The organism is Microbacterium jepli, assembly GCF_047237905.1.
GTDB lineage: Bacteria > Actinomycetota > Actinomycetes > Actinomycetales > Microbacteriaceae > Microbacterium.
Window position 1 is genome coordinate 1425513 of record NZ_JBDFLW010000005.1, and the last position, 56445, is coordinate 1481957.

The 56445-nt window shown below is 71.5% G+C and carries 54 protein-coding genes, 1 tRNA gene and 1 pseudogene (2 of these 56 running past the window's edge); 34 read left to right on the plus strand and 22 right to left on the minus strand.

The genetic code is table 11. From position 1 onward, the window contains the following. On the plus strand, window positions 1-67 hold the end of the coding sequence (locus ABC304_RS10915; RefSeq protein ID WP_412930630.1) for an FAD-dependent oxidoreductase. Its footprint begins 1526 nt before the window's first position; the window shows 67 of its 1593 coding nt (coding positions 1527-1593); its start codon lies beyond the left edge, outside the window; it ends in the stop codon at window positions 65-67. Here ABC304_RS10915 and ABC304_RS10920 read toward each other — a convergent pair. Continuing rightward, window positions 61-1596 carry a sensor histidine kinase gene (locus ABC304_RS10920; protein WP_412930631.1) on the minus strand — a complete coding sequence of 512 codons (1536 nt, stop codon included), beginning with the start codon at window positions 1594-1596 and terminating at the stop codon, window positions 61-63. The two genes, ABC304_RS10915 and ABC304_RS10920, sit on opposite strands and share 7 nt — an antisense overlap. After that, window positions 1593-2333 (minus strand): response regulator transcription factor, encoded by a 741-nt coding sequence (locus tag ABC304_RS10925; RefSeq protein WP_412930632.1) that lies wholly within the window; start codon window positions 2331-2333, stop codon window positions 1593-1595. The genes ABC304_RS10920 and ABC304_RS10925 overlap by 4 nt, the downstream gene beginning before the upstream one ends. Window positions 2334-2481: 148 nt before the next feature. Here ABC304_RS10925 and ABC304_RS10930 point away from each other — a divergent pair, with 148 nt between their 5' ends. Next, window positions 2482-3489 carry a magnesium and cobalt transport protein CorA gene (locus tag ABC304_RS10930; protein WP_412930633.1) on the plus strand — a complete coding sequence of 336 codons (1008 nt, stop codon included), beginning with the start codon at window positions 2482-2484 and terminating at the stop codon, window positions 3487-3489. A 4-nt stretch (window positions 3490-3493) separates the two neighbouring features. On the opposite strand, the pseudogene ABC304_RS10935 reads toward ABC304_RS10930, so the two are convergent. Further along, a pseudogene (locus tag ABC304_RS10935) lies at window positions 3494-4514 on the minus strand (SDR family oxidoreductase). 19 nt (window positions 4515-4533) lie between these two features. After that, window positions 4534-5967, minus strand: a complete 1434-nt coding sequence (gene gndA, locus ABC304_RS10940; RefSeq protein WP_412932909.1) for an NADP-dependent phosphogluconate dehydrogenase — start codon at window positions 5965-5967, stop codon at window positions 4534-4536. Window positions 5968-6522: 555 nt separating this feature from the next. Here gndA and ABC304_RS10945 point away from each other — a divergent pair. Both ABC304_RS10945 and pth read left to right on the plus strand, forming a co-directional pair. Further along, on the plus strand, window positions 6523-7173 hold the full coding sequence (locus ABC304_RS10945) for a 50S ribosomal protein L25/general stress protein Ctc (protein ID WP_412930634.1): 651 nt from the start codon (window positions 6523-6525) through the stop codon (window positions 7171-7173). A 75-nt stretch (window positions 7174-7248) separates the two neighbouring features. Then, on the plus strand, window positions 7249-7836 hold the full coding sequence (gene pth, locus ABC304_RS10950; RefSeq protein ID WP_412930635.1) for an aminoacyl-tRNA hydrolase: 588 nt from the start codon (window positions 7249-7251) through the stop codon (window positions 7834-7836). Between the two features lie 18 nt (window positions 7837-7854). Here pth and ABC304_RS10955 read toward each other — a convergent pair whose 3' ends face one another. Continuing rightward, entirely contained in the window at window positions 7855-8529 is a 675-nt protein-coding gene (locus tag ABC304_RS10955) for a hypothetical protein (RefSeq protein ID WP_412930636.1), read from the minus strand. 49 nt (window positions 8530-8578) lie between these two features. Here ABC304_RS10955 and mfd point away from each other — a divergent pair, with 49 nt between their 5' ends. Further along, window positions 8579-12205: a transcription-repair coupling factor gene (mfd, locus tag ABC304_RS10960; RefSeq protein ID WP_412930637.1), complete on the plus strand. Its 3627-nt coding sequence runs from the start codon at window positions 8579-8581 to the stop codon at window positions 12203-12205. A 21-nt stretch (window positions 12206-12226) separates the two neighbouring features. On the opposite strand, the gene ABC304_RS10965 is transcribed toward mfd, so the two are convergent. Both ABC304_RS10965 and ABC304_RS10970 read right to left on the minus strand, forming a co-directional pair. Next, window positions 12227-12439 (minus strand): hypothetical protein, encoded by a 213-nt coding sequence (locus ABC304_RS10965; protein ID WP_412930638.1) that lies wholly within the window; start codon window positions 12437-12439, stop codon window positions 12227-12229. A 48-nt stretch (window positions 12440-12487) separates the two neighbouring features. Further along, window positions 12488-15151: a phosphoenolpyruvate carboxylase gene (locus ABC304_RS10970; RefSeq protein WP_412930639.1), complete on the minus strand. Its 2664-nt coding sequence runs from the start codon at window positions 15149-15151 to the stop codon at window positions 12488-12490. Window positions 15152-15284: 133 nt separating this feature from the next. On the opposite strand from ABC304_RS10970, the gene ABC304_RS10975 reads away from it, so the two are divergent. The 3 genes from ABC304_RS10975 to hisS all read left to right on the plus strand — a co-directional run bounded on the left by ABC304_RS10975 (window position 15285) and on the right by hisS (window position 18613). Beyond that, on the plus strand, window positions 15285-16484 hold the full coding sequence (locus ABC304_RS10975) for a Na+/H+ antiporter NhaA (protein WP_412930640.1): 1200 nt from the start codon (window positions 15285-15287) through the stop codon (window positions 16482-16484). A 98-nt stretch (window positions 16485-16582) separates the two neighbouring features. Continuing rightward, entirely contained in the window at window positions 16583-17200 is a 618-nt protein-coding gene (locus tag ABC304_RS10980) for a nucleoside triphosphate pyrophosphohydrolase (protein ID WP_412932910.1), read from the plus strand. A gap of 156 nt (window positions 17201-17356) precedes the next feature. Next, window positions 17357-18613, plus strand: a complete 1257-nt coding sequence (gene hisS, locus ABC304_RS10985; protein ID WP_412932912.1) for a histidine--tRNA ligase — start codon at window positions 17357-17359, stop codon at window positions 18611-18613. Here hisS and ABC304_RS10990 read toward each other — a convergent pair. Further along, the gene (locus ABC304_RS10990; RefSeq protein WP_412930641.1) at window positions 18597-19838 is read right to left on the minus strand and encodes an APC family permease; all 1242 of its coding nucleotides are present in this window, start codon (window positions 19836-19838) and stop codon (window positions 18597-18599) included. The two genes, hisS and ABC304_RS10990, sit on opposite strands and share 17 nt — an antisense overlap. Window positions 19839-20024: 186 nt before the next feature. Here ABC304_RS10990 and ABC304_RS10995 point away from each other — a divergent pair, with 186 nt between their 5' ends. The 13 genes from ABC304_RS10995 (at window position 20025) to ABC304_RS11055 (ending at window position 32265) form a co-directional block, all read left to right on the plus strand. Then, window positions 20025-20852 carry a cytochrome c oxidase assembly protein gene (locus ABC304_RS10995; RefSeq protein WP_412930642.1) on the plus strand — a complete coding sequence of 276 codons (828 nt, stop codon included), beginning with the start codon at window positions 20025-20027 and terminating at the stop codon, window positions 20850-20852. 32 nt (window positions 20853-20884) lie between these two features. After that, entirely contained in the window at window positions 20885-21553 is a 669-nt protein-coding gene (locus ABC304_RS11000) for an O-methyltransferase (protein WP_412930643.1), read from the plus strand. 83 nt (window positions 21554-21636) lie between these two features. Beyond that, window positions 21637-22917 (plus strand): phosphopyruvate hydratase, encoded by a 1281-nt coding sequence (gene eno, locus ABC304_RS11005; protein ID WP_412930644.1) that lies wholly within the window; start codon window positions 21637-21639, stop codon window positions 22915-22917. A 31-nt stretch (window positions 22918-22948) separates the two neighbouring features. Continuing rightward, window positions 22949-23479, plus strand: coding sequence for an FtsB family cell division protein (locus ABC304_RS11010; RefSeq protein WP_412930645.1), 531 nt, complete (start codon window positions 22949-22951; stop codon window positions 23477-23479). 54 nt (window positions 23480-23533) lie between these two features. Next, window positions 23534-24049, plus strand: a complete 516-nt coding sequence (locus ABC304_RS11015) for a DUF501 domain-containing protein (protein ID WP_412930646.1) — start codon at window positions 23534-23536, stop codon at window positions 24047-24049. Further along, entirely contained in the window at window positions 24046-25365 is a 1320-nt protein-coding gene (locus ABC304_RS11020) for a S8 family serine peptidase (protein ID WP_412930647.1), read from the plus strand. The genes ABC304_RS11015 and ABC304_RS11020 overlap by 4 nt, the downstream gene beginning before the upstream one ends. Window positions 25366-25410: 45 nt before the next feature. Continuing rightward, the gene (locus ABC304_RS11025) at window positions 25411-26814 is read left to right on the plus strand and encodes an NAD(P)/FAD-dependent oxidoreductase (RefSeq protein ID WP_412932913.1); all 1404 of its coding nucleotides are present in this window, start codon (window positions 25411-25413) and stop codon (window positions 26812-26814) included. A gap of 79 nt (window positions 26815-26893) precedes the next feature. Next, window positions 26894-26970 (plus strand) — tRNA-Leu (locus ABC304_RS11030). A 36-nt stretch (window positions 26971-27006) separates the two neighbouring features. Continuing rightward, complete coding sequence (locus ABC304_RS11035) at window positions 27007-28254, plus strand: alanine racemase (RefSeq protein ID WP_412930648.1); 1248 nt, start codon at window positions 27007-27009, stop codon at window positions 28252-28254. Continuing rightward, on the plus strand, window positions 28251-29564 hold the full coding sequence (locus tag ABC304_RS11040; RefSeq protein WP_412930649.1) for a D-arabinono-1,4-lactone oxidase: 1314 nt from the start codon (window positions 28251-28253) through the stop codon (window positions 29562-29564). The genes ABC304_RS11035 and ABC304_RS11040 overlap by 4 nt, the downstream gene beginning before the upstream one ends. An 81-nt stretch (window positions 29565-29645) precedes the next feature. After that, a complete protein-coding gene (locus ABC304_RS11045; protein WP_127095893.1) occupies window positions 29646-30215 on the plus strand; it encodes a LemA family protein in 570 nt (189 codons plus the stop codon). Between the two features lie 8 nt (window positions 30216-30223). After that, on the plus strand, window positions 30224-31111 hold the full coding sequence (locus ABC304_RS11050) for a M48 family metalloprotease (protein WP_412930650.1): 888 nt from the start codon (window positions 30224-30226) through the stop codon (window positions 31109-31111). Window positions 31112-31143: 32 nt separating this feature from the next. Next, entirely contained in the window at window positions 31144-32265 is a 1122-nt protein-coding gene (locus ABC304_RS11055; RefSeq protein WP_412930651.1) for a DNA glycosylase AlkZ-like family protein, read from the plus strand. 51 nt (window positions 32266-32316) lie between these two features. On the opposite strand, the gene ABC304_RS11060 is transcribed toward ABC304_RS11055, so the two are convergent. Continuing rightward, window positions 32317-33546, minus strand: coding sequence for a winged helix-turn-helix domain-containing protein (locus ABC304_RS11060; protein ID WP_412930652.1), 1230 nt, complete (start codon window positions 33544-33546; stop codon window positions 32317-32319). Between the two features lie 66 nt (window positions 33547-33612). On the opposite strand from ABC304_RS11060, the gene ABC304_RS11065 reads away from it, so the two are divergent. Next, window positions 33613-34809, plus strand: a complete 1197-nt coding sequence (locus ABC304_RS11065) for an AI-2E family transporter (protein WP_412930653.1) — start codon at window positions 33613-33615, stop codon at window positions 34807-34809. Then, window positions 34806-36032 (plus strand): threonine ammonia-lyase, encoded by a 1227-nt coding sequence (ilvA, locus tag ABC304_RS11070; RefSeq protein WP_412930655.1) that lies wholly within the window; start codon window positions 34806-34808, stop codon window positions 36030-36032. The genes ABC304_RS11065 and ilvA overlap by 4 nt, the downstream gene beginning before the upstream one ends. A gap of 9 nt (window positions 36033-36041) precedes the next feature. Here the strand turns inward: ilvA and greA are convergent, their stop codons facing one another. After that, entirely contained in the window at window positions 36042-36530 is a 489-nt protein-coding gene (gene greA / locus ABC304_RS11075) for a transcription elongation factor GreA (protein ID WP_412930656.1), read from the minus strand. Window positions 36531-36626: 96 nt separating this feature from the next. Continuing rightward, complete coding sequence (locus ABC304_RS11080) at window positions 36627-37016, minus strand: DUF4307 domain-containing protein (protein ID WP_412930657.1); 390 nt, start codon at window positions 37014-37016, stop codon at window positions 36627-36629. Between the two features lie 84 nt (window positions 37017-37100). On the opposite strand from ABC304_RS11080, the gene ABC304_RS11085 reads away from it, so the two are divergent. Beyond that, window positions 37101-37412: a hypothetical protein gene (locus tag ABC304_RS11085; RefSeq protein ID WP_412930658.1), complete on the plus strand. Its 312-nt coding sequence runs from the start codon at window positions 37101-37103 to the stop codon at window positions 37410-37412. Between the two features lie 39 nt (window positions 37413-37451). Here the strand turns inward: ABC304_RS11085 and trhA are convergent, their stop codons facing one another. Further along, complete coding sequence (trhA, locus tag ABC304_RS11090) at window positions 37452-38156, minus strand: PAQR family membrane homeostasis protein TrhA (RefSeq protein WP_412932915.1); 705 nt, start codon at window positions 38154-38156, stop codon at window positions 37452-37454. A 176-nt stretch (window positions 38157-38332) separates the two neighbouring features. Between trhA and ABC304_RS11095 the strand changes: the two genes are divergently transcribed. Together ABC304_RS11095 and phoH2 are read left to right on the plus strand one after the other, a co-directional pair. Continuing rightward, entirely contained in the window at window positions 38333-39118 is a 786-nt protein-coding gene (locus ABC304_RS11095; RefSeq protein ID WP_412930660.1) for an isoprenyl transferase, read from the plus strand. Between the two features lie 178 nt (window positions 39119-39296). Then, complete coding sequence (gene phoH2 / locus ABC304_RS11100) at window positions 39297-40646, plus strand: RNA 5'-3' helicase PhoH2 (RefSeq protein ID WP_412930662.1); 1350 nt, start codon at window positions 39297-39299, stop codon at window positions 40644-40646. Between the two features lie 272 nt (window positions 40647-40918). Here the strand turns inward: phoH2 and ABC304_RS11105 are convergent, their stop codons facing one another. The 7 genes from ABC304_RS11105 to xseA are packed head-to-tail and all read right to left on the minus strand — an operon-like array spanning window position 40919 to window position 47414. Continuing rightward, the gene (locus ABC304_RS11105) at window positions 40919-41575 is read right to left on the minus strand and encodes a response regulator transcription factor (protein ID WP_412930664.1); all 657 of its coding nucleotides are present in this window, start codon (window positions 41573-41575) and stop codon (window positions 40919-40921) included. After that, a complete protein-coding gene (locus tag ABC304_RS11110) occupies window positions 41572-43095 on the minus strand; it encodes a sensor histidine kinase (RefSeq protein ID WP_412930665.1) in 1524 nt (507 codons plus the stop codon). The genes ABC304_RS11105 and ABC304_RS11110 overlap by 4 nt, the downstream gene beginning before the upstream one ends. 39 nt (window positions 43096-43134) lie before the next feature. Beyond that, window positions 43135-44529 (minus strand): class II fumarate hydratase, encoded by a 1395-nt coding sequence (locus tag ABC304_RS11115; RefSeq protein WP_412930667.1) that lies wholly within the window; start codon window positions 44527-44529, stop codon window positions 43135-43137. Window positions 44530-44557: 28 nt separating this feature from the next. Further along, window positions 44558-45217, minus strand: coding sequence for a carbonic anhydrase (locus tag ABC304_RS11120; protein ID WP_412930669.1), 660 nt, complete (start codon window positions 45215-45217; stop codon window positions 44558-44560). Continuing rightward, on the minus strand, window positions 45214-45855 hold the full coding sequence (locus tag ABC304_RS11125; RefSeq protein ID WP_412930671.1) for a DUF4245 family protein: 642 nt from the start codon (window positions 45853-45855) through the stop codon (window positions 45214-45216). Before ABC304_RS11125 ends, ABC304_RS11120 begins: the two co-directional genes overlap by 4 nt. Continuing rightward, on the minus strand, window positions 45855-46088 hold the full coding sequence (locus ABC304_RS11130) for an exodeoxyribonuclease VII small subunit (RefSeq protein WP_412930673.1): 234 nt from the start codon (window positions 46086-46088) through the stop codon (window positions 45855-45857). Before ABC304_RS11130 ends, ABC304_RS11125 begins: the two co-directional genes overlap by 1 nt. A gap of 30 nt (window positions 46089-46118) precedes the next feature. Beyond that, the gene (xseA, locus tag ABC304_RS11135) at window positions 46119-47414 is read right to left on the minus strand and encodes an exodeoxyribonuclease VII large subunit (RefSeq protein ID WP_412930675.1); all 1296 of its coding nucleotides are present in this window, start codon (window positions 47412-47414) and stop codon (window positions 46119-46121) included. A 102-nt stretch (window positions 47415-47516) separates the two neighbouring features. On the opposite strand from xseA, the gene ABC304_RS11140 reads away from it, so the two are divergent. The 4 genes from ABC304_RS11140 (at window position 47517) to ABC304_RS11155 (ending at window position 50412) form a co-directional block, all read left to right on the plus strand. Beyond that, complete coding sequence (locus tag ABC304_RS11140; protein WP_412932917.1) at window positions 47517-48557, plus strand: 4-hydroxy-3-methylbut-2-enyl diphosphate reductase; 1041 nt, start codon at window positions 47517-47519, stop codon at window positions 48555-48557. Further along, window positions 48554-49120: a DUF6264 family protein gene (locus ABC304_RS11145; RefSeq protein WP_412930676.1), complete on the plus strand. Its 567-nt coding sequence runs from the start codon at window positions 48554-48556 to the stop codon at window positions 49118-49120. Before ABC304_RS11140 ends, ABC304_RS11145 begins: the two co-directional genes overlap by 4 nt. Window positions 49121-49207: 87 nt before the next feature. Next, the gene (locus tag ABC304_RS11150; RefSeq protein ID WP_412930678.1) at window positions 49208-49714 is read left to right on the plus strand and encodes a sigma-70 family RNA polymerase sigma factor; all 507 of its coding nucleotides are present in this window, start codon (window positions 49208-49210) and stop codon (window positions 49712-49714) included. Continuing rightward, a complete protein-coding gene (locus ABC304_RS11155) occupies window positions 49711-50412 on the plus strand; it encodes an anti-sigma factor family protein (RefSeq protein WP_412930680.1) in 702 nt (233 codons plus the stop codon). The genes ABC304_RS11150 and ABC304_RS11155 overlap by 4 nt, the downstream gene beginning before the upstream one ends. A gap of 113 nt (window positions 50413-50525) precedes the next feature. Here the strand turns inward: ABC304_RS11155 and fbaA are convergent, their stop codons facing one another. Then, the gene (gene fbaA / locus ABC304_RS11160) at window positions 50526-51554 is read right to left on the minus strand and encodes a class II fructose-bisphosphate aldolase (protein WP_412930682.1); all 1029 of its coding nucleotides are present in this window, start codon (window positions 51552-51554) and stop codon (window positions 50526-50528) included. 181 nt (window positions 51555-51735) lie between these two features. On the opposite strand from fbaA, the gene glpX reads away from it, so the two are divergent. Beyond that, window positions 51736-52725 (plus strand): class II fructose-bisphosphatase, encoded by a 990-nt coding sequence (gene glpX, locus ABC304_RS11165; protein ID WP_412930683.1) that lies wholly within the window; start codon window positions 51736-51738, stop codon window positions 52723-52725. Between the two features lie 222 nt (window positions 52726-52947). Beyond that, complete coding sequence (locus ABC304_RS11170; protein ID WP_127095870.1) at window positions 52948-53163, plus strand: UDP-N-acetylmuramyl pentapeptide phosphotransferase; 216 nt, start codon at window positions 52948-52950, stop codon at window positions 53161-53163. 3 nt (window positions 53164-53166) lie between these two features. Here ABC304_RS11170 and ABC304_RS11175 read toward each other — a convergent pair whose 3' ends face one another. Beyond that, the gene (locus ABC304_RS11175; protein WP_412930684.1) at window positions 53167-54450 is read right to left on the minus strand and encodes a DNA recombination protein RmuC; all 1284 of its coding nucleotides are present in this window, start codon (window positions 54448-54450) and stop codon (window positions 53167-53169) included. 75 nt (window positions 54451-54525) lie between these two features. Further along, window positions 54526-55182, minus strand: a complete 657-nt coding sequence (locus tag ABC304_RS11180; RefSeq protein WP_412930686.1) for a 3'-5' exonuclease — start codon at window positions 55180-55182, stop codon at window positions 54526-54528. Window positions 55183-55284: 102 nt separating this feature from the next. Here ABC304_RS11180 and ABC304_RS11185 point away from each other — a divergent pair, with 102 nt between their 5' ends. Together ABC304_RS11185 and ychF are read left to right on the plus strand one after the other, a co-directional pair. After that, a complete protein-coding gene (locus ABC304_RS11185; RefSeq protein WP_412930688.1) occupies window positions 55285-56043 on the plus strand; it encodes a class I SAM-dependent methyltransferase in 759 nt (252 codons plus the stop codon). 90 nt (window positions 56044-56133) lie between these two features. Then, window positions 56134-56445 carry the start of a redox-regulated ATPase YchF gene (gene ychF, locus ABC304_RS11190; protein ID WP_412930690.1) on the plus strand. The gene runs 762 nt beyond the window's last position, so only the first 312 of its 1074 coding nucleotides appear in the window; its start codon is at window positions 56134-56136; its stop codon lies beyond the right edge, outside the window.

Here is a 56445-nt window from a genome sequence, read left to right on the forward strand (position 1 = left end):
CGCCGACCTGGCGCCGGCGCTGGAGAAGAGCCGCTCGCTGACGACGGACGCCTTCAGCGGCTACTGAACGGACAGTGAGCCGGTGGTGGTGACCACCGGCTCGACGGGCAGCCGCACGGTGAAGGTCGTGTCACCGGGAGTGCTGTCGACGCGGATGCTGCCTCGGTGGGCCTCCACGACGGCCCGGGCGATCGAGAGGCCGAGCCCGGTGCCGCCCGTGTTGCGGGCCCGTGACCGGTCGGCGCGCGCGAAGCGCTCGAAGAGCTCGGACGCGATGTCGGGGTCGACGCCGGGGCCGTCGTCATGCACGCGGACCACGGCATCGGCGCCCTCGCGCCGTACCGACGTGGTGATCGACGTTCCGGAGGGCGTGTGCGTGCGCGCGTTGGCGAGGAGGTTCGCCAGCACCTGCTGGAGGCGCCCGGCGTCGCCGGTGATGACCACCGGGGTCTCCTCGACGTCGACCAGCCAGTGATGCTCCGGGCCCGCAGGCCGCGCGTCGCCGACCGCCTCGACCGCCATGCGGGTGAGGTCGGCGGTGCCGTGCACCAGCTCCTGGCCCTCGTCGAGACGCGCGAGGAGCAGCAGGTCCTCCACGAGGGTCGTCATGCGCAGCGACTGCGCCTGGATGCGCTCGAGCGACGGGCCGGTGGTCTGAGCCGCGGCATCCGGGTCCTGCTTCAGCGCGCGCAGCGACAGCTCGGAGTATCCGCGGATGGAGGCCAGCGGCGTGCGCAGCTCGTGGCTCGCGTCGGCCACGAACGCCCGCATCCGCTCCTCGTTCTGCTGACGCGCCGAGAGCGAGGCGGCTACGTGATCGAGCAGGGTGTTGAGCGCCGCGCCGACCTGGCCGACTTCCGTGCCGGGGTCGGCGCGATCCTCCGGCACGCGCTGCGTGATGGTCACCTCGCCCTGGTCGAGAGGGATGCGCGAGACGCGGGTCGCCGTCTCGGCGACGTCGCGCAGCGGCGCGAGGCCCACGCGGATGGTCCAGGCCGTCGCGGCCGCCAGCAGCACGAGTCCGCCCGCGGTGAGGATGCCCATCGCGGTCAGCATCTGGCCGACGGTCGCCGAGATCTCCTCGCGGGAGATGCCGACGACGACGGTCGCGCCGTCGAACCTCCGCACGCCCACGGTGAAGTCGCCCAGGCCGTCCAACGACACGGTGCTCACGGTGGGGCGGGACAGATCGGCGGCGATGCCGGCGATCTGCGTGTCATCGAGGGGCACCGTGTCGCCGTCGAGCTCGAGCACGGCCCCGAGGGTCGGCCCGCCGTCCTCCTGCACGAGGAGAAGCGTGCCGGGGGCGACGGTGCTCTCCCGCAGCGCAGTGCCCGCCCCGACGCCCGGCGACTGCTGCACGGCGATGGTGAGACGGTCGAGCGCTCCGCGGATCTGCTGCGTGAGCCGCTCCTCCAGCACGTTGTTCAGCACGGCGCTCGTGACGACGGCCACGAGCACGAGGATGAGCGAGACGATGCCGACGACGGTCAGGATGAGACGGCGCTGCAGGGTCCACGGGGGGCGCCGGTGAGACGGATCGGCCGGCGCGCCCGCACCGGCCGGCACCGTCGCCGAATCCGCCGTCTGCGTCACTGGGGGGCTTTGACCATGTAGCCCACACCGCGGACGGTGTGGATGAGCGGCTCGCGTCCCTGGTCGATCTTCTTGCGCAGGTAGGAGATGTAGAGCTCGACGACGCTGGAGCGTCCGCCGAAGTCGTAGTTCCACACGCGGTCGAGGATCTGGGCCTTCGACACGACGCGGCGCTGGTTGCGCATCAGGTAGCGCAGCAGCTCGAACTCCGTCGCGGTCAGCTCGATCTCGTCGCCGCCGCGGATGACCTCGTGGCTGTCCTCGTTCAGCGACAGGTCGCCGACGCGCAGGATCGGCTCGCCCTCGCCCAGGGCGGCGGTGCCGGCGCGACGCATCAGTCCGCGCAGGCGGGCGACCACCTCCTCGAGGCTGAAGGGCTTGGTGACGTAGTCGTCGCCGCCGGCGGTGAGGCCCGCGACGCGGTCGCCGACGGCGTCCTTGGCCGTGAGGAAGAGCACGGGCACGTCGTTGCCCGACTGGCGCAGCCGCTGCAGGACGGCCATGCCGTCGAGGTCGGGCATCATGATGTCGAGCACCAGCGCGTCGGGTTCGAAGTCGCGCGCCGACTGCAGCGCCTGGAAGCCGGAGGCGGCGGAGCGCACGTCCCAGCCCTCCATGCGCAGCGCCATCGACAGGAGGTCGGTCAGCATCTGCTCGTCGTCGACGACGAGCACGCGCAGGGGCGTGCCGTCGGCGCGGTGCAGGGCGGGTGAGGGCGCGGTGGTCGACGAGGTCATGAAGGTCATTGTGGACCCATAACTATGCGTCGCCTATGGATTCGGCTATGCGCCCGCTGTGAATCGGTTCCGGGATCTGCGGCGACACTCCGCTGGGCTATCGTGAGCGCGGATGCCGCGGCTCGTGCGGTGCGGAAGGCGGTTCCCCATGCCCCTCGTCGATCTCGCGGTGTACGTCGACGGTCAGCGGACGCCGGATCCGGCATCCCTCACCGACTCGTTCGAGGTGATGCACGAGCGCGGGGGAGTGGCCTGGATCGGCCTCTACCGGCCGAGCAAGGAGGAGGTCCGCGAGATCGCGGAGGAGTTCACCCTCCACCCGCTCGCCGTGGAGGACACGCTCCTCGGCCACCAGCGGGCAAAGCTCGAGCGCTACGGGGACACCCGCTTCGTCGTGCTGCGTCCGGCGCGCTACCTCGACGCCGAGGAGGAGGTCGAGTTCGGCGAGGTGCACCTCTTCGTCGGACCCGACTTCGTGGTGACCATCCGCCATGCCGAGTCGCCCGACCTCGGTCGCGTGCGGCGCCGCATGGAGTCGCAGCCGGAGCTGCTCACGCTCGGGCCGTCGGCCATCCTCTACGCCGTGCTCGACGAGGTCGTCGACGAGTACGCGCCCGTGATCGCGGGGCTCGAGAACGACATCGACGAGATCGAGGACCAGCTGTTCAGCGGCGATCCGGACGTCTCGCGTCGCATCTTCGGACTCTCGCGCGAGGTCATGGAGTTCCAGCGCGCCGTCAAGCCGCTGGTCCCGATCATCGAGACGCTCCGCGCGGAGGAGGGCCTCGACCTCGAGCTGCGTCGCGGGCTCCGCGACGTGCTCGACCACGCTGTCAACGCCGCGGAGCGCGCCGACGCGTTCCGCTCGATCCTGGAGAGCGCGCTGCTGGTGCACAGCTCCCTGGTCGCGCAGGACCAGAACGAGGAGATGCGGCGGATGACGGAGTTCGGCCTCGAGCAGAACGACCAGGTCAAGAAGGTGTCGGGATGGGCGGCGATCCTCTTCGCCCCGACCCTGGTGGGGACGGTCTACGGCATGAACTTCGACAACATGCCCGAGCTGCACTGGCCCTACGGCTACCCGATGGCGCTCGGGCTCATGGTGGCCACGAGCGTGACGTTGTTCGCCGTCTTCCGCAAGCGCGGGTGGCTCTAGAGCCTCAGAGCTCGGCGAAGCGGGATGCTGCGGCCTCCGGCCCCGCGGCGGCGATGACCCGGTCGATCCAGGCGTCGCGCTCCGCGTCGTAGCGCTGGGCGTCCGGGTGGGCGTCGTGGTGCGCGACGAGGCGGCGCGCGCCCTCGTCGAAGCCGATGGTGGTGCCGAACGCGGGGACGAGCGCCTTCAGCTTGCTGTTGTCGAACAGCACCGAATGCGACTTGTCGCCGAGGAGGCCGGGCCCGGACGCCGGGTCGAGTCGCGCCAGGGTCTCCGACGCGATGTGCACCAGCGCCGGATCGGCCACGCCGGCCGCCTCGGCCAGCCACGTGTAGATCTGGTTCCAGGTCGGGGCGTGGTCTCCCGTCAGCGTGAAAGCGTCGCCGACCGCGAGCGGGTGGGCGAGCAGGCCGGCGAAGCCCACGGCGAAGTCGTCGCTGTGGGTCAGCGTCCACAGGCTGGTGCCGTCGCCGTGCACGATGACCGGTCGCCCGGCCCGGAGACGCACCACATCCGTCCACCCGCCGGCGTTCGGGAAGAGCGTGTGGTCGTAGGTGTGGGAGGGACGGACGATCGTCAGCGGGAAGCCACGGTCGCGATAGGCGGCCGTCAGGACGTCCTCGGCGGCGATCTTGTCCCGCGAGTACTGCCAGAAGGGGTTCCGCAGCGGTGTCGACTCCAGGACCGGGAGGCGCACCGCGGGCTTCTGATACGCCGACGCGGAGCTGATGAAGACGTACTGCCCCGTCCGTCCCTCGAACAGGTCGATGTCGGTGGTCGCGTGCTCGGGCGTGAACGCCGTGAACTGCGCCACCGCGTCGAACTCGCGGCCCCGCAGAGCTTCCCGCACCGCGTCCGGCTCGCGGATGTCGGCGACGACGCTCTCCACGCCCTCGGGAAGCGGTCGCGACCGGCGGCCGCGGTTCAGGACCGTGACCTGTGCGCCGAGGGCGAGCGAACGGGCGACGCAGGCGGTGCTGATGGCACCGCCTGCCGCCGATGTAGAGGATGCGGGGAGCGCTCATCCTCCGACCCTAGGCCGGGTCAGTGGGTGTCGACCGCTTCGATCTCGGTGCGGTCGCCCGACCACAGGGTGTGGAAGGTGCCGTCCTTGTCGATGCGCTTGTACGTGTGCGCTCCGAAGAAGTCGCGCTGCCCCTGCACGAGGGCGGCGGGCAGGCGCTCGGCGCGGAGCCCGTCGTAGTACGCCAGGGACGAGGCGAACGCCGGGGCGGGGATGCCGGCCGCCGCGGCCAGCGCGACGACGCTGCGCCAGGCGCGCTGCGCCCGGCCGAGGGCCTCGACGAAGAACGGCGCGGTGAGCAGCACCGGCAGATCGGGGGCGTCGGCGTAGGCGTCGGCGATGCGGTTGAGGAACTGCGCGCGGATGATGCAGCCGCCGCGCCAGATCTTCGACACGGCGCCGAGGTTGATGCTCCAGTCGTACTGGGCGGCACCCGCGCGGATCTCGTCGAAGCCCTGGGAGTAGGCGACGATCTTCGACGCGTAGAGGGCGAGGCGGATCTGCTCGATGAGGGCGTCCGCGTCTTCGCCGGTCAGGTGGTCGCCGATCTCGTCATCGGGGCCGGGGAGCTCGCCGGAGACCGCGCGCTGCTCGGGATGGCTCGACAGCGAACGGGCGAAGACGGCCTCCGCGATACCCGACACCGGGACGCCGAGGTCCAGCGCGGTCTGGACGGTCCACGCTCCGGTGCCCTTGGCGCCGGCCTGGTCGAGGATGACGTCCACGAGGGGCTTGCCGGTCTCGGCGTCGACCTGGCGGAGCACCTCGGCGGTGATCTCGATCAGGTAGGACTCGAGCTCGCCGCGGTTCCACTCGGCGAAGACCTCGGCGATTTCGGCGGGCGACGTGCCCGTCGCGCGGCGGATGAGGTCGTACGCCTCGGCGATCAGCTGCATGTCGGCGTACTCGATGCCGTTGTGCACCATCTTCACGAAGTGCCCCGCGCCGTCGTGCCCGATGTGGGTGACGCACGGCTCGCCCTCGGCGACGGCGGCGATCGAGCGCAGGATCGGACCGAGGGTCACCCACGACTCGTCGGATCCGCCCGGCATGATCGAGGGTCCCTTGAGCGCGCCCTCCTCGCCACCCGAGATGCCGGCGCCGACGAAGTTGATGCCCGTCTCGCGCACCGCCTTCTCGCGCCGGATGGTGTCGGTGAAGAGGGCGTTGCCCCCGTCGACGATGATGTCGCCGGGTTCGAAGACCTTCACCAGCTCGTCGATGACCGCGTCGGTCGCCCGCCCGGCCTTCACCATGATGATGGCGGCGCGGGGGGTGCGCAGCGACGCCGCGAACTCGGCGTAGCTGCCGGCAGGCACGAACTGCGCCTCCGGGTGCTCCGAGACGAGCAGCTCGGTCTTGTCGTGGCTGCGGTTGTAGACGGCGACGGTGTTGCCCTCGCGGCTCGCGAGGTTGCGGGCGAGGTTGGAGCCCATCACCGCCAGGCCCACCACGCCGATGTTGGCGACACCGGAGGTGCCGGGTGTCTGCTCGCCCGCCTGAGGTGCGGAGCGCGCGACGTCCTCTTCGGCCGGGCCGCCCTGATGCTCGGTCGCGGCGTCGTGCGGCGAGGCTCCCTCGGTGCTCGACAGGGGAAGGGCGGCGGGGTCGTTCTCGGGCACGCGGGACTCCTTGGACGCGACGGGATGTGCGTCCAGGCTAGCGCGTCGGGGAGGGGCGGCTCAGTCCTTGCGGTAGCCCGAGCGGCCCAGCGAGTAGAAGGCTCCGGCGGTGCCGATGAGGCCGGCCACGGAGATGATCGCGATGAGTCCGATGAGGATGTTCGCGGCGAGCTGGCTGTCGATGATGGTCCTCCTCGGTGCGGGCGTTGTGCGTCTTCATCGTAGCGGGGGCCCTGGTAGACTCAGGGCTGAACTTCGGCGAGGGACGCGGCTGCCGCATCCGTGATCGACGCGGTGATGCAGGCTCACGGCTTTCCTCACGCGCTCGCGTTCGAGTCGAAACCACAGACCCACTACCGGGCCCGTCAGCCCGCAAGGAGAATCACCATGGCCGAGAAGGCAATCGACAACACCGTCCACGCCGAGCCGCGCGAGAACTTCGGCAAGGGCTTCGCCCGCCGTCTCCGCGCCGCCGGCAAGATCCCCGCGGTCATCTACGGCCACGGCACCGAGCCCACTCACGTCGCGCTCCCCGGCCACCAGGTCGCGCTGCTCATCCGCCGCGCGAACGCGGTCCTCGAACTCGACGTCGCCGGCGCGAAGCAGCTGACGCTGGTCAAGGACGTGCAGAAGGACCCGGTGCACCAGATCATCGAGCACATCGACCTCCTCGTGGTCAAGCGCGGCGAGCGCGTGCAGGTCGAGGTGCCCGTGGTCGTCGTCGGCGAGCCCGCCGCCGGAACCGTCGCGACGCTCGACTCCGCGACCATCACGCTCGACGTCGAGGCGACCCACATCCCGCAGAACATCGAGGTCAACGTCGAGGACCTCGAGGACGGCACCCGCATCACCGCCGGTGACCTGGCCCTCACCGACGGCGCCACGCTCGTCGTCGAGGCCGACACGCTGGTGGTCGCCGTCGCGGTCCCCGTCGACACGCTGGCCGCCGAGGCCGAGATCGCCGAGCTGGACGCGGCCGTCGCCGCCGACCAGGCCATCGAGGCCGAAGAGGCCAAGGAAGAGTCCGACGAGTCCTGATCGGATCGTTCGTCAGAACATCGGAGGGGTGCGCGATCGCGCACCCCTCCGTCGTCGTCCGGGGAGGATGTCGGAATGGTGCAGTCCTGGCTGGTGGTCGGTCTCGGCAACCCGGGCCCGCGGTATGAGGCGACCCGGCACAACGTGGGTCAGATGGTCGTGGACGAGCTCGCCCGGCGGCGCAACGAGGTGCTGAAGGCCGCCACGAAGGCGAATGCGCGCGTCGCGGAGACGTGGCTGCGCCCGGGGGCGGACAAGCTCGTGCTCGCCAAGTCGAACTCCTTCATGAACACGTCGGGCGGGCCGGTGTCCGCGCTCGCGGCCTACTACGGCATCGCACCCGAGCGCGTCGTCGTCGTGCACGACGAGCTGGACATCCCCTTCGACACGATCAAGCTCAAGGTCGGCGGCGGGCACGGCGGTCACAACGGCGTGCGCGACATCGCGAAGGCGCTCGGCACGGCCGACTTCCCGCGTGTCCGCGTCGGCATCGGCCGTCCGGTCGGCCGGCAGGATCCGGCGGACTGGGTGCTCGACCCGTTCGGCGCGGCGGAGCGTCCGAACCTGCCGATCCTGATCTCGGACGCGGCGGATGCGGTCGAGGAGCTCATCGGCGAGGGGCTGCTCGCCGCGCAGCAGCGGCACCACGCTCCGCGCGACTGAGAGAGCCCCGGCGCGCGCTCAGAACGCCGAGGCCGCAGAGACCGCGACGCCGGCCGTCAGGGCCCAGGTGAGCGCGATGCCGAAGGCGACCACGCCCAGGACGCCGATGACGACGGCCGCGACGCCGGCACCGCGTCCGCGGTTCTTCGCGGCGGCCACGATCCCCTGGACGATCGCCCAGACGCCCAGCACGGTGCCGCTCCAGAAGGCGATCTCCGCGATGAGCACCGATCCGCGCACCGGCGTCAGGAGCCGCAGGTCGAAGGTGTCCGACGACACCGACGGCACCTCGCGGCCCAGACCGACGCCGATGTCGTAGCCCGCGGCCGCGGCGATCCCCGTCGGAACGACGAGGGCGATCAGCGCCAGGACGAGGGCGACGGTACCGAGCGCCGTACCCCGCGCGGCCTCGACGCTCGGAGGGAAGGTGCCGGTCGGAGCCGCGGCGTACGGCGCGGTGAACTGCGGCGGCTGCGCGTAGCCCTGCGGCTGCGGCGGCTGTGTGTACGGCGGCTGCGGCTGTCCGTACTGCTGCGGCGGCTGGCCGTACTGCTGCGGGTGCCCGTACTGCGGCGGCTGTCCGTACTGCGGCGGCCGTGGCTGTCCGTAGCGCGGCACAGGCGGTGGCGACGATTGCCCGGGAACCGACCAGGCCGGGTTCTGCCCCTGCGTACCGTTCTGCGCGTCGCTCACGGAGCCCATCCTAGGAGCCGGTGTCCGAGCACGCCCGTAGACTTCTCCGGTGACAGTTCCCGGGATCGTGCGCGCCCTCGCGCAGTCCGAGGCGTTCCGGGATGCCGTGGCCGCAGCATCCGCCGACGCCGATTTCTCACTCGTCGAAGGCCTCGACGCTCCGCTCCTGGCCGCGCTCCTCGCGCAGCGCCGCGGACCCGATGCGAGGGTCCCCCGCGGGGGCGCCCTGCTCGTGATCGCGCCCACCGGGCGCCGCGCCGAGTCGCTCGTCCCCGCACTCGAGTCCGTGATGCCCGGCGCGCGCGTGCTGCACTTCCCCGCGTGGGAGACGCTGCCGCACGAGCGGCTCAGCCCGAGCCCCGAGACGGTGGGGCGGCGGCTGTCCGTGCTCCGCCAGGTGGCCGAGGACGATGACGCGCCGCTCATCATCACCGCATCGGTGCGCGCCGCCCTGCAGCCGCTCGCCGGCGGCCTGACCGACCGGCCCCCGATCGAACTGCGCGTGGGCGCGCGCGGCCGAGAGCTCGACTCCGTGCTCGCCGGGCTCGTGGAGCTGGCGTACCACCGCGTCGACATGGTGTCGCGACGCGGGGAGTTCGCCGTCCGCGGGGGCATCCTCGACGTGTTCCCGCCGATCGCCGACCACCCGTACCGCGTCGAGTTCTTCGGCGACGAGGTCGACGCCATCCGTGCGTTCTCCGTCGCCGATCAGCGATCGCTTCCGGGAGACGTGACCGCCATCGAGCTGCCGGCGAGTCGCGAGCTGCTCCTGACCGGCAGCGTGCGCTCGCGTGCGCGAAGCCTCATGGACGACTTCCCCGGCATCCGCGGGATGCTCGAGAAGATGGCCGAGGGCATCCCCGTCGAGGGCATGGAGTCGCTCACCCCGGTCCTCGTCGACCGTGTCGTGACGCTCGCCGACTACCTTCCGCCCCGTTCGGCGGTCGCCCTGGTCGACCCCGAGCGATCGCTCACCCGTGCGCGCACGCTCGGCGAGACGAACCGCGAGTTCCTCGAGGCCGCCTGGAACGCCGCCACCGCCGGTGCGCAGACCCCGGTCGACCTGGGCGCCGGCGACTTCCTCACGCTGCCCGCCCTCCGTGACGCCGCGCGCGACCGCGACGGCGTGTGGTGGACGATGAGCACCTTCGACTCCGGTGCGGCGGATGCCACGGCGGAGGGCCTGCTCGACATCGACGTCGCCCTGGAGCAGGCCGCGCTCATCCGCGTGCCCGGCGCCGCGGTGCCCAGCTTCCACGGCAACGTGGACGGCGCGACCGCGCACATCGGCGAGCTGCTCGCCGACGGCTGGCGCGTCGTCGTCGCCGCCTCCGGAACGGGACTCGTCGACCGCGCCCGCGACGTGCTCGCCGAGCGCGGGATCGCCGCGCGCAAGGTCGAGGACGTCCTCGAGCCGCCGGAGCCGGGCGTCGCGCACGCCGTCACCGCGGTGCTGGAGCGCGGCTTCGAGGTGCCGGATGCCAAGCTCGCCGTGCTGACCGAGGCCGAGTTCTATGGCCGCACGATCGGCGGCGACTCCCGCCAGGTGAAGAAGCTCGCCTCCCGTCGTCGCAATGTCGTCGACCCGCTGCAGCTCAAGACGGGCGACTTCGTCGTGCACGCCACGCACGGCATCGGCCGCTTCGTCGAGCTGAGCCAGCGCGAGGTGTCCACGGGAGGGCGCAACGCCGTCAAGACGACCCGCGAGTACCTCGTCATCGAGTACGCGCCCTCCAAGCGCGGCTACCCCGGCGACAAGCTGTTCGTACCCACCGATCAGCTCGACCTGCTCTCGCGCTACGTGGGCGGCGAGGCGCCGACTCTGTCGAAGATGGGCGGCAGCGACTGGGCGCAGGCGAAGGGGCGCGCTCGGAAGGCGGTCCGCGACATCGCCGTCGAGCTGGTGAAGCTCTACTCGGCGCGCATGGCGTCCAGGGGGCACGCCTTCGGGCCCGACACGCCCTGGCAGCGCGAGCTGGAGGAGGCCTTCCCGTTCGCCGAGACGCCCGATCAGCTGCAGACGGTCGACGAGATCAAGGCCGACATGGAGAAGCCGATCCCGATGGACCGTCTGCTGTCGGGCGACGTCGGCTTCGGCAAGACCGAGGTCGCCGTGCGCGCCGCGTTCAAGGCGATCCAGGACGGCAAGCAGGTCGCCATGCTCGTGCCGACCACCCTCCTGGTCAAGCAGCACATCGAGACATTCACCGAGCGCTTCGCCGGATTCCCGGTGCAGGTGCGTGCGCTGTCGCGCTTCCAGACCGACAAGGAGGTCAAGGAGACGCTGGCGGGCATCACCGACGGCACCGTCGACATGGTGATCGGCACGCACCGCATCCTCACCGAAGGCGTGCAGTTCAAGGACCTCGGGCTCATGATCATCGACGAGGAGCAGCGGTTCGGCGTCGAGCACAAGGACAAGCTCAAGAAGCTCAAGACGAACGTCGACATCCTCGCCATGAGCGCGACGCCCATCCCGCGCACGCTCGAGATGGCGGTGACCGGCATCCGCGAGATGTCGACGCTGCAGACGCCCCCGGAGGATCGCCACCCGATCCTCACCTTCGTCGGTCCGCGCAACGACAAGCAGGTCGCGGCGGCCATCCGCCGGGAGCTGCTGCGCGAGGGCCAGGTCTTCTACGTGCACAACCGCGTGCAGTCGATCCAGCGGGTCGCCGCGCAGATCGCCGAGCTCGTGCCCGAGGCCCGTGTCGCGGTCGCCCACGGCCAGATGGGGGAGCAGGCGCTGGAGAACGTCGTCGACGACTTCTGGGAGCGCCGCGCCGACGTGCTGGTCTCGACGACGATCATCGAGACCGGGCTCGACATCGCCAACGCGAACACGATCATCATCGACCGCGCCGACAAGTACGGCCTGTCGCAGCTGCACCAGCTGCGCGGACGTGTGGGACGTGCCCGCGAGCGTGCGTACGCGTACTTCCTGTACGACGAGAACAAGCCGCTGTCCGAGACCGCGGCCGACCGTCTCGAGACGATCGCCGTCAACAACGACCTCGGCAGCGGCATGCAGGTCGCGCTCAAGGACCTCGAGATCCGCGGCGCGGGAAACCTGCTGGGCGCTGAGCAGGCGGGGCACATCGCCGGCGTCGGCTTCGACCTGTACCTGCGCATGATCGGGGAGGCCGTCGCCACCTTCCGCGGCGACGAGACCGACGGTCCGGCCGAGCTCCGCCTCGAGCTGCCCGTGGACGCCCGCATCCCCGAGAGCTACATCGACAGCGAGCGCCTGCGGCTGGAGGCGTACCAGAAGCTGTCGGCCGCGGCATCCGCGTCGGCCAAGCCCGACGCGATCGACCTGGTCATCGAGGAGCTGCAGGATCGCTACGGCGAGCCGCCCGCCGAGGTCGACGGTCTCATCGCCGTCGCCCGTCTGCGTCGCCGCGCCGCGCGCGCGTCGCTGGCCGATGTCGTGGCGATGGGTCCGAACCTGCGCATCGCGCCGGCCGTGCTGCCCGACTCGATGCGGGTGCGCCTGCAGCGGCTCTACCCGAAGGCCAAGCTCATCTCCAGCGGCGACGCGCTCGTGGTGCCGCTGCCGAACGCGGGCGGCGAGCCGATGCGTGACGCCGACCTCATCGCGTGGGTGGGTCAGCTCCTCGACGCGCTGTGGCCGGAGCCGAAGGATGCCGCGGCGGAGGCCTCCGCGACGGTCTAGGCCGCGATCGCGGCGGCGGTGTCAGTCCCAGCTGATGCCGCAGTCGCGGCAGGCGAAGCGCACCTCGACGGCCAGGCCGTCATCGTGCAGCGCGTCATCCGGCGCATCACGCAGCTCGGCACGCCGGTCGACCTCGACGCGGAACCATCGCGGCTCGAGGGTGCAGACGTCCACCGACCCGCAGGCAGGACAGGACTCGATCACCACGTGGGCGGAGACGCCGGTGTGCTCCATGGCTGACACGGTAGACCTGCGCCGCGCCGTCGGGCGCAGCGACGCGCGTCACCCCGTGTTCTGGAGCCCCGCGGCCACGCCGCTGACCGAGAGCAGCAGCAGGCGCTGCTGCTCCGGATCGGGCGTCTCGGCAGCGCGCAGCGCCCGGAGCGCCCGGAGCTGGATGAGCGAGAGCGCGTCGACGTAGGGACTGCGCATCTTGACGGCACGCTGCAGCACGGGCTTGCCGTCGAGCAGCTGCTCGCCGCCGGTGACGCGGATGACCCACGAGCGCGTGAGCTCGAGCTCGTCCAGCACCAGCTGCGCCAGATCGTCGCGATCACCGAGGTCGAGGTACTGCCGGGCGATGCGGGCATCGGTCTTTGCGAGGCTCATGCCGACGTTGTCCACGAGCGTCCGCAGCAGCGGCCACTCGCGGTAGGCCGCGCGCAGGCGCTCCTCGTCGCCCACCGCCTCCAGCGCCGTGCCCAGCCCGAACCAGCCGGCCAGGTTGATGCGCGCCTGCGTCCACGCGAAGACCCAGGGGATCGCGCGGAGGTCCTCGAGAGACTCCACCGACAGCCCGCGGCGTGCCGGACGCGACCCGAGGGCAAGCAGCCCGATCTCCTCCATGGGCGTGACACGGGCGAACCACGACGCGAAGCCGTCGGCCTTGACGAGGGCGAAGAACCGCTCACGGGATGCCGCGTCCATCGCGTCCGCGACGTCGGCGTAGCGCGCCGCGGCCTCGCTGTTGCGCTGCTCGTTCGAGGGCGCGGAGGCCATCAGGGTCGCCGCGGCGACCTGGTCGATGTGTCGGATCGCGATCGCCGGGTCGCCGTAGCGGGCGAAGATCACCTCGCCCTGCTCGGTGAGCTTAAAGCGCCCGTCGACGGAGTGCGGCGGCTGGGCGAGGATCGCGGAGTTCGCGGGCCCGCCGCCGCGGCCGAGCGCGCCGCCGCGGCCGTGGAAGAGCGTCAGCTCGATGCCCTCGCGGTCGGCCCAGGCGGCGATCTCCGCCTGCGCCTCGTACAGCGCGAGGTTCGCGGCGACCGGACCGACGTCCTTGCTGGAGTCGGAGTAGCCCAGCATCACCTCGAGGCGGCGACCCGTGGCATCCAGTCGCGTGCGGAACTCCTCGTGCTCGACGATCTCGGCGAGGATGCCGGGGGCCGCGCGGAGATCGGCGAAGGTCTCGAACAGCGGTACGACGTCGAGGACGGGGACGGTGCCGGCGGGGCCGACCGCCGCGCGGGCGAGGCGGTGCACCGTCGCGAGGTCGTCGGCGGACTGCGTGAACGACACGACGTAGCGGCCCGCGGCCCGTGGCCCGTAGCGCTCCTGGAGGAACGCGATGACGCGGAAGAGCTCCAGCACCTCCTCGGCCTGATCGCTCAGTGCGCCGCCGGCCTCGACCTCCGCCAGGACCGCGCGGTGCACGGCCGAGTGCTGGCGCACCTCGAGCTCGGCGAGGTGGAAGCCGAACGACTCGACCTGCCAGATCAGCTGCTGCAGGTGCCCGTAGGCCTGACGCGGCGCGCGGGCGGCGGCGAGGGATTCCTGCACGACGCGCAGGTCGGACAGGAGGTGCTCGGGGTCCCGGTAGGCGAGGTCGGCGTCACGCGTGCGCGTCGCGGCGATCTTGCGCGCGAGCAGCAGCACGATCCGACGGTGCGGCTCGTCGGGGGAGCGGGTCGCGATCTCCTTGGCCGCGTCCTCGTCGGCGTCCTTGAGGCGCTGCCACAGGGCGACGAGGGCGTCGCTCGGCGGTGTGGTGGCGGCATCCAGCGTCAGTCCGCGTCCGATGCGGAGGGCGGCGCGCTCCAGACCGAGGAGCACGTGCTCGCTCGCGATGCCGGCCGCCTTCCGCGTGACGGAGGCGGTGACGAAGGGGTTGCCGTCGCGGTCGCCGCCGACCCACGAGCCGAGGCGCACGAATGGGCGCACCACGGGCGGGCGGCCACCGGAGGCGGCGCCCTGCAGCGCGTCGTCGACGCGGCGGTAGACGTGCGGCACCGCCGTGAAGAGCGTGTCGTCGAAGACGGCCATGACCGCGCGCACCTCGTCGGTGGGTGACGGCTTCTCGGAGCGCAGCGGCGCCGTGCGCCAGAGGGTGTCGATCTCCTCGAGCATCCGACGCTGCGTGCGGCGCGCCTGGGCTCCGCTGCGGACGGCGCCGTCGTGCTCCTCGAGCAGCGTGGCGAGACGACGGATGCTGGTGGAGATGGCCCGCCGGCGGGCCTCGGTCGGGTGCGCGGTGAAGACGGGGTGGAACCGGAGGCTCTGCAGCCGCTGGAGAGCGGTCTCCTCGCCGACCTCTCCGGAGAGATGGGTGAAGGCGGCGGCGACGGAGTCCGCGGCGTCCTGCCGCTCCGGGCGGGCGTCGCGCTCGCGGAGGATGCGCACGCGCTGGTGCTCCTCGACGAGGTTCACCAGGTGGAAGTAGCAGGTGAAGGCGCGGGCGACCTCGTCGGCTCGCTCCAGCGTGAAGGAGTCGGCGATCTCAGCGGCCTTGGCGAAGGCCTCCGGCGTCTCGTCGGTGTACGCCTGGATCGTCGCGGTGCGCAGGCGCTCCACGTCCTCGAAGAGGCCCTCCGAGCCGCTCTCGCGCAGCACACGGCCCAGCAGCGCCCCCAGCATCCGCACGTCTCCGCGCATCTCCTCGGGGATCTCCTGGCCCGCCTCGAACCGTCCGACGATGTCGATCGCCTGCGTCTGCGTGAGCTCCTGCATGGCACCAGGGTAGAGCCGCCGACGGGGTGCCCCTGACCGCGGTGGGCGGTCGCGGGCCCACGTTACGATGGATGACGGAGTGCCGGGAAGTCTGGTCGGCGACACGCCGACCGACCCCACCGAAAGGATGCGGATGTCTCTGCTCCGTTCCGCCCGCTTCCCCGCCATCGTCCTGCTCGTCGCGGCGGTGCTCGCGCTCTCTCTGGCCAACTCCCCCTGGGGCGGCGCCGTCCTGGCCGTGAAGGACGCCTACGTCGGCGTACCCGGCGTTCTCGAGATGTCGGTCGGCCACTGGGTGCAGGACGGGCTTCTTGCGATCTTCTTCTTCGTCGTCGCGGTGGAGCTGCAGTTCGAGCTCACCAAGGGCGAGCTGAACTCCGCGCGCAAGGCCCTGCAGCCCGCCATCGCCGCGGCCGGCGGCGTGCTCGTCCCGATCGCGGTCTTCCTGCTGATCGCCGGCGGCTCCGTCGCCTCGTCCGGCTGGCCGATCCCGACCGCCACCGACATCGCCTTCGCATTGGGCGTGCTGGCCGTCTTCGGCAAGGGGCTCCCGAGCGGCATCCGCATCTTCCTGCTGGCCCTGGCGATCCTCGACGACATCGTGGGCATCCTCTTCATCGCCGTGCTCTTCACCGACGGGGTGAACCTGCTGCTGCTGGCCCTGGCCGTGGTGACGGTGGCGATCTTCGCGCTGCTGAGCCGGCAGCTCGGCGGGCGGCGGGCGCCGCTGATCGCGGCGGTGCTCATCGTGCTCGCGCTCGCGACCTGGGTGCTGGTCTACCTGTCCGGCGTCCACGCCACGATCGCCGGCGTGGCACTGGGCCTGGCGATGGTGCAGCGACCGGCGCTGCACGTGCGGCACGTCCTCGAGCCCTGGGTCAACGCGATCGTCCTGCCGCTGTTCGCCTTCTCTGCGGCTCTGGTGGTGATCCCGCAGGTCTCGCCCGGTGAGCTGTCGCCGGCGTTCTGGGGCGTACTGATCGCCCTGCCGGTGGGCAAGGTCGTCGGCATCACGGTGTTCGGATGGATCTCCCTGCGCATCGGCACGAAGGACGGCGCCGCGCCCCACCTGACCATCGCCGATCTCGTGACCGCCGGCGCCCTCGGCGGCATCGGGTTCACCGTGTCGCTGCTGCTGGCTGAGCTGGCCTTCGCCGGTGATGCGCTCGTGCGCGACGAGGTCACGCTCGGCGTGCTCGCGGGGTCCGCGCTCTCGCTCGTGCTCGCGGCCGTTCTGGTCTCCCTGCGCGCCCGGCACTACCGTCGGGTGGGCGCCGCTCCCGCCGAGAACGATCCGCACCACCTGACCCCCGAGGAGAGTCGCATCACATGAGCACCGACGACCCAGCGCCCTCGAACGGATCCGGTCCCGTGCCTGCATCGACGACCGCGCGCCCCGGCACGGATGCCCTTCGCGATGCCGCCGAGACGATGCGCGCGGTGCGCGACCGCTGCGTCTGGACGCAGCAGATCGACCACCGCGATCTGGTGCCGTACCTCGTGGAGGAGAGCGCGGAGCTCATCGACGCCGTGGAGGGCGGCACGCGCGCCGATCTGCGGGAGGAGCTCGGCGACCTGCTCTGGCAGGTGCTCTTCCACGCCGAGATCGCCGCGCGCGACCCCGAGGATCCCTTCGACATCGACGACGTCGCCCGCGGTCTGACCGAGAAGATGGTGCGCCGGCATCCGCACGTCTTCGCCGGCGCCGTCGCCGACACGCCGGAGGAGGTGCTCGTGCACTGGAACGCGGCCAAGGCCGCGGAGAAGCACACGCGCACGAGCGTGCTGGACGGCGTGAGCGAGCGGATGCCGTCGCTCGCGCTTGCGCAGAAGGTGCTCGGCAAGGCGGCGCAGGTGGGGGTGTCCGTTCCGTCGCTCCGGGAGGAGTCGGAGGACGCGCCCGGCTCGGAGGCCGATCTCGGCGCGGCGCTGCTCGACCTCGTCGCGGTCGCCCGCGCCCGCGGCTGGGATGCCGAACGCGCGCTGCGCGGGCAGCTCCGCGACCTCGAGGCACAGGTCCGCGCGGCGGAGCGCCCGCCGGCCGCCTGACCCGGGCATGCAGGCCGGCGCCGCCTGTCGCCCGACCCGACGCATCCCGACCGGCGCCGTCTGACCCGGCGCATCCCGCGCCCACCCGACGTGATCACCGCGGGGCGGCGCGCCTGGAAGAATGGGCCGGTGGCATCCGTGAACCCGCCGCGCGGCATGCGCGACTTCCTTCCCGCCGACAAGGCGCGCCGCGAGCGCGTGCTCTCCGTCATCCGCGAGCGCTACCGCGCCCACGGCTTCGATGAGATCGAGACCCCCGTCATGGAGGACTACGAGCGCCTCCACGCCGGCATCGGCGGCGACAACGAGAAGCTCGCCTACAACGTGCTCAAGCGCGGACTGGATGCCGGTGCGATCGCCGCGGCCGCCGACGACCCCGCCGCGCTCGCCGACCTCGGCCTGCGCTACGACCTGACGGTGCCGCTCGCGCGCTTCTACGCCAGCCACCGTGCCGAGCTCCCGGGTGTGTTCCGCGCGATCCAGGCCGCGCCCGTGTGGCGCGCCGAGCGTCCGCAGAAGGGCCGCTACCGACAGTTCGTGCAGTGCGACATCGACGTCATCGGCGATGCGACCACCCGCGCCGAGGCCGAGCTCATCACGGCCACCCTCGACGCCGTCGGCGCGCTCGGACTCGAAGGCGCGAGCGTGCGCATCAACGACCGGCGCGTGCTCGACGCCATGCTCGACGTCTTCGGATTCACCGCCGACGAACGGCCGGGCGTGCTCATCACCATCGACAAGCTCGACAAGATCGGCTCCACCGGAGTGGTGGCCGAGCTCCGCGACCGAGGCGCGACCGCGTCGGCGGTCGACGCGTTCGAGGCCTTCCTGAACCGCCCCCGCACGATGGAGTACCACCCGTACGGGGAGCGCCAGGTGCGCGCGGCACTGCCCGAGGGGGCGCCCGACGCCGTCATCGCCGACCTCGTCGCGATCGGCTCCGCCGTCGCCGCCGCCCGCGGCGGAGGGGAGCCGCCGCTCGTCTTCGACCCGTTCCTCGTGCGCGGCATGGGTTACTACACCGGCACGATCTTCGAGCTCGCGCACCCGAGCGTCGACTACTCCCTCGGCGGCGGCGGCCGTTACGACGGCATGATCGGACGATTCCTCGGCTCCGACGTGCCCGCCGTGGGCTTCTCCATCGGCTTCGAGCGCCTGGTCGACCTGCTCGAGGATCCGGAGACGGATGCCGCGGCATCCGTCGTCCTCGTGCACGACGCCGACGTGCCGCTCGCCGACCTGCTCGCCCTCAAGGCTCAGCTGGTCGGGGAGGGCGGCCGCGTGCGGCTCGAGCGGCGTCCCAAGAACCTCAAGGCGCTCCTGGAGCGCTCCGCGGCCGACGGGTTCACCTCGTTCGCGACCGTGTCGGCCGGAGCGACGCGGGAGAGCCTGCAGATCAAGGCGCTCGCGTGACGCGGAGACGCACCGCCCGGTAGACCAGTCCGACCGCCACGACCGCGAGGCAGGCGCCGACGCTCTGCCACGGGAGCGTGGCGGCGAGCACCGCGCAGCCGGCCGCGCCGAGCACCTGCAGCGCCCGCGGATAGCGGCGGGCCGCCGCGCCCTGCCGCGCCGCCGCGACGTTGGCGACCAGGTAGTACAGCAGCACGCCGAACGACGAGAATCCGATGGCGCCGCGCAGGTCGGTGAACGCCACCAGGGCGACCACCGCGATGCCGACCGCGATCTCCGCACGGTGCGGCACGTGCCGGCGCGGGTGGACCTCCGCCATCGCGCGCGGCAGGTCGCCCTCGCGAGCCATCGCGAAGGTCGTGCGCCCGATGCCCGCGATGAGCGCGAGGAGTGCGCCGAGGGATGCTGCGGCCGCCGCAATTCGGACGATCGGCGTCGACCACGCAGCTCCCGCCGACGCCGCGGACGCCAGTGGCTCCGACGAGGCCGCGACCCCCGCGGGCCCGAGCACCGACAGCACCGCCACCCCGACGACGGCGTAGACCACGACGGCACCGGCGAAGGCGAGGGTGATGGCCCGGGGGATCGTGCGCGCGGGGTCGCGCACCTCCTCGCCCAGCGTGGCGATGCGCGCATACCCGGCGAAGGCGAAGAACAGCAGCCCTGCCGACTGCAGGACGCCGTAGAAGCCGCCGCCCGCGTCGGCGGCGGTCGCCGGAGGAGGAGAAGCGGATGCCGCGGCCACCACGGCCACGGCCAGGCACAGCAGCACCAGCACGACGATGATCCGCGTGAGCAGGGCCGTGCGCGTGATGCCGAAGAGGTTGGTCACCGTCAGGGCGATCACCGCCGCGATCGCCACGGGGCGCTCCCACCCCGCGGGGGCGGCGTAGGCGGCGAAGGTGAGCGCCATCGCCGCGCAGCTCGCGGTCTTCCCGATGACGAAGCCCCAGCCGGCCGTGAACCCCCACCACGGACCGAGCTCAGCGCGACCGTACGCGTAGGTGCCGCCGGAGGTCGGGTGGGCGGCGGCGAGCTGCGCCGACGACGTGGCGTTCGCGAAGGCCACGACGGCGGCGATCGCGAGTCCCCACAGCAGGCCGCTGCCCGCGGCATCCGCTGCCGGCGACCACACCGCGAAGACGCCCGCGCCGATCATCGACCCCAGCCCGAGGAAGACGGCGTCGCCGAGGCCGAGGCGCCGCTGCAGACCGGGGGAGGACACGGCGACACCTTAGTCACCTCCGGTGACCGGCAGGGGAGTCGTGACGGGCAGGGAGTCGTGACGGGCACGGAGTCGTGACGGGCCGCGGATCCTGGGCTCGCTCATAGACCCGCGACGTAAATTCCCCTCACGCCTCCGCTCGCAGACCTCCTCCTCACCTGGCGCGCCGATCCCCTCGCGATCGGCGTGATCGTCGTCGCGGTCGCGGCATATCTGCGGGGCGTCGCGCGCGTGCGTCGTCGCGGCGACTCGTGGCCACTCCGGCGCACCCTCGGATTCCTCATGCTGGGCGTCGGCTCCTACGCGGTCATCGAGCTGGGCTTCCTGGGCACGGAGTCCGCCGACCTGCGCTTCGCGTTCACGACGCGCGTCGCGCTTCTTATCTTCGTCGTGCCCGCAGGCGTGGCTGCGGGGGCGCCGCTCGAGCTCATCGCCCGCGCCGGTGGCCCCGCCGCCGAGGCGCGCGTCGCGGCGCTGCTGCGCTCGCGCCCGGTGCGGCTCTTCGGCAACGCCATCTTCGCGACGATCTTCATCGCGGCGGTGTTCTGCCTGTTCCTCACGCCGCTCGCCGGCGTGCTGCGCACGACGCCGTGGACCGACGCCGGCCTGGGCGTCATCACGCCGCTGGTGGGGCTGGCGATGGTGCTCCCGATGGGAGCGCTCGGCGCCGTGCACACGGGCATGTTCATCACCATTGAGTTCCTCCTCGCCTTCGTGGAGCTCGTCATCGACTCGATCCCCGGCATCCTGCTCCGGCTGAACGACACCGTCATCGACGCGGGCGCGAGCGTCGCGGGCACCGCGGCGTGGTGGCCGACCCCGCTGCACGATCAGCACCTCGCGGGAGACCTGCTCTGGTTCATCGCCGAGGCGGTCGACGTGCCCGTCCTGGTGATCCTGCTGGTGCGGTGGATGCGCGCCGACCGCACCGAGGCGAAGTCCTACGACGACCTCAGCGACGAGCAGTACGAGGAGCTCACCCGCGGGCACCTGCGCGGCGATCGCACCGGTTGACACGGCCGCGGCGAGACGGATTGGCTGGGGCCATGGCCGAACCGACCCGTGACGGCTGGCAGCGCGTCGACGCGTACCTGTCCGATCTCCTTGTGGGGCATGACGACGCGCTCGAGTCCGCGATCGCGGATCAGGATGCCGCGGGTCTGCCGTCCATCGAGGTGGCGCCGCTCCACGGCAAGCTGCTCCACCTGCTCGCGCGCATCGCCGGCGCCCGCCGGGTGCTGGAGGTCGGCACGCTGGGCGGCTACTCGACGATCTGGCTGGCCCGCGGCATCCCGGCCGACGGCGTCGTCGTCTCGATCGAGGCGGAGGCGCGCAACGCCGGCGTCGCGCGCGCGAGCCTCGAGCGCGCCGGGGTGGCGCACAAGGTGACGGTCCTCGAGGGCCGGGCGGCCGACGTGCTGCCGACCCTCGCCGACGACGACGCCTTCGACCTCGTGTTCATCGACGCCGACAAGGAGTCGAACACGATCTACCTGGACTGGGCCGCGCGGCTGGGGCATCCGGGCACCGTGGTGGTGCTCGACAACGTCGGCCGCTCGGGCGGCGTCGCCGATCCGGCGAGCGACGACGCCCAGGTGATCGGGACGCAGCGCGCCCTGGAGATGCTCGCGCGCGATCCCCGCTTCGACGCGACGGCGCTGCAGACCCTCGATCGCAAGGGGTGGGACGGCATCGCGGTCGCGCTCATCCTCTGACCGCGGCATCCCTCATCACTAGACTCGGATGCGGACCGACGACGCTCCATCCGCAACACCTCCCACCAGCAAGGAGCACTCCTGTGGCACTCATCGAGGCAGTAGGCGCGCGCGAGATCCTCGACTCTCGCGGAAACCCGACCGTGGAAGTGGAGGTGCTCCTGGACGACGGAATCGTGCAGCGGGCGGCCGTCCCCTCCGGCGCGTCCACCGGGGCGTTCGAGGCGTACGAGCTGCGCGACGGCGACAAGAGCCGCTACGGCGGCAAGGGCGTCCTGAAGGCGGTCGCCGCCGTCATCGACGAGCTCGGGCCCGCCATCGAGGGCCTCGAGGCCAGCGAGCAGCGCATCATCGACGAGGTGCTGATCGAGACCGACGGCACCGAGAACAAGTCGCGCGCCGGCGCGAACGCCATCCTCGGCGTCAGCCTGGCCGTGGCCAAGGCCGCCGCCGACAGCGCCGACCTGCCGCTGTTCCGCTACCTCGGCGGTCCCAACGCGCACGTGCTGCCCGTCCCGCTGTTCAACGTCATCAACGGCGGCTCGCACGCCGACAACGGCATCGACTTCCAGGAGTACTTCCTCGCGCCGATCGGCGCGGAGACGTACAGCGAGTCGCTGCGCTGGGGCACGGAGATCTACCACGTCCTCAAGGGCGAGCTGAAGTCGGCGGGCTTCAACACCGCGCTCGGCGACGAGGGCGGATTCGCCCCCGACCTGCCCAGCAACCGCGAGGGTCTCGACTTCCTCATGAAGGCGATCGAGAAGGCCGGCTTCACGCCCGGCACCGAGATCGCCGTCGGCCTGGACGTCGCCGCCACCGAGTTCTTCTCCGACGGGGTCTACACCGTCGAGGGCAAGTCGTGGTCGGCCGAGAAGCTGACCGACTACTTCGCCGACCTCGTCGCGAACTACCCGATCGTCACCATCGAGGACGCCCTCGCCGAAGACGACTGGGACGCCTGGAAGGCGCTCACCGACGCGATCGGCACCAAGGTGCAGCTCGTCGGCGACGACCTGTTCGTCACCAACCCGGAGCGCCTGCAGCGCGGCATCGACCTCGGCGTCGCCAACGCGCTGCTGGTCAAGGTCAACCAGATCGGCACGCTGTCCGAGACGCTCGACGCGATCTCTCTCGCGACGCAGAACGGCTACCGCTCGATGCTCTCCCACCGCTCCGGCGAGACCGAGGACACCACGATCGCCGATCTCGCGGTCGCCGTGAACGCGGGTCAGATCAAGACCGGCGCGCCCGCCAGAAGCGAGCGCGTCGCGAAATACAATCAGCTTCTGCGCATCGAGGAGGACCTGGGCGACGCCGCGATCTTCGCGGGCCGCGCCGCCTTCCCGCGCTTCAAGAGCTGACGCCCCGCAGGGCATGACGAGAGGGGGAGCCGTGGCTGATCGGACGGCTCCCTCTTCCCGTCCCCGCAGGAGGACGACGGATGCCGCGGCTCGCGGCGTCGACGTGCGCGGGTGGCTCGGCAACCTGCGCCTCTCGGGCTTCATGGTGATCATGATGGGCCTCGTGGTGCTCGCCGCCTTCGTGCTGGTGCCCACGATCGGCACCTTCGTCTCTCAGCGCCAGCAGATCGCCGCGCTGCAGGACGCCGTGTCCGTCACGGCCGACGAGGTCTCCGCGCTCCAGGCGCAGCAGGAGCAGTGGAAGGACTCGGCCTACATCACCGCCCAGGCGCGCGAGCGGCTGTACTACACGCGCCCCGGTGAGGTGCTCTACCTCGTCATCGACGACCTGCCCGCGTCGCAGGCTCCGCAGGACAAGCCCGAGGTCAGCGACACGGTCGAGCAGACCCGCTCGGACTGGATGGCGCAGCTCGTGCGCTCGGTCACCGAGAGCGGCCTGGCGCAGACCGCCGTGCCCGTGCAGATCGGCGTCCCCGATCCCGCACCGGCCCCCACAGGCTGACGTCGACGGCGTCCCCGCCGGAGGTGCGCGCGTCCCCGCCGGTACTCTGGAGGGGTGAGCACCCCGCCCTTCCCGCCCGTGACCGACGCCGATCTGGCGGTCATGCGCCAGCAGCTCGGCCGGCCGATGCGCGGCGTCGTGGGGATCGCCGCGCGATGCGTCTGCGGCAACCCGACCGTGGTGGCGACCGCGCCGCGGCTGCCCGACGGCACGCCGTTCCCGACCTTCTACTACCTCACCCACCCCGCGGCCACGGCCGCGCTCTCGGTCCTGGAGGCCGACCACGTCATGCCGGTGCTCGCGGCCGAGCTGGAGGACGAGGAGGTCGCCGCCGCCTACCTCGCCGCGCACGAGGCGTACCTGGCCGACCGGGCCGGCTACGGCGAGGTGGAGGAGATCGCGGGCATCTCGGCCGGCGGCATGCCCACCCGCGTCAAGTGCCTGCACGCGCTGGCCGGGCACGCGCTCGCCGCCGGACCGGGCGTCAACCCGATCGGCGACCGTGCGCTCGAGCTGGCGTCGTGGTCGCCCTCGCGCTGCGTGTGCGCGGAGCCCGGGGCGGCGGGATGACCCGTCGCGCGGCCGCGGCGGTCGCCATGACCGTGCTGGCCGCGCTGCTCACCGGCGCGGCGGCTGTGCCGGCCGCTGCGGCCGCGATGCCGGCATCCGTCTCCGCCGCCGTCGCGCCCTCGCCGACGGCGGACCCGGTGCGCTCCGCCGAGTACTGGCTCGACGGCAACGGCGTCACGGAGGCGTGGAAGACCTCTCGCGGCGCCGGCACGCGCATCGCGATCATCGACACCGGCATCGCGCGCGGCCCGGTCGAGTTCACCGGCGCCGTCGCCGCAGGCACCGACGTGTCGGGCACCGGCACCGACGACGGACGCACCCCGGTCGGGGCGGTGGACTCCAACCACGGCAGCTGGGTGGCGTCGCTCGCCGCCGCCCGCGGCACGGGGCCGAGCACCGGCATGATCGGCGTCGCCCCCGAAGCCGACCTCCTCTCGATCTCGGTCGGCTTCGGCGCCTCCGCCGAGGTGCCCTTCGTCGAGCAGATCGCGACGGCCATGCGGTGGGCCGTCGACAACGGCGCCGACGTCATCAACCTGTCCCTCACCACGAACATGCCCGACTGGGACCCCAGCTGGGACAGCGCCTTCCTCTACGCCTACGAGCACGACGTGGTCGTGGTCGTGGCCGCCGGCAATCGGGGGAGCGGCACGACGCGCGTCGGCGCTCCCGCCACGATCCCGGGCGTCCTCACCGTCGCCGGCGTCGACCGCTCCGGACGTGCGAGCGTCGAGGCATCGACCCAGGGCATCACGCTGGGCGTCTCCGCCCCCAGCGAAGACCTCATGGGGGTCTCGGCCGACGGCCGCCTCGTGCAGTGGAGCGGCACGAGCGGCGCCGCGCCGATCGTCGCCGGCATCATCGCGCTCGTGCGGGCGGCGCACCCCGAGCTCGACGCGAACAACGTCATCAACCGGATCATCCGCACGACCCGTCCCGCGGCGGGGGAGGACCCCCTGCTGTACGGCTACGGGATCGTGGATGCCGCGGCCGCCGTGGCCGCGACCTCCGCCACCGTCCCGAACGTGACCGAGAACCCGATGGGGAGCCTGTCGGAATGGATCCGGCTCTACCGGAGGGCCGACGCCGACCCCGCTCCCGGCCCCACCTCCGCGCCCGTCGAGATCCCGGCGCTCCCGCCCGCCGATGCCGCGGCGCGTCCGGTGTCGCCCTTCCTGCCGAGCTCGGACACGCTCCTGTACGGAACCCTCCCGCTCCTGGCTCTGACCCTCAGCGCTATACTGGTGGCGCTCGGCGTCACCGCAGCTGTCCGACGCATCCGATCGGCGCGCCCGTCCCGCGCTTCGAGCAGTTGATCCGCTAGGAGACCCCCCATCGTGACCAGCACCGTCACCACCGCTGTGCCCAAGATCCTCATCGTGGGTGGTGGGTACGCCGGCTTCTACACCGCCTGGAAGCTCGAGAAGGAGCTCCGCAAGGGCGAGGCCGAGGTCACGATCGTCGACCCGCTGCCGTACATGACCTACCAGCCGTTCCTCCCCGAGGTCGCCGCGAGCTCCATCGAGCCGCGCCACGCCGTCGTCGCCCTGCGTCGGCACCTGAAGCGCACCACCGTCGTGGCCGCGAAGGTCACGGGCATCAACCACGCGCAGAAGGTCGCCACGATCACGCCGATCGAGGGCGAGCCGTGGGAGCAGGAGTACGACCAGATCGTCGTGACCGCCGGTGCGGTCTCGCGCACCTTCCCGATCCCGGGCATCGCCGACAACGCGATCGGCCTCAAGACGATCGAGGAGGCCGTCGCCATCCGCGACCGCCTGATGTCGAACTTCGACCGTGCGTCTGTCATCCCCGCCGGTCCCGAGCGCGACCGTCTTCTGACGGTCGTCGTGGTCGGCGGCGGCTTCGCGGGCATCGAGGTCTTCGCCGAGCTCCGCTCCTTCGCGTCGGCGCTGCTGAAGAACTACCCGCAGCTGTCCTTCGACGACACGCACTTCCACCTGATCGAGGCGATGAGCCGGATCATGCCCGAGGTGTCGCTGAAGACGAGCGAGTGGGTGCTGAAGGACCTCGCCAAGCGCGGTGCCAACGTGCACCTCGACACGCAGCTCACCAGCGCCGTCGACGGCAACGTCGAGCTCTCCACGGGCGAGGTCATCCCCACCGACCTCATCATCTGGACCGCCGGCGTCATGGCCAACCCCACCGTCGTCCGGGGTGGCGACCTGCCCGTCGAGGAGCGCGGTCGCATCCAGACCCGCGCCGACCTCCGCGTCGGCACCGAGGAGGCCTTCGTCGAGGGCGCCTGGGCCGCCGGTGACGTCGCGGCCGTGCCCGACCTGTCGGGCGGCGGTGTCGGCGGCTTCTGCGTGCCGAACGCGCAGCACGCGGTGCGCCAGGCCAAGCTGCTCGCGAAGAACCTCACCGCCGTGCTCCGCGGAGAGCTGCCGAAGCAGTACTTCCACAAGAACCTCGGCGCCGTCGCCGGCCTCGGTCTGTACAACGGCGTCTTCCAGTCCGGCAAGATCGCGCTCAAGGGCCTCATCGCCTGGTTCGCCCACCGCGGCTACCACACGCTGGCCATGCCCTCGTGGGAGCGCAAGTGGCGCATCCTGTGGGGCTTCTGGAACAACTTCTGGCTGGGCCGCGACCTCGTCAACCTCGAGGCCGTGCAGAAGCCGCGCGAGGTGTTCGAGCAGTTCGCCGCCCGTCCCCGTCCGCCGCAGCCCGTCGAGGCGGCGCCGTCCGACAAGACGGCCCCCGAGAAGGTCGGCGCGGGGGCGAAGGCGTCCGCCGCTTCCTGAGGCTTCCGACGGCCCGCCGACGTTGCGACGTCGGCGGGCCGTCGTCCTCTGGGTAGCCTGGTCGCGTGCCGCGCGCGGCGCCCCCGTAGCCCAACGGCAGAGGCAGGCGACTTAAAATCGCTCCAGGTCTGGGTTCGAATCCCAGCGGGGGCACCACCGGCGTCCGCCCGGAGCACGTCCTAGGCTGAGCCCATGCGCGGACCGGCGGGGCGATCAGCACGCGACGTGTCGACGGCATCGGCATCGGAGCCATCGCGGGAGCCGGCGACGAGCTGGGCGGCGCTGACGCGTGCGATCGATCACCTGTCCGGCCCCGTGGCCGTCATCGACGTGGCGGCGCTGCGCCACAACACGCGGGACATGGTCGCGCGTGCCTCGGGCGTGCCGATCCGCGTCGCGAGCAAGTCGGTCCGTGTCCGCCGCGTGCTCGAGGACACCCTCGCCATGCCGGGTTACGCCGGCGTGCTCGCTTTCACCCTGCCGGAAGCGCTGTGGCTCGTGGAGGACCACCGCGACGTCGTGGTGGGCTATCCCACCGCCGACCGCGCCGCGCTCGCGCGTCTCGCCGCTGACGAGAAGGCCGCCGCACGCGTGACGCTCATGATCGACGACGTCGCCCAGCTCGACCTCGTCGACGCCATCGTGGCCGCCGGGCGGAGGCCGGTGCTGCGGGTCGCCGTCGACGCCGACGCGTCCTGGCGGGCGCGGGGGCTCGGTCACATCGGCGTGCGACGGTCTCCCGTGCACGACCTGGGGGAGGTCGTCGAGCTCGCACGTGCCGTATCGGCGCGCCCGGGCTTCCGGCTCGTCGGACTGATGATGTACGAGGCGCAGATCGCCGGGCAGCCGGATGCCGCGGGTCCTGCCGATCCGGTCATCCGCTGGATGCAGGCGCGGTCCGCCGCAGAGCTCGCGGAGCGTCGCGCCACCATCGTGGCGGCCCTCCGGCGCATCGCGCCGCTCGAGTTCGTCAACGGCGGAGGCACCGGTTCGCTGGAGCGGACGTCGGCCGAACCGGCGGTGACCGAGCTGACCGCGGGGAGCGGGCTCCTCGCCGGCCACCTCTTCGACGGCTACCGTGCGTTCCAGCCGGCACCCGCCGCCGCGTTCGCGCTCGAGGTCGTGCGCAAGCCCACCGCCGACATCGTCACCGTGCTCGGCGGAGGCTGGGTGGCCTCCGGTCCGCCCCTGCCGTCCCGTCAGCCGCTGCCGGTCTGGCCGCCGCAGCTGAGGATGCTCGGACGGGAGGGCGCGGGCGAGGTGCAGACGCCTCTGCGGGGCGACGCGGCCCGCGATCTCCGAGTCGGCGAACGCGTATGGTTCCGGCACGCGAAGAGCGGTGAGCTCGCCGAGCGCGTCGACCGGTATCACCTGGTCGAAGGCGACCGCGTCACCGGCGAGGCCCTGACCTATCGCGGCGAGGGACAGGCGTTCCTGTGACGCGGCCCGGAGCCCCGTGGCAGAACTGGGGGCGCACGGAGGAGATCCGCCCGCAGCGCGTCGAGCGCCCGGCATCGGCCGAGGCCGTCCAGCGCGCCGTTCAGGCCGCCCGCCGTCGCGGCATGCGGGTCAAGGCCGTGGGAGCCGGGCACAGCTTCTCGGGCATCGCTGTCGCCCCGGGCGTGCTGCTCGACCTGTCCGACCTCTCCGGGCTCATCGAGGTCGACGACCCGCGCGGGCGCGTCCGGTTGCACGCGGGCACCCGGCTCCACCGCATCCCGGCGCTGCTGGCGCCATACGGACTCGCCATGGAGAACCTCGGCGACATCGACCGCCAGTCGGTCGCGGGCGCGATCTCCACGGGCACGCACGGCACCGGGGCGCGCTTCGCCGGGCTCTCCGGTCAGGTGGTCGGGGCGACGCTCGTCACGGCGGACGGAGACCTGCTGGCGGTGGACGAGACCCGGCACCCCGAGCTGCTCGGCGCGGTCGCCCTCGGGCTCGGGGCGCTCGGGATCCTCATCGACGTCACCCTCCAGTGCGTCCCGGCCTTCCTCCTCGCCGCGGTGGAGCACCCGGAGCCGCTCGGGGACGTGCTCGCGGCCCTCGGAGAGCGGGCCGCGGCATCCGATCACTTCGAGTTCTACTGGTTCCCCCACACCGAGGTCGCGCTGACGAAGACGCAGACCCGTCTGCCCGGCGACGCCGAGCGCCGGCCCCTGCCGCCGGTCGGACGCTGGATCGACGAGACCCTGCTGTCCAACGGCGTCTACCGGGTCGCCTGTGCGGCGGGTGCACTCGTGCCGGCGATCATCCCGCCGTTCTCGCGACTGGCCGTGCGACTGACGGGGGACCGCCAGTACACCGACCGCTCCGACCGGGTGCTGACCCAGTCGCGCACCGTGCGCTTCCGCGAGATGGAGTACGCCCTCCCCGCGGAGGAGGTGCCGCCCGCGTTCGAGGAGCTGCGCGACCTCATCCGGCAGCGGGGATGGCGCATCTCCTTCCCCGTCGAGGTGCGCTTCGCCGCGGCCGACGACCTGTGGCTCTCCACCGCGCACGGCCGGGACACGGGCTACATCGCCGTGCACCGCTATTGGCGCGAGGATCCCGAGGCGTACTTCGCCGCGGCGGAGCAGATCTTCCTGGCGCACGGGGGGCGTCCGCACTGGGGGAAGATGCACACGCGGGATGCTGCAGCCCTTCGCGCCCGGTACCCGCGGTTCGACGACTTCCTCGCCCTCCGGGATCGGTGGGACCCGGAGCGCGTTTTTGCAAACCGGTATACCGGCCGCATACTCGGTGGATAACGCCTGGGAGTCGACTCCCGGTCGCAGGCTCGAGAGCGCCCGCTCGGTACGATGTACACAACCTCGAACGGAGTCCCGGTTATGTGGGAATGGCTGATCCCTGTCCTGATCGTCGTCGCGCTGGTCGTGATCGGCGGCATCTACCTGTGGGCGACCTACAACTCGCTCGTGCAGTTGAACGTGCGGGTGGATGAGGCGTGGAGCGACATCACGGTGCAGCTGAAGCGGCGCGCAGACCTGCTGCCCAACCTCATCGAGGCGGTGAAAGGGTATGCGGCGCACGAGAAGGCGGTCTTCGAGAACGTCACCCGTGCGCGGGCCGAGACGCTGACCGCCGGCAGTCCCGCCGATGCCGGTGTGGCCGAGGGACACATGCAGCAGGCGCTGAAATCGCTCTTCGCGGTGGCCGAGGCCTACCCGCAGCTGCAGGCGAGCCAGAACTTCCTCCAGCTGCAGCAGTCGATCGTCGACACCGAGGACAAGATCCAGGCGTCGCGCCGGTTCTACAACGGCGGCGTGCGCGAGCTGAACACCAAGATCAAGGTCTTCCCCAACAACCTGTTCGCGCGCAACCTCGGCTTCTCCGAGCGCGAGTTCTTCGAGGTCGTCGACGGCGCGGCCATCTCGGAGCCTCCCCGGGTGCAGTTCTGATCTGACCCGTGTACAGCGCGATCGCGCGCAACAAGCGCAACACCTGGTTCATCCTCATCGCGTTCGTGCTGCTGCTGGGCATCATCGGGCTGATCGCGGGGTGGCTCGCGGGCGACAACTGGTGGATCACCGCCGGCATCCTCGTGTTCGCGGCGGGGTACGCCACGGTGCAGTACTTCTTCGCCGACCGCGAGGCGCTCGCCCTGTCCGGAGCCGTCGAGATCACCAAGGCCGATGCGCCGCGCTACTGGCGCCTGGTGGAGAACCTCTGCATCACGACCGGCACGCCGATGCCGAAGCTGTACGTCGTGGAGGATGCCGCGCCCAACGCCTTCGCCACCGGACGCAGGCCCGAGGAGGCCGCGATCACCGTGACGACCGGGCTGTTCGAGCTGATGACCGACCGTGAGCTCGAGGGCGTGCTCGGACACGAGCTCGGCCACATCCGCAACTACGACATCCGCGTCTCGCTGATCGTCTTCGGACTCGTCGTGGCCGTGGGCATCCTGGCCGACGTCATGCTGCGCGTCGCATTCTTCGGCGGGCGATCGCGGGGCGGCAACAACCAGGCGCAGCTCGTCTTCCTGCTCTTCGGTCTCGTCGCCGCTCTTGTGGCGCCGCTGCTCGCCGGAGCGGTGCAGGCCGCCATCTCCCGCCAGCGCGAATACCTCGCCGACGCCACCAGCGCGATGACCACCCGCGACCCCGACGGCCTGTCCTCCGCCCTGGCGAAGCTCGACGAGTACGGCAGGCCGCTGGAGAAGGCGAGCACCTCGATGGCGCACCTCTGGATCTCCGACCCGCTGAAGCCGCACGCGTTCTCGCGGATGTTCTCGACCCACCCCCCGATCGCCGATCGGATCGCGCGTCTGAAGCAGATGGGCGGATCGTTCTGAGCGCTGTCCGGCACCCGGAGTAGCCTCGCCGCATGGCGATCACGCTCTCGGCGCGGGATGCGCGCCGCCTGGCCGTCCGGGCGCAGCTGCTGTCGGCGGAGCGGCCGGCGGGCATCGTCGAGACCGTGTACGGGCTGACGGCGGTCAACATCGAGCCCACCGCGGCGATCGCGCCGAGTGCCGACCTCATCCTCTGGTCGCGGCTGGGCGCGCCCTTCCAGCCGGCGGACCTGGTGCGAGCCGTGGAAGAGGAGCGCGACCTCTTCGAATGGGGCGGCTTCTACCGCTTGATGTCGGACCTGCCCCTCATCCGGCCCGACATGCTGCGCCGCCCGCTTCACGAGTACGGCCGCCAGTGGCTGGCCGCGAACGAGGGATTCCGCGCGGACGTGCTGGCGCGGCTGCGCGCGGAAGGGCCGCTCCACGCGGCGGAGATCCCCGACACCGCGCAGGTCTCCTGGGCCTCCAGCGGGTGGACGAACAACCGCAACTCGTCGCAGATGCTGGAGCTGCTGCTGTCGAACGGCGCGGTCGCGGTGTCGCGGCGCGACCGCAAGGGGCGGCTGTTCGACCTCGCCGAACGCGTCTACCCGCAGGGCCTTCCCGAGCTGTCCGCCGAAGATGCCGCACGTGAGCGCACCGAGCGCCGGCTGGGGTCGCTCGGCATCGCGCGCAGCAAGGGCGTCGCGCAGCCATACGAGGCGCTCGACGTCGGCGCGGTCGGTGAGCCCGCGACTGTCGACGGCGTCGACGGCGAGTGGCGCGTCGATGCGGAGGCGCTAGAGGCCGTCGACCGCTTCGCCGGGCGGACCGCGCTCCTGTCGCCCTTCGACCGGCTCGTCTTCGACCGGGAGCGCCTCCAGGACCTCTTCAGCTTCGAGTACATCCTGGAGATGTACAAGCCCGCGGCGAAGCGGCGCTGGGGCTACTTCGCGCTGCCGATCCTGCACGGCGACCGCTTCGTCGGCAAGCTCGACGCGAAGGCCGATCGCAAGGCCGGGATGCTGCGGGTCTTCGCCGTCCACGAGGACGAGCCGTTCACCCGGCCCGTGGCGGCCGCCGTGCGCGCGGAGATCGAGGCTCTCGCCGACTGGCTGGGTCTCGAGGTCACCGGGCTCGAGGGGACCGGACTGGCCGACGCCGGCCGGCCGTAGCGCGCACGCGGGCGACGGGGGACGGTCGAGACGCGGGCAGTGGCCTACCGCTCAGTGCCGTGCCGCGCGGGGGAGGGCGGCGGCGAGGTCGTCTGTCGCGTCGCCCCACCGCGACACCGAGATGCGCTCGAGCCCGCGCCAGCGCGCGGCTTCCTCGAGCTCCGCGGCGAGCCGGGGCGCGGCATCCGCCGGTCGTCCGTTCTCCCACCACGCCGACTGCACGAGCAAGGTGGACGCCGCGCGGTCGGCCTTGAGGTCGACCCGGCCGACGACGTCGTCGCCGATCAGGACCGGCAGCGAGTAGTAGCCGTGACGGCGCAGCGGCGCCGGGGTGTAGATCTCGATGCGGTAGCTGAAGCCGAACAGGCGCTCGGCGCGATCGCGGAACCACACCATCGGGTCGAAGGGCGTCAGCAGCGCGGCGACATCGATGCGGCGGGGGATCGCGGCATCGCGGTGCAGCCAGGCCTTCGCCGGGCGGCCGGCACTGGTCCACCCGTCGACGGTGACGGGGAGGAGCTCTCCGGAGTCTTGGAGGTCACGGATGGAGGCGACGACGCGGGCGCGGTCCTTGATGCGGAAGTAGTCGGCGAGGTCGGACGCTGTGGCCACGCCGTAGGCCCGCGCCGCACGCCGGGTCAGCTCGCGGATCGCGTCGTCGCGGGGGACGGGCGCGGCCAGGACGGTCGCGGGGAGCACGTCCTCCGCGAGTCCGTACCGACGCTCGAAGCCGCGACGGCCGTCGATGGCCACCTCGCCCGTGCGCCACAGGTGCTCCAAAGCGGTCTTCGCGGCATCCCAGTCCCACCACGGTCCGCGGGCGGCGGCAGGCGCCACCCGCTCGAGCTGCGCGGGACGCAGCGGACCCCGGCCGGCGAGCTCCGCCTTCACGCCCTCCACCACCGCGCGGTGCTGCGCCATCCAGCTGTCGGGAGGGTCGGAGTACTTCGCGCGATGGTCGTCGCGCCGGAACTGCAGCAGCCCCCAGTCGGAGGTCGGGATGAAGGCGGCGACATGCGCCCACGACTCCGCGTACGGCGGGCGGCGGGAGAACAGCAGGCGGTCCAGCAGCGCCGGGTCGTACGCCCCGAGCCGCGAGAACAGCGGCATGTAGTGCGAACGCGCGAAGACGTTGACCGAGTCGATCTGCAGCACGCCCATTCGCGCGAGGGCCGTGTTCAGCTGGCGCGTGCCGACCATCACAGGGTGGGCGCGGTCGAAGCCCTGCGCGGCGAGAGCCACCCGCCGGGCCTCCGCCGCCCCCAACCGCTGACCCCTCATGCGGGAAGCCTAGCGACGGGCTCCGACGCGGTCTGCGCGCGGGGGAGGCGGTTCTAGACTGGCGGGATGAGTGGATCGGATGACAAGCCCCGGGGCTCGATCTTCGACGCGATCCGCAACCCGAACCGCACGGTCTCCTCCGAGCTGTCCTCCCACGTCCCGTACGGACTGCGGGTGGCCACGGCCTACTCCTGGCGGCTGCTGGTCGTCGCGGCGGGGATTGCCCTCCTCATCTGGCTGGTCATCCAGCTCAAGCTCCTCGTCATCCCGCTGCTGGTCGCGATCCTGGTCACCGCGCTGCTCTGGCCGGCGTTCACCTGGATGCTGCGGCACCGCGTTCCGCGCTGGTTGGCCATCGTCGTCTCGCTGCTCGGCACGATCGGCATCGTCGGAGGACTCCTGTGGCTGGCCGGGTGGCAGATCTCCCGCGAGCTGTCCTCCGTGCAGCAGCGCACCGTCGAGGCGACGCGGCAGCTGCGGCAGTACCTGATCGACGGTCCGCTGCACCTGACCACCGGGCAGATCGACGACTACCTCTCGCAGGCCATGACGTTCCTCCAGCAGCAGGCCGAGACCCTCTGGACGGGCGCCCTCGCAATCGGCTCCACCGTCGGTCATGTCGCCGCCGGCGGACTCCTCGCCGTCTTCATCCTGCTCTGCATCCTGGCCGACGGCGCCGGCATCTGGCGCTGGACCGTCCGCCTCTTCCCCCGTGCCGCTCGCGCGGCGGTCGACGGCGCCGGTCGCAACGGCTGGGTCACCGTCGTCAACTACGCGCGCACGCAGCTGCTCGTCGCGACCATCGATGCGATCGGCATCGGCCTGGGAGCCTTCCTCCTGGGCGTGCCGCTGGCGATCCCGATCGGCGTCCTGGTGTTCCTCGGCGCCTTCATCCCCATCGTCGGCGCCGTGCTCACGGGCGCCGTGGCCGTGTTCCTCGCACTGGTCTACAACGGGCCCCTGATCGCCCTCTGGATGCTGATCGTCGTCCTCGGCGTGCAGCAGCTCGAGGGGCACGTCCTGCAGCCCCTGCTGATGGGATCCGCTGTGAAGGTGCACCCGCTGGCCGTCGTGCTGGTCGTGGCCGGCGGCGCGATGATCGGCGGCATCCCGGGCGCCCTGTTCGCCGTGCCGCTCGCGGCCTTCGTCAACGTCGTCGCCGTCTACCTGGGCTCACGCGCCTGGGAGACGGGGGAGAAGCCACCACCGGGCGACCTCATCTGGAGCACCGTCCCCCGCACCCGTCGGAAGAGATCTTCGTGAACATCCCCACCCTGGCGGAATTCGAGGATGCCGCGGCGGTGCTGAACGGCGTCATCTCGCACACGCCGCTCGAAGAGTCCCAGCACCTGTCCGAGGTGCTGGGCGTTCCCGCCTACCTCAAGCTCGAGAACCTGCAGCGCACCGGCTCCTTCAAGATCCGCGGCGCCACCTACCGCCTGTCCCGACTGACCGAGGAGGAGCGCGCCCGCGGTGTCGTGGCAGCCTCGGCCGGCAATCACGCGCAGGGCGTGGCGCACGCCGCGCAGAAGCTCGGCATCGCCGCGACGATCTTCATGCCCCTCGGGGTGCCCGTGCCCAAGCTCCTGGCGACCCGCGGCTACGGCGCCGAGGTGGTGCTGGAGGGCGCGACCGTTGAGACCCCTCTTCGATTGGCGGCCGAATTCGCCGAACGCACGGGCGCCGTGCTCATCCACCCCTTCGACCACCGCGACATCATCATCGGGCAGGGCACCCTCGGGCTGGAGCTGGTGCAGGATCTGCCCGAGATCGAGACCGTCGTGCTCAGCATCGGCGGGGGAGGACTGGCCGCGGGTGTGGCCGCGGCGGTGCGCGCGCGCACGGAGGCGGTCGGCCGGAAGGTCCGCATCATCGGCGTGCAGGCGACGAACTCCGCCGCGTACCCCGGGTCGCTCGCCGCGGGTTCGCCGCTCGAGGTGGCCACGCGGCCGACGATCGCCGATGGGATCGCCGTGGCCCGTCCCGGCGACATCCCGTTCGAGATGATCCGTCAGCTCGTCGACGAGGTCGTCACGGTGGACGAGGATGACATTGCGCGTGCCCTCCTGGTGCTGCTCGAGCGCGCCAAGCAGGTCGTCGAGCCCGCCGGCGCCGTCGGCGTCGCCGCGATGCTCGCCGGGAAGGTCGAGGCGAGCGGTCCGACGATCTCAGTCCTGTCCGGCGGCAACATCGACCCGCTCCTGCTGCAGCGCGTCGTGGCGCACGGGCTCGCGGCATCCGGTCGCTACATGACGCTGCGCGTGCCGCTGCCGGATCGTCCCGGCCAGCTGGCGCGCGTGTCCGAGCTCGTCGCGCAGGCGGGCGCCAACGTCAACGAGGTGCTGCACACGCGGCATGGTCAGGGCATGCAGATCAGCGACGTGGTGCTGCAGCTGAGCGTCGAGACGCGCGGCGAGGAGCACCGGCAGCACGTGATCCGCACGCTCGTCGAGGCGGGGTTCGAGCCGACGCTCGTGCGCGACTGAGCCGCGCGCTCAGCCCGTGTAGGTGTCGACCTTCAGGATCTCGACGGGGATCTCCCGGCCATTGGGCGCGGTGTAGGTCGTGGACTCGCCGACCTTCAGGCCCAGGATGGCCGCGCCGAGGGGCGACGCCTCGCTGTAGACGTCGAGGTCGGACCCGGTGGCGATCTCGCGGTTGCCGAGGAGGAATACCTCTTCGCCGCCCGCCACCACGGCGGTGATGACCGTGCCGGACTCGACGATGCCGCGGCTCGGCGGCGCCTCGCTGACGGTCGCGTCCTTCAGCAGCTGCTGAAGGGTGCGGATGCGGGCCTCCTGCTTGCCCTGCTCGTCCTTCGCGGCGTGGTAGCCGCCGTTCTCCTTGAGGTCGCCCTCTTCGCGAGCGGCCTCGATGCGCTTGGCGATCTCCTCGCGGCCCGTGGTCGACAGGTGCTCGAGTTCGGCGGCGAGGCGGTCGTACGCCTCCTGCGTGAGGAAGGTGGCGGGGGCGTCGCTGGACACGTCAACTCCTGGGTTTCGGCCGGTGACCGGCTGGCGGGAACATACGCAAACGCCCCGGCATCGGCCAGGGCGTCATGTTCGTCGAGTCCCGAAAGACTACGTCACCCAGCAGGAGTTGACCAAACCCGTGGTGGCCGGCGCAACGGTCGGAATCGTCTCGCGGAAGGCCCGCGTGTGCTGATCGGCCGCGGGGATCTCCACCACGCGGAACCCCACGACGCCGTGCTCCTCGTCCTGTGCCTCGAGCGCGCACGCGACGGATCGCCCGCTGGGGATCGAGATCTGGAACGACACCGTCACGCCGCTGTCGTCGATCGTGTACGCCGTGCCTTCGGCCTGCACGTCGTCGAGGGTGGCCGCGACGGTGATCCAGGCGAAGCCGCCGATGATGACGGCCGCGATGGCGATGATGATCGCCCGCGTCCACGTCTGACGCGGCGTGCGGACGCGTCCGTACCGGTCATCGAGCGTGTCTGAGGTGGTCATGGCGTGTCCGGGGCGTCGGGGCGGTCGTGGGGCCGAATAGGCTGGAACTCCAGGCTAAGCGCTTCCCACCGGAACGAGGACCCCATGCACGCCCTGATCGACCGGATCGCCACCGCCGTCACGCCGTCGCCGGAGCAGACCGTCGACCCGGTGCTGGTGACGCCCGGCCCGTGGGGCTTCGTCGCCATCGCCTTCCTCACGCTCGCGGTCATCGCGCTGATCTGGGACATGCTCCGCCGCATCCGGCGCGGCCGCTATCGCGCCGAGGTCAACGAGGAGCTGGACGCCGAGGAGCAGGCCGCCCGGGCGGAGCTCGCCACCGACGCCGACGCGCAGGACATCGACGAGACGCTCTCGGCGGAGGGCGACACGGACGCCGACACGCCTCGCCGGTGAGGTGGACAGGCCGGGAGAACCCGGCCAGCCCCGGCTGACTCAGCCGTGGAGGCCCAGCGAGGGGCTCAGCGGCTTCAGGGCGATGAGCAGGCACGCCGTCCAGTGGCAGAGGAACGCCAGGACGGTGCACACGTGGAAGATCTCATGGAAGCCGAAGTGGCCCGGCCAGGGGTTCGGCCGCTTCATCGCGTAGACGATCGCCCCGCCGGTGTACAGCAGCCCGCCGACGATGACCAGCGCCATCATGACCGGGTTCACGGCGAACAGGTCGGCGAGGTACATGACCGCCGCCCACCCGAGCGCGAGGTACAGCGCCACATACAGCCAGCGCGGGGCGCCGATCCAGAAGACCCGGAACAGGATGCCCAGGAACGCCCCCGACCAGACCAGGATCAGCAGCAGCGTGCCCTTCTCCGGGGGCAGGGCGAGCACGGCGATCGGGGTGTAGGTGCCGGCGATGAGCAGCAGGATGTTCGCGTGGTCGATCCGCTTGAGGATCGCGCGCGTGAGGGGCTTCCACGTGAAGCGGTGATACAGGGCCGAGTTGCCGAACAGGAGCAGCGAGGAGGCCATGAAGACGGCAGCCGCCCACTTGGCCGGCGCGCCCTGTGCGACGGTGATGAGCACGATGCCCGCGACGATCGCGACGGGGAAGGTCCCCGCGTGGATCCAGCCTCGCCACGTCGGCTTCACCTCGTCCTGCGCGAGGACCGAGGAGGCCTCCAGCAGGGGGAGCTGCGGCATCTCGGCGCCGTCGTCGAGCTGCTCGCGGGAAGTCATGGTGACGAGGATACGCCGCGCGACATGCCGCCTCGGGCACCTGCCGGCCACTGCCGGGGGACTGCGGGCCCCGCGGGCCGCTGCCGTGCCCCTGCCGGACGCCCCGGGCGGTTCCCCGGCGGGCGCGGTAGGTTGTACCGGTGACGAGCGTCTCGGCGAATGAGGGCAGGGGACCCCTCTATCGGCTCTACATCAACCGCCTGCGTCGGCGCATCTCGCCGGACGTCGTGCCGCATCACGTCGCGATGATGATCGACGGCAACCGCCGGTGGGCGCGCCAGCTCGGCTACGAGACCGCCGCGCACGGACACCGCGCCGGGGCGGCCAAGATGCACGAGTTCCTCGAGTGGTGCGACGCCGTCGGCGTCGAGGTCGTCTCGCTCTACCTGCTCTCGACCGACAACCTCACCAAGCGCGACTCGCGGGAGCTGTCCGATCTCATCGAGATCATCGCCGACCTCGCCGACGAGCTCTCGCGCGACCGCGACTTCCGCGTGCAGCACGTCGGCCGGGCTGATCTGCTGCCGCCCGAGCTGGCTCGGTCGCTCGCCGAGGCGCAGGAGCGCACGCGCGACCACACCGGACTGCACGTGAACCTCGCCGTCGGCTACGGCGGCCGCAGCGAGATCGTCGACGCGGTGCGCAGCATCATCGCTCAGCACGACCGCGACGGCGGCTCACTCGAGGAGCTGGCGGCCAGCCTCACCCCCGAGCAGATCGGCGAGCACCTCTACACCGGCGGGCAGGCCGACCCCGACCTCGTCATCCGCACCTCCGGCGAGCAGCGCCTGAGCGACTTCCTCCTCTGGCAGTCCGCGCACTCCGAGTTCTACTTCGTCGAGGCGCTCGGCCCCGACCTGCGCGAGGTCGACTTCCTCCGCGCCATCCGCGACTTCGGCTCGCGCCATCGCCGCTACGGCAGCTGACCCAGGACGTTCACACGGCCGTAACCTGCCGTCAGCGTGTCGCGGTGGCCGGTGTCGGCGCCTCCACGTACGTTCATCACAACGGGCAAGGCGCCCGTCGGGTCGGCCGTTCGGATCGCGACTCGTGACCCAGGTCGACTCGTGACTGCCGGGAGACATCCCGGGTCGGGAGTGGGTCATGACCACACGAGCAGCACAGCAGCAGCAGAGCCGATTCGACCAGGACCACAGCGCCACGGACCTCCGCACCTACGTGCTGGACACCTCCGTCCTGCTGAGTGATCCGCGGGCGTTCTTCCGCTTCGCAGAGCACTCCGTCATCATCCCGGTCGTGGTCATCACGGAGCTCGAGGGCAAGCGCCACGACCCGGAGATCGGCTACTTCGCCCGGCAGGCGCTGCGTCACCTCGACGAGCTGCGCGTCGAGCACGGCCGACTCGATTTCCCGGTCCCGGTGGGGGAGGGCGGCACGCTCCGCGTCGAGCTCAACAACACCGACGCGTCGGTGCTCCCCTCGGGCATGCGCCTCGGGGACAACGACAGCCGCATCCTCGCCGTGGCCATGCATCTGGCCTCCGACGGCCAGGAGGTGACGGTCGTCTCCAAAGACCTGCCGATGCGCGTGAAGGCCGCGTCGCTCGGCATCACCGCCGAGGAGTACCTCGCGGAGCAGGCCGTCGACTCCGGCTGGACGGGCATCGCCCAGATCGACGTCTCCGGCGACGAGATCAGCGACCTCTACGAGAGCGACGTCGCGATGAGCGACGACGTGCGCGGGCTGCCGATCAACACGGGCCTGGTCATCCACTCCGAGCGGGGCTCCGCCCTCGGCCGGGTCACCGGCGACGGCGCGTACAAGCTCGTCCGCGGCGACCGCGAGGTCTTCGGCCTGCACGGCCGCTCGGCCGAGCAGCGCATCGCGATCGACCTCCTCCTCGACCCGGAGGTCGGCATCGTCTCGCTGGGGGGCCGCGCCGGCACGGGCAAGTCGGCGCTCGCCCTGTGCGCCGCGCTCGAGGCGGTGCTGGAGCGTCAGCAGCAGCGGAAGATCATCGTGTTCCGTCCGCTCTTCGCCGTCGGCGGCCAGGAGCTCGGCTACCTCCCCGGTGACGCGAACGAGAAGATGAACCCCTGGGGGCAGGCCATCTTCGACACCCTCGGCTCGGTCGTGTCCGGCAACGTCGTCGAGGAGGTGCTCGCGCGCGGACTCCTCGAGGTCCTGCCGCTCACCCATATCCGCGGCCGCTCGCTTCACGATGCGTTCGTGATCGTCGACGAGGCGCAGTCGCTCGAGCGCAACGTGCTCCTGACGGTGCTCAGTCGCATCGGTCAGAACTCGCGCGTCGTCCTCACGCACGATGTCGGACAGCGCGACAACCTCCGGGTGGGACGCCACGACGGCATCGCCTCGGTGATCGAGACGCTCAAGGATCACGAGCTGTTCGGGCACGTCACGCTCATGCGCTCGGAGCGCTCCGCGATCGCCGCGCTCGTGACCGAACTGCTGGAGGCGGGGGAGCTCGCCTGAGGCCGACGGAGGGCCGGCCGTAGCATGAGGGGATTCTCATCGCAATAACCCCGTCTGCGGCCGGCGATCTGGGAACATAGAGGTACGGCGGCGATCCCCCATCGTCGTCCGACAGAGATGAAGAGCAGTCGCCCGTCCTCGTGACCCGCGCGACTGACATGGCTCAGAGTCCCCCGCTCTGAAGTCCTACAGCCCCCGACGCCCCCCCAGCGCCGGGGGCTCTTCTCTTTCCCCGCGACCTCGCCTGCGGGACGAGCGGATGCCGCGGCTCGTCAGTCCCAGCGGTAGCCCGCTCCGCGGACCGTGGTGATGTGGTGCGCGCCGAACTTACCGCGGAGGTACCGGACGTAGACGTCCACGACGTTGGACCCCGGATCGAAGTCGAGTCCCCAGACGCGGCTGAGCAGCTGCTCGCGGCTGAGCACCTGACCCGGGTTGCGCAGGAACTGCTCGGCGAGCGCGTACTCGCGCGCCGACAGGTCGATCTCACGGCCTGACACGGTCGCCCGGCGTGCGAGCACATCCAGCGTGACGTCGCCGCGCACGATGGCCATGCTGGGGCTCGCCACCGTCTCGCGCAGCCGCGACCGCACGCGGGCGAGGAGTTCATCGAACGTGAACGGCTTCGAGACGTAGTCATTGGCTCCGGCATCCAGCCCGTCGACCGTGTCGCGGGTGCTGGAACGTGCCGTCAGCATGATCACCGGAACGCTCGATGCCTGTCCGCGCAGGCGGCGCAGCACCTCGAAGCCGTCCATGGTGGGCAGCCCGACGTCCAGGAGCACGAGGTCGACCTCGTCCTCGAGCGCGACCGCCAGCGCCTCCGCGCCGTCCTCCACGACCTGCGCACGGTAGCCCGCGCTCTCGAGGCCCTTCCGTACGAACGAGGCGATGCGCGGCTCGTCCTCCGCGATGAGTATGAACGTCATCCGAACGCCTCTCGCTGCAGGACCACGTCTCCCGCGCGCACCGGCGCGGGGAACTCGGCCGTCACGTGCTCGAGAGGCACGTGGATCGTGAAGATGGCGCCACCGCCGGGGGTGTCGCCGACGGAGCAGTGACCGCCGTGCGCCTTGGTGATGGTCTCGACGATCGCAAGCCCCAGCCCCGACCCGCCCACCGTGCGCTTGCCCTGCGCCCGGTCGAAGCGCCGGAAGATGCGACGGCGCTCCGCGGGCGGGATGCCGGGCCCGTGGTCCTTGACCCAGAGTCGCGCCTCGACGTCATCGGTGACGCTGCCGATCTCGATGGGGGAGCCGGACGGCGTGTACTTGGAGGCGTTGTCGGCCAGCGCCAGCCACGCCTGGAGGAGGCGGTCCTCGTCGCCCAGCACGACGCCGTGCGCACGCTGCTGGACCGACCAGGGGTGGCCGGGGATGACGGCGACGAGCTCGCCGACGCGGTCGGTGAGGTCGTCGACGTCGACCTGCTTCATCGAGTAGTCCTCGCCGTCGACGGCGGCGAGCAGGTCGATGTCCTCCACGAGCCGCGTCATGCGGTCGAGCTCGGCGATGCCGAGGTCGCGCGTGCTGGCGACGTCCTCGACGTCGTGGGGGTCCATGAGCTCGAGATGCCCGCGCACGATGGTGATGGGTGTCTTGAGCTCGTGCCGCACGTCGTCGAGCAGCTGGCGCTGCACGTCGACCGAGCCTTCGAGCCGGTCGAGCATGGAGTTGACGGTGCGGGTCAGGTCGGTGATGTCGTCATTACCCTCGGCCGGCAGGCGCGCGCCGAGGTCGGTCAGCGTGATGGAGTCCGCGGTGTCGCGCAGCCGCTGCAGCGGCGAGAGCAGCCGCCCGGCGACGAACCAGCCGACGACGAGGATCGACAGCAGCACCACGCCGGCGGCGATCGAGTAGGTGATGATCGACGTCGTCACCGGCTGCAGCTCGGCGTCGAGGTCGATGGCGCGCACGTAGATGCCCGTGCGGTCGTCGCCCGGCACCCGGAGCGGGATCGCGATGTAGCGCAGCGATCCCTCGATCGTCTCGGCCGCACCCAGCACGGGCGCCTCGGACCCGGCGGTGCTCGCCATGACGCGGTCGATGAACGACCGGTCGCCCGACACGTCGAAGCCCGTCAGGGTGACCGGGCGGAAAATCGCCCTGCCGTCGACGATCGCGAGCGACGCCTCGTTGCGTGCGGGCACGAGACGGGCGACCACCGCGCGGAGGAACTCGTCGAGGCTCGCGTAGGTCGCGGCATCCAGGGTCTCCGTGGCGATCGGCGTGCCCGACGTGTTCGTCGACGGATCGTCATCGCGCTGACCCGAGACGGCGTCGACGATCGCGACCTGCGATTCGAGCCGGTCGTCGATCTCCTCCAGCACGCGCTCCCGCTGGACGACGAACGTCACGCTGCCCACGATCGCCAGTCCGACGCACGCGACGGCGAGAATGGCTCCCAGGATGCGGACGCGCGCCGAAACGGGTCGAGGCGTGCGGGTCACCCCTCGATTATCGCCCCTTCACGCTCTACGCGACGGACATCATCCCGGATGCGTCATGGAGAGCAGGTCGAGCTTCTCGTCGAGCTGCGCCTCGGTGACCTCGCCGCGCTCCACGTAGCCGAGGTCGACGACCGCCTCGCGCACGGTGATGCCCTTGGCGACGGAGTGCTTCGCGATCTTCGCGGCGGCCTCGTAGCCGATCAGCTTGTTGAGCGGGGTGACGATCGAGGGCGACATGCCGGCCAGTGCCGAGGTGCGCTCGGTGTTCGCCTCGAGACCGGCGACGGTCTTGTCGGCGAGCAGGCGGGTCGCGTTGGCGAGCAGGCTGATCGACTCGAGCAGCGCCGTGCCCATGACGGGGATGGCGACGTTGAGCTCGAAGCTACCCGAGGCGCCCGCCCAGGCGATGGTCGCGTCGTTGCCGATCACGCGTGCGCACACCATGAGGGTCGCCTCGGGGACGACCGGGTTGACCTTGCCCGGCATGATCGAGGAGCCGGGCTGGAGGTCGGGGATGTGCAGCTCGCCGAGTCCGGTGTTCGGGCCGGAGCCCATCCAGCGGATGTCGTTGTTGATCTTGGTGAGCGAGACGGCGATGGTGCGGAGGGCTCCGGATGCCTCGACCAGGCCGTCGCGGTTGGCCTGGGCCTCGAAGTGGTCCTTGGCCTCGGTGATGGGCAGCTCGGTGTCGGCCACGATGAGCTCGAGCACCTTCTGCGGGAAGCCGAGCGGCGTGTTGATGCCGGTGCCCACCGCGGTGCCGCCGAGCGGGACCTCGGCGACGCGGGGGATCACCGACTGCACGCGCTCGATGCCCAAGCGCATCTGACGGGCGTAGCCGCCGAACTCCTGGCCGAGGGTGACGGGGGTGGCGTCCATGAGGTGGGTGCGTCCGGACTTCACGACCGACGCCCATTCCTGCGCCTTCTCCTCCAGCGCCACGGCGAGGTGGTCGAGCGCGGGGATGAGGTCGTCGATGAGCTCCTGCGTGACGGCGATGTGCACCGACGTCGGGAAGACGTCGTTGGAGGACTGCGACGCGTTGACGTGGTCGTTCGGGTGCACCGGCGAGCCGAGGTCGCGGCTCGCGAGGGTCGCCAGCACCTCGTTCATGTTCATGTTCGACGACGTGCCCGAGCCGGTCTGGTAGACGTCGATGGGGAACTGGTCGGCGTACTCGCCCGCGATGATCAGGTCGGCGGCGCGGGCGATCGCGTCGGCGATGGCGCCGTCGAGGGTGCCCAGCTCCTTGTTGGCGAGGGCGGCGGCCTTCTTGATCCGCGCCAGCGCCACGATCTGCGCCGACTCCAGCGGATCGCCCGAGATCGGGAAGTTCTCCACGGCGCGCTGCGTCTGCGCAGCGTAGAGCGCGTCCTTCGGGACGCGCACCTCTCCCATGGTGTCGTGCTCGATGCGGTAGTCGGTGTCGGTCACGTCGTCGTTCCTCCTGTGTGTACGGCGTTCAGGCGTTCGCGTCGCTCGCGTCGCCCACGATGATGCTGGGGACGGCGGTGCCCTCCCCGAGACGGTAGTTGGCCCCGACGATCGCGACGCGGCCGTCGGCGACGGCCTCGCTGATCAGCTCGGAGGAGCGCAGCAGCTCCGTGACCGTCGCCCGCAGGTGCTCGAGGCCGACCGCGTCGGCGTCGATCGCATCGGAATGCAGCCCCTCGTCGGCACCGCGGCGGATGACCCGGCGGACGGCCGGGACGATGGGGGCGATCTGACGCCAGATGTACGCGGGAAGCGTGGGCGCGTCGACGCCGGTGCTCTCGATCGCCGCGCCGACGGCGCCGCAGGCGTCGTGGGCGAGCACCACGATGAGCGGCACCTCCAGCACCGCGACGGCGTACTCGAGGCTGCCGATCACCGAGTCGGAGATGACCTGACCGGCGTTGCGCACGACGAAGAGGTCGCCGAGTCCCTTGTCGAAGATGATCTCGGCCGCGAGACGGGAGTCCGAGCAGCCGAAGAGCGCCGCATCCGGTCGCTGACCCGACGCGAGCTCTGCGCGGCGCTCGACATCCTGTCGGGGATGCTGCGGCTCGCCGGCGACGAAGCGGGCGTTGCCGCGCTGCATCTCCGCCCAGACCTCGGCGGGGGTCGGCCTGACGTCGATCATCTCGCTCCTTCCTGCAGCCGGCGCACCTCGCCGGCGACACCCTCCGCGGCCGTGGCCAGCGAGGCGTCGTCGGTGGCGCCGTAGATCAGCACGATGTCGGTCCCGGCCTGCACGCTGAGCGCGGCGGTCACGTTCCCCGACGCGCCGGAGTCGTCGAAACGGTAACGGTCCCACGTGACGCCGCCGTACTCGACGGTCCCGTCGGGACGACCGCCGGTGAGGGTGCGCCCCGGCCAGCCCGCATCGGCGTCGAAGCCCTGCGCGACGCGGAGGTAGCCGGCGTCTTCTCCGGGGACGTAGACGACGGTCCACGCCTCCACGTCGCCGCCCTCGATCTCTGCGACGTTCACGCGCCAGTCGGTCGGCACGACGGGGGCGATGACGATCCGCCCTCTGCTGGCACCGAGGTCGCCGGCGACGGCGGCGACGTCGATGGACGGCTGCGGCGGCGGGCCTCCGCGCGGGACGGCGAAGATCACCACCGCCACGACGGCCAGGGTGATGAGCAGTGCGGCGATGAGATTGCGGGCGGTCTGGCTCGACCGGTATATGCGGGAGGACTCGGCCTTGCGGTCGGCCTGCTCGCCGGGCGTCTCGGGGCGTCCCAGCTCGGCGACGATCCGCGGGGGGCGGGCCATCATCGCTCCGTGTCGCCGGCGGCCTCGCGCGCCGCGTCGAGGCGGCGCTTCGCGCCGACGAGCCACTCCTCGCAGCGCGCCGCGAGCGCTTCTCCGCGCTCCCACAGAGCGAGGGACTCCTCGAGGGTGGGAGCTCCCTGCTCGAGTTCGGCGACGACCCTCACGAGCTCGTCGCGGGCCTGCTCGAACGACAGCGACGACGCGGGAGACACACCCTCGGTCGTAGCGGACATGCCGTCCAGTCTATGCCGTGCCGACCGGGCTCATCCGTCGCCCGACGCGCCGTCGCCCTCCGCGATCTCGCCCTCGGAGCGGGCAGCGATGGAGCCACGCCCCACCGTGACGGTGAGGCGCGCGCCGGCGGGAGCCTGCGCGGCGTCACGGACGATGACCCCGTCCGCGAGGTGCGCGATGGCATAGCCGCGGGCGAGGGTCGAGGCGGGGGAGAGGGCGCGGAGCGTCGCCCGCAGCTCGGCGGCGCGCCGGGTCTCGGCATCCCACCGACGGCCGATGATGTCGCGGCCGCGGCTCACCTGCATCCACAGCTGCTGCGCGCGCTGGTCGAGCATGCCGGCGGGGTTGCGCAGCGCCGGGCGGGAGCGCAGCTGCTCGAGGTGCGCGATGTCGGTGGTGACCCGCTGGGTCAGGCGCATGGTGAGGCGCGAGCGCAGCTGGGCGACGATCGCGCGCTGCTCCGCGACATCCGGCACGACTCTCTTGGCCGCGTCGGTGGGGGTCGAGGCGCGGAGGTCGGCCACGTCGTCCAGCAGCGGGCGGTCGTTCTCGTGCCCGATCGCGCTCACCACCGGGGTCGAGGCGGCCGCGACCGCGCGCAGCAGCCGCTCGTCGCTGAAGCCCAGCAGGGTCTGCGGGTCGCCGCCGCCGCGGGCGATGACGATCACGTCGACCTCGGGGTCGGCATCCAGCGCCTTCAGCGCGCCGATCGTCTCCGGCACGCAGCGGTCGCCCTGGACGGCGGCGTAGGCGGTGCGGAAGCGCACCTGCGGCCAGCGCAGCTCCGCGTTGCGACGGACGTCCTTCTCCGCGTCGGACTTCTCGCCGGTGATCAGGCCGACCACCGTCGGGAGGAAGGGCAGCGCGCGCTTGCGGGCCGGATCGAACAGGCCCTCGGCGCGCAGGGCCACGCGCAGGCGCTCGAGCTTCTCGAGCTGGTCGCCCAGACCCACGTGGCGCATGGCCGAGACGGCGAAGGTGAAGTCTCCGCTGCGCGGGAAGTAGTCGGCCTTCACGCAGGCGATGACGTGGTCGCCGACGGCGAGGTCGTCGGCCAGGCGCTGACGCGTGCTCGACCAGAGCCGGAACGAGATGGTGGCGTCGGTGCTGCCGTCCTTCAGCCGGCCGAAGACGTTGCCGCCGCGCACGTTCCACGACGTGATCTCGCCCTCGACCCACACCGAGCCCCACTTCTCGATGAAGCCGCGGATCGTGTCGTTGAGCCGCGAGACCGAGGTGGGGGAGGCGGGGGCGGAGTCGCGCGGGTGCACCGAGTCGGGCGGAGGCGGCTGCCCCGGCACGGTGTCGGGCTGGAACGTCGTCACGCTTCTCCTCGTGGTGGGCGGTGCGACCCGCGGAAGCCGCCTCTCGGCCGGCGCACGGGAGCGCCCCGGTAGAATCGAGAGGTGAGCACACCGGCCGTACGAATGCCCGTTCCCCGCATTCCCCGGCGGCGCGAGCGCCTCCAGGATAACGCCGTCGAAGGACGCAAGCGGATCCTGCTGGCCTCCCCCCGCGGATACTGCGCGGGTGTCGACCGCGCCGTCGTCGCTGTGGAGAAGGCGCTGGAGCGCTACGGCGCGCCCGTGTACGTGCGCAAGCAGATCGTGCACAACATCCACGTGGTGTCCGAGCTCGAGGCCAAGGGCGCCATCTTCGTCGACGAGGTCGACGAGGTGCCTCAGGGGTCGCACGTCGTCTTCAGCGCGCACGGCGTCTCGCCCGCGGTCGTGAACGCCGCGGCGGATCGCTCGCTGCAGGCGATCGATGCCACCTGCCCGCTCGTGACCAAGGTGCACCGCGAGGCGGTGCGGTTCGCGCGCGACGACTTCGAGATCCTCCTGATCGGCCATGAGGGCCACGAAGAGGTCGAGGGCACCGCCGGCGAGGCGCCGGAGCACGTGACCGTCGTCAACTCGCCGGAGCACGCCGACGTCGTCGAGGTGCGCGATCCCTCCCGCGTGGTGTGGCTCTCGCAGACCACCCTGTCGGTGGACGAGACCATGGAGACGGTGCGCCGTCTCCGCGCGCGCTTCCCCGAGCTGCAGGATCCGCCGTCGGATGACATCTGCTACGCGACCCAGAACCGCCAGGTCGCCATCAAGAAGGTCGCCACGGACGCCGATCTGGTGATCGTCGTCGGTTCTGCGAACTCCTCCAACAGCGTGCGGCTCGTCGAGGTGGCGCTGGAATACGGCGCCAAGGCGGCCTACCGCATCGACTACGCCGATGAGATGCGCCAGGAATGGCTCGACGGCGTCCGCACGGTGGGCGTCACCAGCGGCGCCTCCGTGCCCGAGGTGCTCGTCCAGCAGGTGCTCGAGGAGCTCGCCGGTGCCGGCTACGGCGACGTCGAAGAGGTGCGCACCGCCGAGGAGGACCTCCAGTTCTCGCTGCCGAAGGAACTGCGATCGGATGCCGCGGGCCGGCGTGACGAGCGCGCCCTGGGTGGGCGGACGCGGGCATGACCGATCAGCCTCGCGGCGACGCGCGGCCGCAGCCCCTCTACGGCCAGTACGCGACGCCGGAGGAGCAGCGCGCGCGCATCGCCCAGCCCGACGCGACGTACGCCCTGGACACCGGTCAGGCGCCGGAGCTCATCGAGTCCGCCCGGCCCGCCCCCAGCGCGGCGGCCTCGGTCGCCCCCGCGACCGCGGCAGCCCGCCGCCGCGTGGACATGATCGTCACCCTCGTGCTGCTCGGGTACGGGCTCGTCAACGTGGTGGTGACCGCCGTCCAGCTGAGCGACTTCCCGGCGTTCGCGCAGGAGTTCATGCGCGTCGCGGGCATCGACGGCACGTTCACGAACTATGCCCAGGGCCAGCTGTGGAGCACGATCGGCGCCGTCGCCTACGCGGCCGTCTACCTCGCGGTCGTGCTGGTCGTCGTGCTGCTGTTCCGGCGGGGGAGACGCACGTGGTGGGTGCCCCTCACCGGCGCCGTCCTCGCGTTCGTCCTGCTCACCGTCTGCCTGACCTGCGCCCTCATCGGAGATCCGGCCATCATGGGCTACTTCCTGCGCGCCTCCTGAGACGCGTGCGGCAGCGATGGAGCGGGGGCCGCGGCATCCGGTGAACCATTTCCCGTTCCGCCTCGTGTTGTCCTCGAGGAGGTCGTGATGCCCCGCGATGACGACGCGCGCCTCGTGGCGCTCTACGACGCGCACGCCGCGCACATCCAGCGCTACGTCGTGAGCCTCACCGGCGACCACGCCGGCGCCGACGACGTGGTGCAGGAGACGCTGCTGCGCGCCTGGCGTACGCCGCGGATCATGGCCGACCGCCCGGAGACGACGCGGTCGTGGATGTTCACCGTCGCGCGCAACCTCGTCATCGACGAGGCCCGCAGCGCGCGCCGCCGTCACGAGCACGTCACCGCCGAGACGCCGGAGCGCGCGGCCGCCGACCGGACCGACGCGATCCTCGAGACGATGCTGGTGGAGGACGCGCTCGCGAGCCTCGGGCCGGACCACCGCGGGGTGGTGGTGCGCGCCTACTACGGCGGCCGCAGCGTGCGGGAGATCGCCGACGAGCTCGACATCCCCGAGGGGACCGTCAAATCACGGCTGCATTACGGCCTGCGCGCCCTGCGCCTGGCCCTGCAGGAGAAGGGGGTGACACGATGAACGCCGATCACGAGCGCTTCGCGGAATGGGATGCGGCCTACGTCCTCGGGTCGCTGAGCCCCGCGGACCGCCGCGCGTTCGAGGCCCACCTGGAGGGGTGCGACGTGTGTCGCACCGCCATCGCCGAGCTCGCCCCGGTCACGGGGCTGCTGTCGCGGGTCGACGCCGATCACGCGCTCACCATGCTGTCGGCCGATGCCGTAGCGGTGGACGCCGCCGCCGGGCGCGACGCGCTGATTCGACGAGGACAGGCCGACACCCGTCGTCGGCGGCGGCTGCGGTGGGGCGTGTTCGCCTTGGCCGCGGCGCTGCTGGTCGTCGCCGCGATCGCCGTCCCGGCGGCGATCTCGTCGCAGACGCCGCGACTCGAGACGGTGGCCTTCGAGAAGCTCGTGGATGCGCCCATCACGGCGTCGGTGGAGCTCGACCCGGTGGAGTGGGGCACGCGCATCGACCTGGACTGCGCCTACGGCAGCGGAGGCGACGTCGAGCCGCCGGCGGACGGGTGGCCCTACGCCCTGGTGGTCACGGGGCAGGACGGCACCGAGTCCGAGGTGTCGAGTTGGCGGTCGTGGCCCGACAGCCACGCCTGGGTGACGGCGGGCACCGCGCTCGGCCGCGATCAGATCAAGAGCATGGAGATCCGCTCGATGACCACCGGGGCGGTGCTCATGCGCGCGGAGGTCGACGGGCGCTGACACGCCGTCGGCCGCTGCGCGCTCGGTGGCCGCCGGTGCTGGTAGGGACGACGAAGCCCGGCCCCCTCTGCGGAGGACCGGGCTTCGTGCTGTCTGCTGTCGGCTGTTCTGCGTCAGCTCTTCGACTGGCCGTGCGAGCCGAGCTGCTGCGTGGCCTGCACGACGCGGGCGGCCATGGCGCTTTCGGCGACCTTGCCCCACGCGCGCGGGTCGTAGGCCTTCTTGTTTCCCACCTCGCCGTCGACCTTCAGGACGCCGTCGTAGTTCTGGAACATGTAGCCGGCGACCGAGCGGGTGAAGGCGTACTGCGTGTCGGTGTCGATGTTCATCTTCACGACGCCGTTGCGCACCGCGAGGGCGATCTCCTCGTCGGTCGAGCCGCTGCCGCCGTGGAAGACGAGGTCGAGGGGCTTCGCGCCGGTTCCGAATTGAGAGGCGATGCCCTCCTGGATCTCGCCGAGGAGCTCAGGGCGCAGCTTGACGTTGCCCGGCTTGTAGACGCCGTGGACGTTGCCGAAGGTGAGGGCGGCGATCCAACGGCCCTGCTCGCCGAGGCCCAGCGCCTCGACGGCCTTCGCGACGTCGGCCGTGGTCGTGTAGAGGGCCTCGTTCGACCCCTCATGCTGCACGCCGTCCTCCTCGCCGCCGACGACGCCGATCTCCACCTCGAGGATCGCGCGGATCGCCTTCATGCGCGGGAGGAGCTCCTTCGCGATCTCGATGTTCTCGTCGAGCGGCACGGCGGACCCGTCCCACATGTGCGACTGGAAGATGGGGTTGCCGCCGTCGGCGACGACCTTCTCCGACTCCGCGATGAGCGGGAGCACGAAGTCCTCGAGGGCCGGCTTCGGGCAGTGGTCGGTGTGCAGCGCGATCGTGACGGGGTAGCTCTTGGCGACCTCGGTGGCGAAGCGGGCGAAGGCGAGCGCGCCGGTGGCGCGTGCCTTGACCGTGTGCCCGGCGAAGTAGTCCGCACCGCCCGTGGTGACCTGGATGATGCCGTCGGAGCCGGCCTCGGTCAGGCCCTGGAGGATCGCGTTGATGCTCTGCGAGCTCGAGGCGTTGAACGCGGGGTAGGCGAATCCGCCCGCCTTCGCGCGGTCCAGCATCTCGGCGTACTGCTCAGGGGTGGCGACGGGCATGTAGGGCTCCTTGCACTGGTGGGACGTCCACGGTCACTCTAGCGAAGGCACCCCTCGCGCCGAGTCGTGCGGAGGCCGTCGTGAGGTCCGGCATGCCCCGGGTGAAAGAATCGCGATTCCTTCGGCGGGCGCGGGTCACTCCGGCCCTCCGGCGGCGGAAGATCGTGGCAGGGTGGGCACCATGGTGAGCATCACAGGCGACATGAGCCCTCTGCATCCCGACCGCAACCTCGCGCTGGAGCTGGTGCGCGCGACCGAGGCGGCCGCGATCCGCGCGGTGCCCTTCATCGGGCGCGGTGACAAGGAGGCCGCCGACGGCGCCGCCGTCGACGCGATGCGGGCCTTCTTCGACACCGTCAACTTCGACGGCACGATCGTCATCGGCGAGGGCGAGAAGGACAACGCGCCCATGCTCTTCAACGGGGAGCGCGTGGGCAACGGCAAGGGACCGAAGGCCGACGTCGCGGTCGATCCGATCGACGGCACCTCGCTGACGGCGGCCGGCCGGCAGAACGCCCTCTCGGTGATCGCCGTCTCCGACGCCGGCACGATGCTCGACGCGTCGACGGTCTTCTACATGGACAAGCTCGTCACCGGCCCCGCAGGCGTCGGCGTGGTCGACATCCGCAACCCCATCGGCGAGAACATCCGCCTCCTGGCCAAGGCGCTGGGCAAGCCGGTCGACGAGATCGTCGTCTCGGTGCTCAACCGTCCGCGTCACGAGCAGCTGATCGAGGACATCCGCGCGGCAGGTGCCGGCACGCGCCTCATGTCCGACGGCGACGTGGCCGGCGGCATCAACGCCGCCCGTCACAACGCCCGCACCGACATGTGCGTGGGCATCGGCGGCAGCCCGGAGGGGATCGTGACGGCCTGCGCGATCAAGGCGCTCGGCGGGCACATCCAGGGGATCCTCTGGCCGCGGGACGACGACGAGAAGCAGAAGGGCGCGGATGCCGGGCTCAAGGTCGACGGCCATGTCTACGAGGCGGACGAGCTCGTCACCGGCAAGAACACGATCTTCGTCGCGACGGGCGTGACTGACGGCCAGCTCGTCGCGGGCGTCCGCCGCGAGGGCGAGTACGTCTACACGGAGAGCGTCGTGCTGCGCAACGCCTCGGGCACCCTCCGCCGGATCAGCTCGGAGCACCTCGCCTCCAAGTGGCTGTGAGGCCGCGACAGCCCGTGCGCTGACTCCCGGGCTCGAGGTCGGCGCAGTACTCGGCCCTGTCTCCGACGTCTCATGACGGGACACGTCCTGCGTCCCGTCACGGGGCGGCTCCGGCGGTTCGCGGCGTGTCGGCGGCTGCGGCCTGATCTTCAGGGTTGTCTGGCACAATCGCTTGTGGAGTCGATGAGGACGCTGAATCCGAGGATCTCGAGGAGATGGATGATGTCCGCACAGCTGAATGGCTCTGCACCCCAGACGGGCGCACAGGCCGTGATCGCCGATGCGATCGATCCCGCCCGTCGCCCCGATGTCCTCTTCCGCGTCCGTCGTGACGAGGGTCACCAGGCCAGCGCGTGGTGGATGATCGGCGCCTTCGTCGGCGTCTCGCTGGCCGTCATCGCCCTCCTCAGCTTCGTCCCCGGCGGCGCCGGGGTCTGACCCTCAGTCTTCCGCGCCCAGCCGTTCGCGCAGGGCGCCCACGTCGGCGCCCGTCTCACGGTCGATGCCCTCGAGCATCTCCGGTGCGACGAGGTGACGCGGCGACTTCTCGATGAGCGCCGGTGAGTCCAGCGCGTCGAGGCGCGTCTGATCGATTCCGGGGAACTTCCGCGCGGTGACGAGCACGCGGGACTCGAGCGTTCCCGCGAACCTGTTGTAGCTCTCGACCGTCCGCTCGAGCGCCCGGCGCAGGTCATCGGCGTGTCCGGCGAGGCCCGACAGCCGGTCGTACAGCTGGGTGCCGAGCTCGAAGAGCGAGCGTGCTTCGCGCGAGACGTCCTGCTGGGTCCACGTGTAGGCGACGGTCTTCAGCACCGCCCAGAGGTTCACCGGCGACGCGAGGGCAACGCGACGGCCGAACGCGTGGTCGAGCAGCGACGGGTCTTCCTCGAGCGCCGCGGCAAGGAGCGACTCGCTGGGGATGAAGCACACGACGAATTCAGGGCTCGAATCCAGGCCCGCCCAGTACGTCTTCTTCGCCAGCGCGTCCACGTGCGCGCGGACCGCCCGCACATGGCGCTCGAGCAGAGTGCGCCGCCGCGCCGCCTCCTCGCCCTGGGCGGTCAGCGGAATCGCCGACGCCTCCAGGTAGGCGTCCAGCGGCACCTTGGCGTCGATCGCCAGCGCCTTGCCGCCCGGAAGGCGCACCACCATGTCTGGGCGACCGGCTCCGGCATCCGTCGTGATCGACGTCTGGGTGTCGAAGTCGACGTAGCGCGCGAGGCCTGCAGCCTCGACCACGCGTCGCAGCTGCGTCTCGCCCCACACCCCCCGCGTCGCACCCGATCGCAGCGCACCGGCGAGTGACTCCGTGGTCGCGCGCAGCGCCTCGCCCGACGCGTGGGCGAGGCGCAGCTGCTCGGCGACCGCGCCGAACTGGGCGTGGCGGTCGCGCTCGAGCACGTCGACCTTGTGCTGCATGGACTGAAGCGCATCCTGCACGGGGGCCAGAGCCCGCAGCACCGACTGCTCGCGCCGTTCGCGCTCCTCGCGCGCAGCCTGGTCGGCGCGCACCTGGCCCAGCAGATCCCGGGAGCGCTGCTCCTGCCTTTCGAGCTCGGCGCGCAGCCCATGCCCGGCCGCCTCGGACGCCGCGAGACGGGCCGCGAGGTCGGCGGTCCCACGGGCGCCGCGCGCCGCCGCCCGGGCGGCGCCGGCAGCCCAGCCGGCGAGGAGGCCGGCCGCGAGGCACACGACGGCCAGGAGGGGGAGGAGGAGTGCGTCCATGGCGCCATGCTGGCCGAACCCTCCGACATCGCCCGGACGCGCGCCGAAGGACGGCGTCTGACGGGGAGGACCCCGTCAGGCGACGGCGGCCTGCAGCACGCCGCTGTCCAGGAGCGCGGCGCCGGTGGGGGCGGAGGACTCGAAGAACACCGGGTCGGGCTCGTCGACGCGGATGCGCGACATCTTCACGCCCGCCGATTCGGCGAGAGCCGTGACATCCGCCGCTCCGACCCGGCGCGCGGCGTCGATCATGATGTGCGCGCAGGCGAGCGCGTCGGCGATGGGGTCGTGGTGCACGAAGTCCGCGAAGCCGGCCTCCGCCGCGACGAACGGCAGGCGGTACGACTCGAGCGTGTAGACGTTGCGGGCCACCTGCAGGCTGCACGCGTACCGGTACGGAGGGCAGGCATCGCCGGTCGCCGCGCACGCGCGCTTGAGCACCGCCATATCGAAGCCGGCGTTGTGCGCGACGAGGACGTCGGCACCGGCGAAGGCGACGATGTCGTCCAGCTGCGCACTCCAGGTCTTCGCGTCCACGACGTCGGCGGCGCGGAGACCGTGGATCCCGGTGTTCAGCTCGAAGAAGCGATCGTGTCCGGGAGGAGGCTGGATCAGCCATCCCGCGGTCGCGACGACGCGTCCGTTGCGCACCCGCGCCAGACCGACGGCGCAGGCGGAGGCCGTGCTGGAATTCGCCGTCTCGAAGTCGATGGCGGTGAAATTCAGTGGCACGCTCTCACCCTCACCCGATCTCCGCGCCACCCCGGGAAGGCGCGCCGGTCCGCCCGGACGGCCCGGGCGTGTCGTGGTGGCCCGCGATCTAGGCTCATTCGCATGGTCGACCGGGAGCACATGTCCACGTCGTTCGGGGTGGCAGCCGACGCCTATCAGGCGGGGCGACCCGACTACCCCGCCGCCGCGGTGCGCTGGATGCTGGAGCCGGTCGTCCGCGATGGGGTCAGGGTGCGCGTCGCCGACGTGGGCGCCGGCACCGGCAAGCTCACCCGGATCATCGCGGAGACCGGAGCCGAGGTGGTCGCGGTCGATCCCGACCCCGACATGCTCACCAGCCTGCAGGGACACGTGCGGGGCGTGCCGACCTTCGTCGGGACGGCTGAGCGGATGCCGCTGCCCGACGCCGCCGTCGACGCGGTGCTGCTCGGTCAGGCCTGGCACTGGGTGGACGTGGCGGAGGCGTCGATCGAGATCGGGCGGGTGCTGCGCCCGGGCGGGGTCCTGGGGCTTGTCTGGAACATCAGGGACGAGAGCGTGCCATGGGTGGCCGAGCTCACACGCGTGATGCACGGCAGCCATGCGGAGGAGATGCTGGCCGGCAACGGCGTGCGGGTGGCGCCCCCGTTCGGCGTGCTCGAGACGCAGACGTGGACGTGGACGCGGGTGATCTCGCGGACCGCCCTCCGCGACATGGTGCTCTCGCGCAGCTACATCATCACCGCGACGGATGACGAGCGCGCACGCATCCTCGCCGGCGTCGACGAGCTGTTCACCGCGAACGCCCGCGAGGACGCGGACGGCGGAGAGGTCGTCGACCTGCCCTACCGCACCGAGGCGTTCCGCACGCTCCGGCCGTAGACGCGGGCTCGCCGGGACGCGGGGGCCGCGGTATCCGCTCGTCCTCATCGCCACGGGTGCGTCGCGGCCACCCACGTAGACTGGACTCCCGTGGCTCTCACTATCGGCATCGTCGGCCTGCCCAACGTCGGCAAGTCCACCCTGTTCAACGCGCTGACCAAGAACGACGTGCTCGCGGCGAACTATCCGTTCGCGACGATCGAGCCGAACGTGGGCGTCGTGAGCCTGCCGGATCCGCGCCTCGGGAAGCTCGCTGAGGTGTTCCACTCCGAGCGCATCCTGCCCGCGACGGTGTCGTTCGTCGACATCGCGGGCATCGTCCGCGGGGCGTCCGAGGGGGAGGGGCTGGGCAACCAGTTCCTCGCCAACATCCGCGAGGCCGACGCGATCGCCCAGGTCGTC

What these genes read in the sequence shown, in the direction of transcription:
- ABC304_RS10925 (WP_412930632.1), bottom strand. Translation starts at nt 2,333, where the DNA reads ATGACCTCGTCGACCACCGCGCCCTCACCCGCCCTGCACCGCGCCGAC.
- ABC304_RS10930 (WP_412930633.1), top strand. Translation starts at nt 2,482, where the DNA reads ATGCCCCTCGTCGATCTCGCGGTGTACGTCGACGGTCAGCGGACGCCG.
- ABC304_RS10945 (WP_412930634.1), top strand. Translation starts at nt 6,523, where the DNA reads ATGGCCGAGAAGGCAATCGACAACACCGTCCACGCCGAGCCGCGCGAG.
- pth (WP_412930635.1), top strand. Translation starts at nt 7,249, where the DNA reads ATGGTGCAGTCCTGGCTGGTGGTCGGTCTCGGCAACCCGGGCCCGCGG.
- ABC304_RS10965 (WP_412930638.1), bottom strand. Translation starts at nt 12,439, where the DNA reads ATGGAGCACACCGGCGTCTCCGCCCACGTGGTGATCGAGTCCTGTCCT.
- ABC304_RS10970 (WP_412930639.1), bottom strand. Translation starts at nt 15,151, where the DNA reads ATGCAGGAGCTCACGCAGACGCAGGCGATCGACATCGTCGGACGGTTC.
- ABC304_RS10975 (WP_412930640.1), top strand. Translation starts at nt 15,285, where the DNA reads ATGTCTCTGCTCCGTTCCGCCCGCTTCCCCGCCATCGTCCTGCTCGTC.
- ABC304_RS10980 (WP_412932910.1), top strand. Translation starts at nt 16,583, where the DNA reads ATGCGCGCGGTGCGCGACCGCTGCGTCTGGACGCAGCAGATCGACCAC.
- hisS (WP_412932912.1), top strand. Translation starts at nt 17,357, where the DNA reads ATGCGCGACTTCCTTCCCGCCGACAAGGCGCGCCGCGAGCGCGTGCTC.
- ABC304_RS11000 (WP_412930643.1), top strand. Translation starts at nt 20,885, where the DNA reads ATGGCCGAACCGACCCGTGACGGCTGGCAGCGCGTCGACGCGTACCTG.
- ABC304_RS11020 (WP_412930647.1), top strand. Translation starts at nt 24,046, where the DNA reads ATGACCCGTCGCGCGGCCGCGGCGGTCGCCATGACCGTGCTGGCCGCG.
- ABC304_RS11035 (WP_412930648.1), top strand. Translation starts at nt 27,007, where the DNA reads ATGCGCGGACCGGCGGGGCGATCAGCACGCGACGTGTCGACGGCATCG.
- ABC304_RS11045 (WP_127095893.1), top strand. Translation starts at nt 29,646, where the DNA reads ATGTGGGAATGGCTGATCCCTGTCCTGATCGTCGTCGCGCTGGTCGTG.
- ABC304_RS11055 (WP_412930651.1), top strand. Translation starts at nt 31,144, where the DNA reads ATGGCGATCACGCTCTCGGCGCGGGATGCGCGCCGCCTGGCCGTCCGG.
- ABC304_RS11060 (WP_412930652.1), bottom strand. Translation starts at nt 33,546, where the DNA reads ATGAGGGGTCAGCGGTTGGGGGCGGCGGAGGCCCGGCGGGTGGCTCTC.
- ABC304_RS11065 (WP_412930653.1), top strand. Translation starts at nt 33,613, where the DNA reads ATGAGTGGATCGGATGACAAGCCCCGGGGCTCGATCTTCGACGCGATC.
- ABC304_RS11080 (WP_412930657.1), bottom strand. Translation starts at nt 37,016, where the DNA reads ATGACCACCTCAGACACGCTCGATGACCGGTACGGACGCGTCCGCACG.
- ABC304_RS11085 (WP_412930658.1), top strand. Translation starts at nt 37,101, where the DNA reads ATGCACGCCCTGATCGACCGGATCGCCACCGCCGTCACGCCGTCGCCG.
- trhA (WP_412932915.1), bottom strand. Translation starts at nt 38,156, where the DNA reads ATGCCGCAGCTCCCCCTGCTGGAGGCCTCCTCGGTCCTCGCGCAGGAC.
- phoH2 (WP_412930662.1), top strand. Translation starts at nt 39,297, where the DNA reads ATGACCACACGAGCAGCACAGCAGCAGCAGAGCCGATTCGACCAGGAC.
- ABC304_RS11105 (WP_412930664.1), bottom strand. Translation starts at nt 41,575, where the DNA reads ATGACGTTCATACTCATCGCGGAGGACGAGCCGCGCATCGCCTCGTTC.
- ABC304_RS11120 (WP_412930669.1), bottom strand. Translation starts at nt 45,217, where the DNA reads ATGATCGACGTCAGGCCGACCCCCGCCGAGGTCTGGGCGGAGATGCAG.
- ABC304_RS11125 (WP_412930671.1), bottom strand. Translation starts at nt 45,855, where the DNA reads ATGGCCCGCCCCCCGCGGATCGTCGCCGAGCTGGGACGCCCCGAGACG.
- ABC304_RS11130 (WP_412930673.1), bottom strand. Translation starts at nt 46,088, where the DNA reads ATGTCCGCTACGACCGAGGGTGTGTCTCCCGCGTCGTCGCTGTCGTTC.
- ABC304_RS11140 (WP_412932917.1), top strand. Translation starts at nt 47,517, where the DNA reads ATGCCCGTTCCCCGCATTCCCCGGCGGCGCGAGCGCCTCCAGGATAAC.
- ABC304_RS11145 (WP_412930676.1), top strand. Translation starts at nt 48,554, where the DNA reads ATGACCGATCAGCCTCGCGGCGACGCGCGGCCGCAGCCCCTCTACGGC.
- ABC304_RS11150 (WP_412930678.1), top strand. Translation starts at nt 49,208, where the DNA reads ATGCCCCGCGATGACGACGCGCGCCTCGTGGCGCTCTACGACGCGCAC.
- ABC304_RS11155 (WP_412930680.1), top strand. Translation starts at nt 49,711, where the DNA reads ATGAACGCCGATCACGAGCGCTTCGCGGAATGGGATGCGGCCTACGTC.
- fbaA (WP_412930682.1), bottom strand. Translation starts at nt 51,554, where the DNA reads ATGCCCGTCGCCACCCCTGAGCAGTACGCCGAGATGCTGGACCGCGCG.
- glpX (WP_412930683.1), top strand. Translation starts at nt 51,736, where the DNA reads ATGGTGAGCATCACAGGCGACATGAGCCCTCTGCATCCCGACCGCAAC.
- ABC304_RS11170 (WP_127095870.1), top strand. Translation starts at nt 52,948, where the DNA reads ATGTCCGCACAGCTGAATGGCTCTGCACCCCAGACGGGCGCACAGGCC.
- ABC304_RS11175 (WP_412930684.1), bottom strand. Translation starts at nt 54,450, where the DNA reads ATGGACGCACTCCTCCTCCCCCTCCTGGCCGTCGTGTGCCTCGCGGCC.
- ABC304_RS11185 (WP_412930688.1), top strand. Translation starts at nt 55,285, where the DNA reads ATGGTCGACCGGGAGCACATGTCCACGTCGTTCGGGGTGGCAGCCGAC.